The organism is Salinivibrio sp. YCSC6 (assembly GCF_004916735.1).
Lineage (GTDB): Bacteria > Pseudomonadota > Gammaproteobacteria > Enterobacterales > Vibrionaceae > Salinivibrio > Salinivibrio proteolyticus.
In genome coordinates, this window is record NZ_CP039516.1 from 922,747 (window position 1) to 980,417 (window position 57,671).

Consider the following 57,671-nt stretch of genomic DNA (forward strand, 5'->3'; position numbering starts at 1 on the left):
GCGCACGCGACGTATCTGCGTAACAACCCAGCGATGGAAGTTGTGGTTGAAGGCCACACCGATGAGCGCGGTACCCCTGAGTACAACATCGCGCTGGGCGAGCGTCGTGCAGAAGCGGTATCTAAGTACCTGCAAGCACTGGGCGTTCCTGCAAGCCAGATTTCAATCGTAAGCTACGGTGAAGAGAAACCATTGGTTCTTGGCCAAAGCGAAGACGCGTACGCGAAAAACCGTCGCGCAGTATTGGTTTACTAATCCTCCCTTTGGGTGATGGATAAAAGGTATGACAATGAACAGTAACTCTGTGCGAACTCTCGCGCTGGCGTTACTGGTGAGTGTGGCAGCCCCAGTGGCTGCCGCACCTGCTCCGGTGACAGAAGTAGGGTCAGGTGGCACCGCCATTGAGCGCCTAGAGCGCATGCTGCAAGCGCGTAATCAAATGCAGCTCGATATGCAGCGTCAACTTGATCAAATGGCGCAAGAATTGAGCAATTTACGCGGTAACGTTGAACGAAATAGCTACGACATTCAACAAGTGGTTGAGCGTCAACGGGACCTCTATCGAGAAATCGATGATCTGCGCACGGCGAAATCCTCAGCGCCGAAAGAAACAAAATCCACTGATGAAAACCCGTCAGTGAACTACACCAGCGATCAAACCGAGAATGCGGCGTATGAAGCGGCCGTGAATCTGATCTTAAAAGAAAAAGACTACCAAGGGGCAACCAAAGCGTTTAATGCGTTTTTGCAAAAATACCCAGAGTCTGTCTACACCGCAAATGCCCATTACTGGCTAGGCCAGCTGTTCTTCTCCAAGCGTGACTTTGAACAGGCGAGCAAGGAATTTACTGCCGTAAGCCAGTTTAAAGATTCCAATAAACGCGCCGATGCCTTACTCAAACTGGGTTTAATTGCTCAGAAGCAAGGCAACACAGCGCAAGCCAATCAGTATTTCCAACAAGTCATTGATACTTATCCGGATTCTACCAGCGCTAAACAAGCGAAAAATGCGATGTAGGCAATAAGGTCCTAGGAGCCTAGGGCCTTAATGAATACAGAGCGCTGTGCTCGTGGGATACGAAAAGCGGGGACATGAGCGAGACAAACACAATGAGGTTAAAATGACGGGTATGCACCAAGAGCGCTGGCAGCTTAGACTTCAAAACTTGATTAAAGCGCAATACCGGCTTGCTAAAGCTTGTAGCCAAGAAAGCTACAATGAGCTTGAATTAGCCGGTTTGGTGCAAACGTTCGAGTTTTCATTTGAGCTAACGTGGAAGACGCTCAAGGATTTACTGAACTATGAAGGGTTCGATGTGGCATCTCCACGGAGTGTGATTCGTACAGCGTTAGAGGCAAATCACCTGTCTTCTGAACAATGTGAAACCTTGCTTGATGCGCTGATAAAACGAAACTTGCTATCACATACCTACGACGAACAAAACGCACTCGAGGCACAAAGGCTGATCGTCAAACATTACGCACCGATCATTGCCGATGTTATGCATTATTTGGAGAAAAAAAGTGGACAATAATGCCACGCTTGCAAGGGAGATGGGGCTAAAGCCACACCAATACCAGCTGATCCATGATTTTGTATTCAGTTACCCTAAAGTCAGATATGCTTGGGTGTTTGGCTCTCGCGCAACCGGTTCATTTAGAGACAATTCCGATATCGACATTCTGATTGAGGGCGATACGTTGACACTTAATGATGTTGCCATCATTCAAGATCAGCTTGAACAATCGACACTCCCCTACACTGTTGATATTGTAATCAAAAATCAAGTCCAATCGTCTGAACTTATCAAGCGGATCAAAGAAGAAGCCAAGCAAGTCAAGTAGATAAAAAGTCCTATTAGCGGTGATGGTATAAAACTGACTACGATATACTTTTTCCGTATTCCGTTGTCTAGGACCTAGAACCTCCGCCCTAGGACTCCAGCCCCACTCACGTTATACTACCCGGACTGGAAGTAAGCATGAGTAATCCCATGAGCCAAGTGATTGAAACGTCGCAAAGGGTTTATCCCTTTCCGCCGAAACCTGTGGCATTGAGTGACGCTGAGAAAAAACAACATGTTGCACGCATTAAACAACTGCTAAAAGAAAAAGATGCTGTGCTGGTCGCTCACTATTACACGGACCCAGAGATCCAAGCGCTCGCCGAAGAAACAGGCGGGTGCGTCGCGGACTCATTAGAAATGGCCCGTTTTGGCAATCAACATCCAGCCAAAACCCTGATTGTGGCTGGCGTTCGCTTTATGGGCGAAACAGCCAAAATTCTGACTCCCGAAAAAACGGTATTAATGCCTACACTGGACGCGGAGTGCTCACTGGACTTGGGTTGTCCGGCGGATGAGTTCACCAAGTTTTGTGATGCGCACCCTGATCACACCGTCGTTGTCTATGCCAATACGTCTGCCGCTGTAAAGGCGCGTGCCGATTGGGTAGTGACCTCGAGTATTGCGTTAGAAATTGTCGAGCACTTAGACAGTCAAGACAAGCCGATCATCTGGGGCCCCGATCGCCATCTCGGCGCTTATATTGAAAAAGAAACCGGCGCTGACATGCTGCTATGGCAGGGTGAATGTGTGGTGCATGATGAATTCTCGGCCCAAGCGCTTGAGAAAATGAAGCGTCTTTATCCAGACGCGGCGATTTTGGTTCACCCGGAATCACCGGCGAGTGTGGTGAAAATGGCCGATGCGGTGGGCTCGACCAGTCAGCTGATTAAAGCGGCGCAAACCTTGCCGAACAAAAAACTGATTGTGGCCACCGACAAAGGCATTTTCTACAAAATGCAGCAAATGGTGCCGGAAAAAGAGCTCGTTGAAGCACCCACAGCCGGCGCGGGCGCGACCTGTCGAAGCTGTGCCCATTGCCCTTGGATGGCCATGAACGGCTTGAAAGCGATAGAAAACGCGCTAGAAAACGGTGGCAAACAGCATGAAATCCACGTAGATGCAGCATTACGTGAAAAGGCGTTAATCCCTCTTAACCGGATGCTTAACTTTGCCGCGGAAATGAAGGGATAACCTGGTTAAAATTGGCGCCGATCGTGACAGGCGCCCGTTGACAATGTGCCCATATCCAACAAAGCCCTGGGGCTTGTGTCACCTACACCAATGGGATCATCGATATATAAACCAGGCGTAGGTCGGACAAGCGCCGGTGCGGTGTTAATCATGAATACCCAAGCCAAAGCGCGCCTCCGACATTGGCGGCCAAATTTGGCACCGATGTTAAATTTGGCGCCGATCGTGACAGGCGCAGTGCAACTGGCGCCCGTTGACAATGTGCCCATATCCAACAAAATCCCGGGGCTTGTATCATCGTCGCCAATGGCACCACCGATATATAAACCAGGCGTAGGTCGGACAAGCGCCAGCACAATGCCAATCATTATCACGATATATGCCGCGCGCCCGTTGCACGGCGCCTCCGACATCGTGGTCAAAATTGGCGCCGATCGTGAATGGCATCATTGACGTTAAAGTATGTGTAGGTCGGCATAAGCGCCTTCTCGATCGCACAAGCTTGGCGTGATTTCTGCCGCGCGCCCGTTGTACGGCGCCATCGGACATGAAAGCCAAGTTTAGCGCCAATCTTGAATGGTATCATTGCCGTTAAAGTACGCGTAGGTCGGCATAAGCGCCTTCTCGATTGCACAAGCTTGGTGTGATTTCCGCCGCGAGCCCGTTGCACGGCGCCATCGGACATGAAAGCCAAGTTTAGCGCCAATCTTGAATGGTATCATTGCCGTTAAAGTACGCGTAGGTCGGCATAAGCGCCTTCTCGATCGCACAAGCTTGGCGTGATTGCTGCCGCGCGCCATCCGACATCAAAGCCAAAGATTAACCCCGATCGTGACAGGCGCCTGTTGGCTCAATACATTGTATCGACATCTTACCGGGCTTGTGTCACCTACACCAATGGGATCATCGATATATAAACCAGGCGTAGGTCGGACAAGCGCCGGTGCGGTGTGAATCGTGTATACCCAAGCCGAAGCGCACCTCCGACATTGGTGGCCAAATTTGGCACCGATGTTCAATTTGGCACTGATCGCGACAGGCGCCCGTTGACAATGTGCACACATCCAACAATGTGCCGGGGCTTGTATCATCGTCGTTTAAATGATCGGTATGCACGGGTAATCGTTTAATCTGTCAATACAAATTCCACGAAGGATGATAAATCCCTCTTTTAACTTCACGATGAAATGAGGAATACGGCCAATCAACGACGCGCTCAACCCAACCATGTTTAACCGGATTGAAATGCACATAATCAAAATGATGCTTAAAATCTCGCTCATCCCTGATTGTATGCTCCCAAAACCGATCTTGCCATACCATCCCTTTTCCCATGATAAATCGCTTGTCTATTCGCGACACACTTTTAGTAAATAGCTTCTTTATCTCGCGCCACCTGGTTGAATAATCTGAGTCATTATCGGGAAGTGTCCAAATAGCATGTAAATGATCAGGTAAAACGACCCAAGCATTAATTTGAAAAGGGCGAGACGCTTTGACGGTTGCCACCGCTGAGCGCAGTAACCTTATATGCTCCGTGAGCAATTGCATCTCTCTGTTGTGTAGATTTACCGTAAAAAAATACGTGCCACCATGTGCATAATTTCTCCGATACCGCATTCCAGGCTCTCTTTTGCCAGCTTCACATACGATCAAGTGACGCGAACCCAAGGCAGGAATCAAGTTTCATTACAATAAATTAGAATTCAGCCGCGAAACAAGATCGAAGGTGTTTGTTGTGCCGGGGCTTGTGTCATCGTCGCCAATGGAATCACTGACATACAAACCAGGCGTAGGTCGGACAAGCGCTGGGGCGATGTCAATCATGAAAAACCCAAGCCGAAGCGCGCCTCCGACATCTTGCCGGGGCTTGTGTCACCGTCGCCAATGGGATCATCGATATATAAACCAAGCGTAGGTCGGACAAGCGCCGATGCGATGTCAATCATTATCCCGATATATGCCGCGCGCCTCCGACATTGGCGGCCAAATTTGGCACTGATCGTGACAGGCGCCCGTTGGTAATGTGCATCAATGAACATATTTTTAGTGTACTTTGTACCCATTATTTCGTTAGGCTATGTTGACAGCGGGTACTTAGTACACATACTATAAGGTATAAGGAGTTCCAAACGTGAGCCACGCACTCCATTTTATTGAGACCCCAACATTTACCAGATTAATTACTGCACTCGCATCTGATGATGAATTGAAAGAGCTACAGAGCGAACTCATCGCTCAACCTGAAAAAGGCGATCTGATTCAAGGTACAGGTGGGCTAAGAAAAGTCAGGATGGCCAAGAAAGGGCAAGGAAAGAGCGGGAGTCTAAGGGTCCTATATTATTTTGCTCACGCTGAAACCATTTATTTAGTGTATGTATATGCTAAAGCAACGCAAGAAACTTTGACACATGAAGAGAAAAAGCAGTTGAAAGAACTCGTTAAACAACTTCGAGGTGATGGAGAATGAGTATTTTTGCAGATCTAAAGACGTCCCTTGAAGAGGCGGTCGAAATCAAGAAAGAAAACATGGAGCCCTCTCGTGTTACTTCTTATGCCATTGAAGACGTTAAGGCTATTCGTGAAGATATTCTGAATGTATCTCGCTCTGAGTTTGCCAAAGCGATGAGCGTGAGCGTAGAGACAGTAAAAAGCTGGGAAAATAAGCGTCGTAACCCCTCAGGCTTAGCGGCGAAGGTGCTTCACACTATTAAAGATAACCCTGAGTTTTATAAAGCATTAGAAGCTCATTAGTGGCAGCAAGTTGTTTATATTACCTAAGAAATCTATAGGTCGGACAAGCGCCAGCACAATGCCAATCAATATCACGATGTGTGCCGCGCGCCCGTTACACGGCGCCTCCGACATGAAAGCCAAATTTAGCGCCGATGTTAAATTTTGCACTGATCGTGACAGGCGCCCGTTGGCTCAATACATCGTATCGACATCTTACCGGGGCTTGTGTCACTTACACCAATGGGATCATCGATATATAAACCAGGCGTAGGTCGGACAAGCGCCGGTGCGGTGTTAATCATGAATACTCAAGCCAAAGCGCGCCTCCGACATGAAAGCCAAATTTGGTACCGATGTTAAATTTGGCGCCGATCGTGACAGGCGCCCGTTGATAAGGTGCACATATCCAACAATGTACCGAAGCTTGTGTCACCGTCGCCAATGGGATCATTTGACGGAATACGGAGATCTAAGTGCCTAGGACCCAGGCCCCTGCTTTTATGCCCCTTCCGCATCCTCCGCCAACGCCGCGCCGTGGAGGGTTAAACCACATAACATGATTGGCATCGCATTATATATTTCTTCAAACTGTGCTAACTCTTCTGCGCCTTGTGCTTCCATGGTAGATAGCGCTGTTTCTGGATCATAGAGCAAGCTGATTGACAGCACGACACCGCCGAGAAGGGCATTACTTTCGGTGTTTTCCGGCATCAAGGTTTCCCAATCATCACGCGTCAAACTCCAGCCTTGGAGCAAGCCTTCGGCAAAATCACGTGTTGCTTGGTTGACGATCTCTGCATCATCAAGGGCACAACCCTCTGGCCAGAGCCATTGTTTGTCTAACAGTTGTTGGCGCTGTTCATTCCAAATATCGACAATCAGGTTCGCGTAGTCTTCAAATTGCTCGTGATTTTCAAACGGCGCTTGTTCTTCACCGCCCCAAAGTACAGGTAGCCACTCACTCGGGCTAATCACATGGGGGGCAGCCGCCATGGCGGTAACGACGCCACGGGTTTGCATCTCATTCAATAGCTTGTCGCTATCGGCATGTTGGGCAAGAAATTCAGATAAAGTCATTACAAGTCTCAGCCAGCTGTTATCGTTGATGGGCGGAGTTTAACAGTTTTCGTTCTCGCTTGCGTTGTTACATCATGGATTCCCACGTCTTTCCATTCCAAATGCGCCTGCGAATAAGCGAATTAGGGTAGATGTGGTGAGAAAGCAGTCATTCGCACCGATAAAGGTGCTTAACCGGTTGACCCCAAGGCGGCAACTCACTATAGTACACCCCCGTTAGCGCAGATGGCTTTAGCTTATTAGCGCTAAAACAATATGGTGAGGTGTCCGAGTGGCTGAAGGAGCACGCCTGGAAAGCGTGTATACGGCAACGTATCGAGGGTTCGAATCCCTCTCTCACCGCCATATTAAAAGAACCGCCCTCGTGGCGGTTTTTTGCTATCTACCGTTCTCTTCTTACAACCACTCGCATAATGCTTGTGCGCGAAATACCAATATTCAATATTACCGGAACGCTTACATGTCGCGGTGATGTCTTATGCGGGTTTCACATTTGGTTACTGTTACTCATTGGTAGTGGTTTGAGTAATGGGTTTGCGTCTCGGCACTGATTATTGATCAGTGAAAAGCGCGGTACTGGCTTAGGCTGACAGTGTGATGCAATAGGACGTAGCTCCTGAATAAACTGATCCAGCTGATTATATTCCTCAACCTGCTGTAATAGCTTGGCTTGTTCTGCTGAGCTCATCGTTTTTATGGAGTAAACAATATAGCGAGCCGGACCTTCACATGGTGAATAACCCATTGGGAAATACCGGCATTGATCGAGCGTTTCTGCGTACGTTTGATGGCTCACGGCAAGAAGCGTTTCCCTTAGGCGTTTATGCTGTACTTTAGGTGGCACACTTTCACTGACTTGGTTGTTATTAATAGCGGAATTACTCGCAGACTCTGGGTCTTTGGGTGCGATTGATTGGCATCCTAATAACATAAAACTCATTAATAGAGTGAGTGTAATCGTTTTAATGAGTGAAAATAAATTAATAGATTTCATAATAAACCTAAATAAAGCATGGAATAAAACATCCTGACATCACTAAGGATACACCAAATAACAGAAAATTATTTCAAATTGATATTTTTATGTTGAGTTTTTGTTTGACGTTACGTAGTTTAATTTTTCCTTTTACATGGAAGTGAATAATAAGGGAATTAAATGCAAAACAATGGAATGAAGCGAGGACTGCTCGCAGTACTCGTGTTATCAGCCATTTCAGGCTGTAATACGCAAGACGAGGATACCAAACCGGTTACGACCATGGAGCCTCAAACATTTGAAGCAACAGAAATGAAGCAGGGGGTGGGATTGCCACTGCAAATTCTCCCTCAAAACACCACGGTAGAGGCTATAAAATTCTTCGAGAAAAATACCGAAGTGACGAAGAATACTCGCGACCAATACCTCTTCTCACACGGTCTCGTGAATGCCGATCTCACCAATAAAACGGTGCTCTATGTGCCAATCAATGCCACCCAAAACCGAACAATCTCTTATGAGCTGACGACGGCAGATCAAATATTACGTGGGTCGGTGACTATTAGCGGCGACTTTAAGTCCGATCCGTTATTTTCCGAACAGTGGCATCTCAATAACACCGGTCAGACCGGTTACGCCATGCAAGCGCAAACGTATCAAGCTTGGATAGATTTACGTACGGCACAAGGAATGAGTGAAGAGGAAGCGCGTCGCCGTTATCAATACGACCCGAGCATTCTTGTCTCTGGTGAAGACATGAACGTGTCAGCGGCACATCAACAAAACATTACCGGCCAAGAGGTAACGACTGTTGTGGTGGATTCGGGAATGGCGATTGCCCATGAGGATCTGGTTGATAATGTATTGCCGAATCGTTCGATTAACTTTGTGGATGACTCTAGTGACCCAACAGCGACCGGTACCGGTGGCGACCATGGCACATCCGTCGCCGGTTTAATTGCGGCAAAAGGCTGGAACGGCTTAGGTGGACGCGGGGTCGCGCCCGACGCCAATCTGATTGGTATGAATTATCTTGAAGAGCAGTCCAGCGCAAGCGAAGCGGCAAGCTATGGCATGACAGGTTCAGGGATTAGTGAAAGCGAGAACATCGCCGCGTTCAACCGCAGTTATGGTATTTCAGCGCCAGCGTTTATTCCGACAGAGACGATGGATGAAACCATGTACCGTTACCCCACAAAATACCTTCGCCAAGGCTTGGGGGCGTTGAATATTAAATCGGCAGGTAATGCCTTTGAGTCGACGCAAAGCTGGGCTGAAGGCAATCAACTTTGCGATGATGCTCAAAACGGTATTGTATCTGGACAATCACGTGTTCTTAGTTGCTATGACAGCAACTGGGATCCCGCTAATGCTAGCTTTTACACTGTGACGGTGGGGGCGACGACCACGGCAGGTAAAAAATCGAGCTACTCGACGGCAGGTTCCAGTCTTTGGGTTGCTGCGCCAGGCGGTGAATACGGTACGACAGAGCCCGCCATGGTGACAACTGATCAAATGTCGTGTCAACGTGGTTATGCCAGTCAAGCGGCGGTCGATGAATTTGAACAATCGAACGGGGCCTTTTTGGCATCGCTTGGTGTTGAGGATTTTCATGCCCGAGTTTGGCCTTTTAATACACCGGGGACCGACCTTAATCGTGACGTGAATCCATCATGTAATTACACCAATACCTTCAATGGTACCTCTTCTGCTGCGCCGAATGTGACTGGTGTGGTTGCGTTGTTAGTGCAGGCCAATCCGCAGCTTACGTGGCGACAAATCCGTTATATTCTCGCGGCAACGTCTGACAAGATTGATGTAAACGATAAGCCTATCTCACTGTTGGTAGGGGGAGAAGACAGTCAGCGTACCGTCCCCGTCCATTTGGGATGGGTCGATAACGCAGCAGGGTTCTCGTTTAATAATAAGTACGGTTTCGGGCGTGTGAATGCCGGAAAAGCGATTGAGATGGCGACCCAGAACCCGATCAAATTACCGCCATTAGTAGAAAGTGAGTGGATTGATGTGTCCCCATCCGTGCCGCTCAGCATCCCTGATGCGGATGCAAAAGGGGCCAGCTTACGCTTTACGCTTGATGAAAGCCGTCTCGATAAAAATCTGACCATTGAAGGACTGCAATTTGGCTTTAATATTGAAAATGCCGATTTAACCGCCGTTAGCAACGTCGACCTGACTGGAAGCACAGCCGCGTCAGATATCGCAATTAAAGTGACGTCTCCGTCGGGTACCGAAGCAATCCTCGCTACGTCGCGCACGTCTTTAGGTGCCTATCAAGGATTAGGTAACAGTGACCATCCAGGATATGCGTATCATATTAGTGGACCTATGTTGGCCAATGCCTTTTTAGGCGAAACCGTATATGGCCAATGGACGGTTGATATTGTCGATACAAATCGCGCCGATTTTGGTGAGATATACAATAATCGCGTACCCAGCCAATTGACTGCAGCGCAAATTCGCGTCTATGGCCACTGATCCCATTGACAGCAACCAGATTGATAGAAAGGAGTTCATCATGAAAACAGCCGTAATGATTGTTATCACTGCAATGGGAATAAGTGGTGCTGCAAACGCAAGTGACATGGGTAGCATTCAGCAACCGGCGCAATCTTCGATTGTGCAACCTATCGAGCGTAAAGCGACCACTGCGGAGCAAGCCATTGCCGAGAAGCTCGGAGAGAATGCCACCTTATCCGATTTACCTGAACTGCAAAGTTACAAAGGGGTAAACCTAAATAACCAACCGCTGCAAGCGGGGAGTACGGTTTATAACGAAGTGACTCGCAGCGTAGGGAAAGTGACAGGTAATATCACCGTTTTGCTGAGCCATGGTTCCATTTATGACTTGGCAGAAAGCCTCAAGCTCAACGTCACCTACTTTGACGAGCGTGCGAAGTTAGGGCAGCTCAGTGCTGCGGGCCAGCATGATATCCTCGCCACCTTGGATAAAGTGCGCCAGTCTCCACAAGTTGCCTCGGCGCGCCTTGATATTGCAGAGAGCCGTAATCGTCCTCAGTGATCGGTGTCAATACATTGATAAGAGTGATGCTTTTTCTTCAATGTTCGCCAAAAACCGCCCTAGTGGCGGTTTTTTATTTCAGGCTGTTTACGATGCGTTACCAGTATGTGTAGTTCACCGCGGTGAACACATGAAATAAAGTGGTGTCTAAATTGATTGTGACGTTACAATTTAGCAAGGTACAAAGGTAGTGTATCCCTCTACTTTAGCGAGCCACCAAAACAGGGAGGGATACAGTTTTTTTGCCTAAAAACCCGCCACTCTGTTTGCGCAATGTCGACTTTTTAGCGCTCAGTCTTTTGTCTGTAAATCATTAGCAAGTAGACTCAGCTATTGATTTTTAAAGGCTATGTGTCATGTTAGGCCACAAAAACTAGCTATGCGCATCAGGGGGAGCGATACCTTCAGGCGGTAGCGTGTGAAAAATAAGGCCTTATAAGTCGAGTCGAAGGAAATGAAATGAAAATTTTGGTCACAGGTGGTGCGGGGTTTATCGGCTCAGCAGTAGTACGCCACATCATTAAAAATACCACAGATAGTATTATTAACGTTGATTGTTTGACTTACGCAGGTAATCTCGAATCGCTAGCCTCGGTAGAAGCTAGCGAGCGTTACACGTTTGAGCAGGTGAATATCTGTGACAAAGTCGCGCTCAAACGTGTATTTGCTGACCATCAACCTGATGCTGTTATGCATCTTGCAGCAGAGTCGCATGTTGACCGTTCAATTACCGGTCCCGCAGCATTTATTGAAACTAATATTGTTGGAACCTACACACTGTTAGAAGCGACACGCGAGTATTGGAACCAGCTTGATGAGAGTGCTAAACAAGCGTTTCGTTTCCATCATATCTCCACCGATGAAGTATATGGTGACCTCCCACATCCGGATGATATAAAACACAACGCCGATTCAGCCAATGAACCGCTGCCGATGTTCTTGGAAACGACACCCTATGCACCCTCAAGCCCTTATTCAGCCTCTAAAGCCTCTAGTGATCATCTAGTTCGTGCCTGGTTACGCACTTATGGCCTTCCTACTATCGTGACGAATTGCTCAAACAACTACGGCCCTTATCATTTCCCTGAAAAGCTGATCCCGCTTGTCATTCTCAATGCTTTGGAAGGCAAAGAACTACCCATTTATGGGAAAGGTGACCAAATTCGCGATTGGCTCTATGTAGAAGATCATGCACGTGCACTTTATAAAGTGGTGACAGAGGGTCTAGTTGGGGAGACCTATAACATTGGCGGCCACAATGAAAAACAGAACATAGAAGTGGTACAAACCATTTGTTCCATTTTGGACACGCTAGTCCCGAAAAAGACTGCGTATGCGGAACAAATAACCTACGTTCAAGATAGACTAGGACATGACCGCCGCTACGCCATCGATTCGAGCAAAATACAAAAAGAGCTTGGCTGGACTCCCGTGGAGACGTTCGAAACTGGTATTCAGAAGACGGTTCAATGGTATTTAGATAATCAACAGTGGTGCCAAAACGTACAAGATGGCAGCTACCAACGTGAACGTTTAGGGGTTGAATAAGAAAATGAAAGGTATTGTACTGGCAGGAGGATCAGGAACCCGCCTGTATCCACTTACACGAGGTGTCTCTAAACAGCTATTGCCTATCTACGACAAGCCGATGGTATTTTATCCGCTCTCAACATTAATGTTGGCGGGAATCAAAGACATTTTGGTTATTACAACCCCCGAAGACAATGACGGTTTTAAGCGCCTACTCGGTGATGGTAGTGGATTCGGCATCAACTTAGAATACGCCATTCAACCAAGCCCTGATGGGCTAGCGCAAGCGTTTATTATTGGTGAAGACTTTATTGGTGATGACAGCGTGTGCTTAGTACTTGGAGACAACATTTTCTATGGCCAGTCGTTCAGCCAAACCTTGAAAAGTGCCGCTTCAAGAAAAACCGGAGCAACGATATTTGGTTATCAAGTGAAAGACCCGGAGCGTTTTGGTGTTGTCGAGTTTGACGACGACATGAAAGCAGTGTCAATTGAAGAGAAGCCTACACGGCCTAAATCTAATTATGCTGTGACAGGGTTGTATTTTTATGATAACCGAGTGGTCAATTTTGCAAAAGAGGTGCAGCCTTCTGCAAGAGGTGAATTAGAGATTACATCAATTAACGATATGTACCTTAAAGATGCGTCGTTGAATGTAGAAGTGCTCGGACGAGGTTTTGCCTGGCTGGACTCGGGGACTCACGAAAGCCTACACGAGGCGTCTTCATTTGTTCAAACCATTGAAAATGTTCAAGGTTTAAAAGTAGCTTGCTTAGAAGAAATAGCTTGGCGCCAAGGGTGGCTGACTAGTAGCGACCTAGAGGCATTAGCGACACCTATGCTAAAAAATGATTACGGTCGCTATTTAATGTCGTTGGTAAAAGAGCAATAAGACGAATCATGAAAATACTCATTACAGGATGCAATGGCCAAGTCGGTCACTGTTTAGTAGACCAGCTAACGGACAAAGCTGACGTACTGGCGCTAAATAAAAACAAACTTGATATTACAGACCAAGCCGCTGTCGCGTCGGTTGTATCACAGTTTATGCCCGATTATATAATTAATGCTGCCGCATACACCGCAGTCGATAAAGCAGAAGAAGACATGGACTTGTCCTTTGCTATTAATCGCGATGGCGCAAAATACCTCGCCGACGCGGCGAACAGTTGCGACGCGGTTATGTTACATATTTCAACCGACTATGTTTTTGATGGGGAGGGCCATGAGCCATATAAAGAAAATGATATCGTTGCTCCTCAAAGCGTCTATGGTCAAAGTAAATTAGCAGGAGAGTTGGCAGTTGCAGAAGCATGTCACCAGCACTTGATATTACGTACCGCTTGGGTATTTGGTGAGCACGGTAATAACTTTGTGAAAACTATGCTGAGACTAGGTGAGGGTCGTGATGCGCTGAGGATTGTCGGCGATCAATTTGGTGGGCCGACTTACGCTGGTGACATCGCTTCTGCGCTTATCAAGATGGTCGAATATATCGAACAAAAGAAATCGCCAGAGTGGGGTATTTATCATTTCTCTGGCACGCCTTATGTAAGCTGGTATGAGTTTGCTGAAAATATCTTTCAGAAAGCTCAAAGCTACTCGGTATTAGAAAAAACACCGAGTTTGTCTTCAATATCTACGTCTGAGTACCCAACCCCCGCTAAGCGCCCTGCCAATTCTTGTCTAGACTGCGGAAAAATCGAGAAGCAGTTTGGTATTGAACCGAGTGATTGGCAGGCATCTTTAGACAATATTAAATCTTATAAGTAGCGAATAATGAAAGTAATAGAAACCGACATTCCAGATGTAAAAATTATCGAGCCCACTGTTTTTGGTGATGAACGCGGGTTTTTTATGGAAACCTGGCAACAAAAAAAATTCGAAGAACTCGTTACGGGAAAGCCTACGCAGTTTGTACAAGACAACCACTCAAAATCCAAAAAAGGAATCTTACGTGGCCTGCATTACCAAACACAAAATACACAAGGTAAGTTAGTTCGAGTGACTTCTGGTGAAGTGTTTGATGTGGCAGTCGATATTCGTAAAAGCTCGCCAACGTTTGGGAAATGGGTTGGTATATACCTATCGGCGGAAAACAAACGTCAACTTTGGATCCCCGAAGGATTTGCTCATGGTTTCTACGTCACAAGCGAAGAGGCTGAGTTTGTTTACAAATGTACGAACTACTATGACCCTAGCTCTGAAGTTTCCATTAAATGGGATGATCCAAGAGTCGGAATTTCATGGCCGCTAAAAGATGCTGGCGTTCTACTTTCTGAGAAGGACAAATTTGGCTTAGCATTCAGCGAAGCTCCACATTTTATTGAGTAAGCTAACTATAATTTTATAGCCAGTATATTTATGAGTAATAAAAACTACCACCCAGTTACCATACGCTCTATGCTTAGTAGTACGTGGTATAATAAACACTTGATTTTAAAAATGACTTATCGAGAAATTATTAGCCGATATAAAGGCTCTATGATTGGGCTTGCTTGGTCTTTTTTTAATCCGTTGTTAATGTTGATTGTTTACACTTTTGTGTTCTCTGTTGTATTCAAAGCAAAGTGGGGAGCCGATTTAGGAGGAGGTAGAGGAGAGTTTGCAATAATATTATTCGCAGGAATGATAATTTTCAATATTTTTGCGGAATGCATAAACCGCGCTCCTAGTTTAATGATAGCGAATACAAATTATGTAAAGAAGATCATTTTTCCACTCGAGATTATACCATGGGTCGTGTTATTAAATGCGCTGTTTCATGCACTGATTAGTTTTACTATTTTATTGCTCGCTCAACTACTCATAATCGGGTACATACCACCAACGATACTTGCATTGCCTTTCCTGTTGCTGCCTTACGCGTTCTGTTTGATCGGAGTCATGTGGATTCTTGCTGCTGCTGGTGTTTATCTTCGTGATTTAGGGCAATTAATGAGCATTGCTACGACAGTCCTGATGTTTACATCACCTTTGTTTTTTCCTCTCTCTGCACTACCACGAAGTTTACAGCCCTACCTAAGTTTAAACCCACTCGCATATTTTATAGAAGAAGCTAGAGAATTAATCATATTTGGCAATGTTCCTAGTATTGGAAGCTTAACGATATCAGGCATATTGGGTATGGCTACACTTTTTGTTGGATACGCTTTTTTTCAGAAAACAAGAAAAGGCTTTGCTGATGTCTTGTAAAGAACTTGCTATCAAGATCGATCATTTAACGAAATCGTACCAAATCTACTCAAAACCTCGTGACAGACTGCTACAAATGATCTGTAGAAATGGAAAACAGCTATATAAAGAATTTTCTGCACTGAGTGACGTATCGTTTTCTGTAAACAAGGGCGACTCCGTTGGGGTCTTGGGGCACAATGGTGCTGGTAAATCAACACTTCTTCAAATTATTACTGGGGTACTCACCCCTACGAGTGGTGATGTCAAGACTGATGGTCGTATTGCCGCGCTTCTAGAGTTAGGTGCTGGATTCAATCCAGAATTTACTGGTAAAGAAAATGTGTTTATGAGTGCAGCTATATTGGGGTTATCAACCAAAGAAATAAAAGAAAAATATGATGATATCCTTAAGTTTGCTGAGATCGGTGACTTTATTCATAGACCAGTGAAAACATACTCTTCCGGAATGTATGTAAGATTGGCATTTGCCGTTGCTGTACATACAGACCCTGAGATACTTATCGTAGATGAAGCGCTGGCTGTAGGTGATATTCGTTTTCAGATGAAGTGTATACAATATATGCAAAGTCTAAAAGAAAAGGGAACGACGATTCTCTTTGTTTCTCATTCTCCGGAACAAGTAAAACGGTTCTGTAATAAGGCTATCTGGCTTGATGGTGGTAAGTTAGTCCAACAAGGATCTTCATCCAAAGTCTGTGATATGTACAAAGATCATATGGCTAGAAAAAATATCCCAGTTCAGGAAAATGAGGAAGGTCATCTTACTCTACCAGCAAGGATCTTGGCTACACGGTTAGAGTCGAAGGAGTTTCACCTAGGGGCTACGTTGAGATTATCTATTGAATATGAAGTTATTGATGAAGAAATTAATGGTTTGTTAGTTGGTGCGGCAATCTATACATCTGACCGGACTTATGTATTTGGTCCCAACACATGCCTAGATAAGTTTGAAATACCATATAAAAAAGGGAGGTATCACTTACAATATGTAATACCTTCGCTTCCTCTTTTACCTGGTTCATATACTTTTGATGTGGGAATTTTCACAGATCAAGGATTAGTTAGTTTAGACTTTTTAACCTCAGTGCAAGAGTTTACTGTTTTTGACGATTATAATAATGAAGGCTTGGTATATATCAAGCATGAGTGGAAATTAATTTAATGAATAGATTTAAGCTGCCATTTGATCAGTTTCAAAGGTATGAAACTGTTAGAAAAATTATACATTCTTTAAAAGATAAAAAAGAGATTAAAGTATTAGAGGTTGGTGCTAATGCGCATTGCAACTTACGCGTATTTCTTCCCGAGTCAGAGATAATATTTAGCGATATAGAACAGCAAAATGTAGCTGAAGGTATACAATTTATCCAAGCGGATGCTACAAAGCTACCATTTCAAGATAGTGAGTTCGACTTCGTAGTTTCTACTGATGTTATCGAGCATGTTCCTAATGCGGTTCGTGAAGCTTTTATCTGCGAATGTGTACGAGTATCACGAAAAGCTTTTATCTTATGTTGCCCTATTGATAATGGTCTCACACCAGCTATTGAACTTGATGTGAACCAAACATTTAGGAATCTTCTAGGTTTAGATTATGTGTGGTTGAAAGAGCATTTAGAACAAGGCTTACCTACAGTCGAGTCCATAAACAAAATTGCTTCAGAACATAATATACCGTTTACTCGTTTAGAACACGGCCAACTTCAGTTGTGGGAGTCTATGACGAAACTTCACTTTATCAAAGAAGCTGAGCCAGAGTTGAGAAAACTATGTAGCATGATGGATGAGCAGTATAATCGCCACCTTTATCTTAATGACACAGGGAAATCATGCTATAGATCTTTTTGGGTCTTTGGTAATAGTTCTGATAAATTGAATTCGTCAATTTTGTTTTCAGAAAATGATACTCGAAGAAAAAGTGAATCAATCATAGCCAAAGAGCTATGTGGATCACTAGAAAATATTGTTCACTCCAAGCTAAATTTAGAAAAAGAGCTTGAGAAAAAAAACTCAGAGAAAAATAAACTTAATCTAGAAGTTATCGAATTGCGGGAGAGTCTTAATAGTGTTAAAGGTCAATACCTATTGTTAACTAATTCAAAATCTTGGAAGATTACATCACCACTTAGGTTTTTCGGGTATTTAGTCAAAGGTGATATTGGTTCTATTAAAAATGCAATACGACACAGGGCTAACAAAAAACTATTATTACTCTTGAATATATTAAAGCGAAACGCTAGTAAAGAACGAATGGCAGTTGCTTTCACTAATCTGAGGAAAGAAGGCCTTGTTTCTTTTATCGCTAAGATAAACGAGCGGTTGAAATTTATAGATCTATCTTTGGATACGCACCTGCAGTACCAAACGTGGCTTTCAACTGAGGAAGTTAGTTTGGATAAGGAAGCGAGTTGTATAGCGAAGAGTCTCAACTCAGAACATCCTCCTCTTATTAGTATAATACTTCCTGTATATAATCCTAGTCATAAATTTCTCGATAGCTGCTTAAACTCAGTATTAGATCAATCTTATAAAAATTGGGAACTCTGTATTGTTAATGACGCGTCAACAGAACCACACGTTGAACAAATACTTGAAGAGTTTAGATCTCGTGACAGTCGAGTTAGAGTAAAGCATTGTGAAACTAATGGACATATTTCATCAGCGAGTAACAAAGCATTAGATATGACATCTGGTGATTATATAGTATTACTTGATCATGATGATGAACTACATCCTCATGCGCTGATGTTTATTTATGGTGAAATTAGAAATAATAAAAATTTAGACATAATATATAGCGATGAAGATCATATCACCTCTGATGGTGTTAGGTGTTCACCTTTTTTCAAACCTGATTGGTCTCCACACTTACTATATAGCCAAAACTACATTGGTCATATGGTTTGTATCTCACGAAACATGTTGCAGAATGTAGGGGGATTTACCTTGGGTCTTGAGGGGGCTCAAGACTATGATCTGCTATTAAAGATAAGTGAGCACACAGAACAAATTGTACATATCCCACGTGTTTTGTATCATTGGCGTGAACATCCAGACTCTACGGCCGTGAACGCTAGTAGCAAGCCTTATGCCCATGAAACAGGGAAAAAAGCGTTAAATAATCATTTTATTAGGAAATACGGGCTCGATGATATTGATGTGCATGATGGTAATGACTTTTTTACGTATCAGCCTAAATTTCCTATTCGAGATAATACGAAGGTTTCTATAATCATACCAATTAGAGACAAGGTAGAGTTATTGCAGAAACTTCTAGACAGTATCAAGGAAAAAACCACCTGGAATAACTATGAAGTTATAATTGTAGACAATGGGTCAGTAGAGAAGTCAACACTCTGCTATCTTGATTATATTCAAGCGGAGTTTAATTACATAGTTGTTAGATATGACTCTGCCTTCAACTGGTCGAGAGTTAACAACGTTGGAGTAGAAGCCGCTGACGGCGACCTGTTTGTTTTTCTTAATAATGACACAATTGTTATCTCAGAGGACTGGTTAGAATCTTTGATTTCCTGGGCGCAACTCCCTGATGTCGCGGTAGTAGGACCACTGTTAAGATACGAGGATGACACAATTCAACATGCAGGTGTGGTTGTGGGTATGGGTGGATGGGCTGATCATGTCTTTAAAGGAGAAGAGGCTCTTCACAGAGTTGGTCCTTTCGTCTCGCCAGTCCTTACCAGAAACGTTTTAGCGGTCACGGGTGCATGTCAGGCAATTGAAAGACACAAATTCGAAACATTGGGCCGGTTTGACGAGGAGTTTATCATTTGTGGAAGTGATGTAGAGCTTTGTATTCGTGCATATAAAAAGGGTTATCAAAATGTATATCTTCCACAAGCTGAACTCTACCACTTAGAATCAAAGAGCCGAACATCCTTTGTTCCAGAAAATGATTTTGAACTCTCAAAAATCAAATATGAGCCATACAGGACTCAAAAATTAGACCCTTTTTTCAACCCGAATCTGGATATAATGCAATCTACTCCAAAGGTTAAATTATGATTGATTGGCTAGTAAAACGTCTCCTAAATAACAAATATATATATAATTTAGCCAAGCGAGCTCATAGTGAAATACGAAGTGAAATAAGTCAAGGAGTAGACGTTAGTATACCTGAAATTACTCCTTTTGAACTAACCCAAAGTCATATTAAAGGACTTCGCGTGAACTTGTTAGTACCTGCTCTATCAGAGAAATACGTTTTTGGCGGGATCGCCACGGCACTACGCTTTTATGAACAACTTAGCCAGTATTTTCCTTGTTGCAGAATCATTATTACTGACGAGGCCTCAACTTCATTAAAGTTAGGTCAGTTTTATTCAGATTGGCCGGTTTTAGATGTCGGTTCCGAAGATGTACTTGGAAATAGTATTATTGTTGCTGGTGACAGAGCCGGTAAGCCACTTGCTATTTCAGTCGATGATATTTTTGTCACAACTGCTTGGTGGACGACTGTAAATGCTTTTACATTTATTGATTGGCAATTAAATTTTTATGAACTAGAAAAGTCACGTAAGCTAATCTATCTTATTCAGGATTTTGAGCCGGGCTTTTACCCGTGGTCAACACGTTATGCACTTGCTGAATCAACATATCGAAACCCAGACAAAACAATTCCTGTATTCAACACTAGAATTCTTAAAGATTTTTTCGATAAAAAAGGGTTTAAGTTTGAAAATTCGTTCTTTTTTGATCCCAAACTAAACCCAGAATTAAGTCGGTTGCAGCGTCAACTGAAGGGCGTCAAAAAGAAGAAACAAATTATCGTGTATGGTAGGCCTAGTGTAGAGCGAAACCTGTTTTCTTTGCTCGTGCAATCTCTGCAGTGCTGGTCGGATGAGTATGAAGACTCAATAAATTGGAAGGTGTATTCCGCAGGTGAAATGCATGATCCGATACTATTAGGGAATGGACTAGCTGTCGAGTCTGTCGGAAAGCTGTCTTTAGAACAATACGCTGATTTACTTGCTGAATCTTCTATTGGACTATCCCTAATGTTATCCCCCCACCCGAGTTACCCTCCTCTTGAAATGGCAATGTTTGGTGTGGATGTAATAACCAACACGTACGCTAATAAAGATCTAAATGAGGCTGTTTCCAACGTTACAAGTTTGAATTCGCTTGAACCTAGAGAAATATCTAAAGCACTAATTACTTTGTGTGGCATGTATAATAAACACAAACCCATTGTTTGCGAGAAAAATATTTTTTCCTCCGAAAAAAATGAGTTTGGATTCATTAAAGATTTGATAGAATCCATAAAATAGAAGGGATTTCAGCTATGAACCCCTCAGTTGTAGATTTCAGTGTAACCCTCCACAAAAAAACTGGTCATTAGCAATTAGAGGTTTTCCGTTTACACTGAAACAAACGGAGAACGCATGATGAAAAAATCACGCTACACAGAAACACAAATCGTAAAGATCTTGAAGGAAGTCGAAGCAGGCCGAAAGGTCAACGAAGTCTGTCGCGAATATGGCATCTCTGATGCGACATACTACAACTGGAAGTCCAAGTATGGTGGGATGGAAGCGTCAGATGTTAAACGGCGTAAAGAGCTTGAGGATGAGAATCGGAGGCTCAAGCAAATGTTTGCCGACCTAAGCCTTGAGCACCGTATCGTTAAAGATATTCTGGAAAAAAAGCTGTAGGGCCAGCGGTTAAGCGCGAGCTTGTCGATTACGCTCGCAAACACTATCAGGTCAGTTTGCGAATGGCCTGCCGCGTAGTTGGCATTAGCGACTCAGTCTATCGTTACCGACCAGATCCGCATCGGGATGATGAGGTTATCGCGACGTTGCAGGACGCAGCAGAGCGTTATCCTGCCTACGGTTTTGGCAAATTATTTAAAGTACTTAGGCGCTGGGGACACCGGTGGAATCATAAACGAGTCCATCGAGTGTACTGTTCGCTCAAGCTAAACCTACGGCGCAAGGGAAAAAAGCGCCTACCAAAACGAAATCCAGCACCACTGGCATGTCCAGAGTCGATCAACAGTTGCTGGTCTATCGATTTCATGAGTGACTCTTTGCTCTGCGGCAGGCGCTTTCGTACGTTCAATGTCGTGGACGATTTCAACCGTGAGGTGCTAGCGATTGAAGTAGATCTCAATCTGCCAGCACCACGCATTATAAGGGTGCTAGAACGCATTATTGCTTGGCGAGGGTACCCCAGTAAGCTGCGCATGGATAATGGCCCTGAATTCATCTCGACCACGCTGGCTGAATGGGCGGAAGAGAACGCAGTTGAGTTGGAATTTATTCGCCCAGGCAAACCAACGGAGAACATATAGAGCGATTTAACCGAACTTATCGGACAGAAATGCTCAACATGTACGTGTTCAAAACCTTGAGTGAAGTTCGAGACCTGACAGAAAAATGGATGAAGGAATACAACGATGAACGCCCTCATGACTCACTCGATGATCTGACCCCTTGGGAGTATTTAGCAAGGCATGAAAGTAGGAAAAACTCTAATTTAGAGTGCCACTAAAACAGGGAGGGTTACAAATAAGGAAAATGGTTTTGAATGTATTAAAGTGAGATAAGAGTTTCAAAGCCAGCATTCAATACAAGTGAATGATGTGGGTGATGGATGGACCAAGACTAGATGGCGGCCGTGCTGGCCGTCCCTTTCATGACGAGGATGTTGGTACATTTCCGGTGGTTTGCTATATAAAAACAACTTGGAGTAACCTTCTCATATCTGACCCTTCATACAACGTAACCTTACGTCATGACAGCTTTTCATTAGCAAAGGATTAATTATGATAATCGATACGCGAGCCCTGATTGGGTACACCGGATTTGTTGGACAGACGCTTATCAAACAAACCGCGTTCACAGACTTCTACCGTTCAACCAATATCAGTGACATCAAAGGTAGATGCTTTGATACCATCGTGTGCTCAGGTGCACCTGCAGTAAAATGGCTGGCAAATAAAGAGCCAGAGAAAGACCAACAATCAATCGACTTACTCATTGATTGCTTGAAGCAGGCTAGATGCAAAAAAATCATCCTGATCAGTACTGTAGATGTGTTTAGTGATGCAAATGGCGTCGATGAAAAAACGCACGTTGAAACTCACGGTTTGCATCCATATGGTTTAAATCGTTATCGATTAGAAAACTTTGTAAGAGATAACTTTGATGACTACTTGATAATAAGGCTACCGGGATTAGTTGGGCCTAATTTAAAAAAGAATATTGTTTACGATTTCTTGAATAATAACAACATCAATGCTATCGATAGTCGCGGTGTTTTCCAATTTTATCCAATGGTCAACCTGTGGAGTGATATTAAAATTGCTCTTAGTGCCAACTTGCGTCTCGTTCATCTCACATCTGAACCTATCTCCGTCAAAGAAGTCGCTCAAGAAGCGTTTAATATGACTTTTGACAATGAAGTTATATCTCAACCAGCTAACTACGACTTTCAGACGCTCTATGGGGACGTTTATTCATCACACAAAAAGTATCAATACTCTAAAAAAGAAGTCTTGTTAGCTATCAGAGCCTATGCACAATCAGAGCAGGTAACTAAATCATGACCGAAATATCAATTTCCAACATCGCTTGGCAAACGGAGCATGATGCTCAAGTAAGAGACTTATTGTCTCAGTGTAATGTATCATATGTTGATATTGCGCCTTCTAAGTACGTTGATACAAAGCATCTTCTCAATATGGTTGAAGTTCGCCGAGTAAGAGATTTTTGGTTATCAAAGGATATCCGTCCTCTAGGAATGCAGTCTCTACTCTTCGGTACAGAGGGATTAAACGTGTTCAGTGATACCGTGACGCAAGAGCGGATGCTTTCACATTTAGAGCGTATTTGTGCCATTGGTGATGAGTTAGGTGCGCGTTTATTAGTGTTTGGCTCCCCAAGAAATAGAGATTGCTCTGGCTTAGGAAAACAGGATATTCACGACACCGCAGTTAGTTTCTTTCGACGGCTAGGAGATATAGCGAAAAGACACAATGTGACTTTTTGCTTAGAGCCCAATCCTTCGCGTTATAACGCAAACTTTATGACAACCAGTATTGAAACTGCTGATATTGTAATGGCTGTCGATCATGAAAACATTAAGATGCAACTAGACACTGGGGCAATGTGTATCAACGAAGAAGTTCAAGAAGAAACATTACAAAGAGTTAAAACTTACATTGGGCATATACATATAAGTGAACCTGATCTAGTACCAGTTTATCAAAATAATCTGTATCAAGAGCGTCTTGCACCCTTGATTAAGAGGTATTTCCCTAATATGCCGATCACAATTGAAATGTTAACCAAAGGGAGCGATAGCATGTTAGATGATATAGAGAAAAGTATTCGTTATGTGACTGAACTTTATCAAGGCTAAATTATGAAATGGTTGATCTTAATATTGGGTGTGACTTCGAATGCTTCAGCAAGTGCATTGATTAAAATGGCTGTTTCTTCTCCCTTGAGAAAGCTAAGTGTCAATGACCCATTATCGATATTGACGAATGTACCTTTGCTTGCAGGGGTTGCTTTATATGGACTGGCTTTTGTTTTATATGCTGCAGCGCTTCATTATCTTCCTTTAAACATCGCGCATCCTGTATTGACGAGTGGTTCAATTGCTCTTGTTTCCTTAATATCTGTAGTGGCGTTTGGAGAAAAACTAGCTATCTCTAGCATGCTGGGGATAGGACTTATATTAGTAGGCGTTGTCGTTTTGACAATGAAGTAAAATGGAAAAAAAAGTAGACATTGCAATTATCGGTGGAGGATTCTTTGGGTTATACATCTCAGAATTTTTCGCTAAATTAGGAAAATCAGTTATTGTTATTGAAAAAGACTCTGACTTGATGCAACGAGCTTCGTATGTCAATCAAGCTCGTGTCCATAATGGCTATCATTATCCTAGAAGTATTTTAACAGCGCTGAGATCGCGTATATCATTTCCTCGGTTTGTAGATGAGTTTGAAGATTGTATAGATAGCGACTTTGACAAGTACTATATGATTTCCAATCAATTGGGGAAAGTGACGCCTCACCAGTTTCAGAAGTTTTGTGAAAGGATTGGTGCCCCTTGTGATCCTGCACCAAATCATATTAGAGCATTAACTAACCCAAAACTAGTCCAAGGCGTATTTAAAACTAAAGAGTTTGTATTTAATGCTCATTCTCTAAAGAAAACCATGCAATACCGTCTAAAAGATAAGAATGTTGAAATTTTATTAAGTCATGAAGCTAAGGCTATAGAGTACTGTAAGAACCACTCTAGAATTAATCTCACTTTAGAAAATGATGGCGATCAGTTTAACCTATCAGCAAAGCAAGTTTTTAATTGTACATATTCAATGTTAAACGCTGTACTTCATAACTCTGATCTGTCTGTCATTCCTCTCCGACATGAAATGACAGAAATGTGTATTGTAGATGTGCCCGATGAGATTAAAGATATTGCAATCACAATAATGTGTGGTCCTTTCTTTTCTACCATGCCATTCCCATCCAAAAATGCGTATTCGTTTAGCCATGTCCGCTATACGCCTCATTATGAATGGACTGATAGTGATGATACGTACCTAAACGCTCATGATCATTTTACTAAAGTAAAAAAAGAGACGGCTTGGCGTAAAATGCAATTGGACGCGAAAAGGTATATCCCGATATTAGGAGAGCTTGAATACAAAGAATCACTCTGGGAAGTAAAAACGATTCTTCCAAGAAGTGATACTGACGACTCAAGACCTATTCTATTTAAAGAAAACTATCTAATGCCGGGATTACATTGTGTCCTAGGTGGAAAAATCGATAATGTATATGATGCAATTCAAAAAATTATAGAACTTGGATTAGATCAATGACAAAAAGTGAATTATTTGTATCTGTTGTATTTGTGGCAGATAACTGCGTAGAAAAACTAAGAAATCTAATAGAAGAAGTCTCGCCCTATTTGGATATGCGATATTCCGACTATGAGATTGTAGTAATAGACCAAAAGTCTAGTGATGCAACTGAAAATGAGATGGACAAGCTTCTTTCGACTTATCAATCCATTAGATATCTAAGGCTCGCTCAAAAAGTTTCCAATGACGTGGCATTAGCCGCTGGTATCGAGAACGCAATTGGCGATTTTGTCGTCGTACTCAATGTCGAGACGGATAAAAAAGAACTTATTGAAAAATTCGTTGAGATGGGGCGACTTGGAACTGATATTGTTATTGGAACATCCACAAAAATAACATCGGTCTCTTATCGATGCCTAAGAATTTTAAGTAATCGGCTGCTTAAATCTATAGGGTATACGTTGCCCAGTAATTCTACTGGTTCGTTTTGCCTTAGTCGACGTGCGGTAAATGCAATTACAGAGTCAGGTAGATTTTATTGCAAACTTCATATGAGAATGGCAAATACTGGCTATTCTATCGGCGCCCTAAATTACGATATCTCACAGGACGAAGTGAAGAGAAGAACTGTTTCGCAGGGCCTTGCTGAGACATTTCATCATATGGTTTTTAATTCTACTAAACCTCTTCGATGGATGAGCGCTGTTGGTATTCTGGGAAGTGGATTATCACTAATGTTTTCACTCTATTCGTTATTAATAAATATTTTTCACAATCAGGTAGCTGAAGGTTGGACGACAATCGTTGTATTTATGTCGCTTCTGTTTATGCTGTTATTCACTATGCTATCTTTTTTTGGCGAATATTTAGCACGTTTACTAGATGATAGAAGTGAACATAAAGAGTATAACGTCGTATTTGAGAAAAATAGCTCTGTTATGATTAATGAAAACAGACAGAATGTAATTGATGACTCTGTTCAAACAAACATTAACTTGTCTCAAACAGGAAGAGATAAATAATGATTAAGCCTAAGTGTTATGAAGTGCCGAGTTATGAAATCGTATTTAGTGAAGAAAAAATTCACGATTACTGTGTTGTAGTCTTTGTTATTAATGAAGGCGAGAAGTTGCATAGACAACTAGATAAAATGACTAAACTCAGCCTTAGTGCAGATATTGTTATATCTGACGGTGGTAGCACCGATGAATCTACGACGGAGCAAACACTCAAATCAAAGGCGGTTAATACGTTGCTTTTAAAAAAAGAAGCAGGAAAGCTTGGTACACAGATGAGGATCGCTTTTTCCTGGGCGATGGAGCGTGGCTATAAAGGGGTTGTTGTTATTGATGGTAACAATAAAGACAGCGTTGAGAATATTAACGACTTTATTGAAAGGTTAGAAGAAGGATATGATCATGTTCAAGGTTCTAGGTTCATTCCTGGTGGAAAGGCTATTAATACCCCAATATCTAGACTTATAGGTCTGAAGCTATTGCACGCACCATTGATTCGTTATGTGTCTGGATTTAAGTATACTGATACGACGAATGGATTTAGAGCATATAGTCGAAAATTACTTCTTGCAGACGATATGGCTGTGTTTAGAGATGTCTTTAAGAGCTATGAGTATCATTATTACTTGGCCATTAACGCGGCTAAAAATGGGTATAAATGCATTGAAATTCCGGTTTCGAGAGCTTATCCGGAAGGAAAAGTGCCCACTAAAATATCACCTATAAAAGGAAATATATCAGTGATTAAAACCCTTATTGATACGTGCAGGGGTAAGTTTGATGTATAAAGTAATAGACAAAACTGACAGCTATAAATTTGTCCCTTGGTTGGCTTTTATACTTATAATGTCAGTTTCCTTGTGGGCTTGTAGTAATCTTATTGATTATAGACTTTGGGGCGATGAGGCAGAGACAATCGTCGCCGCAAAAATGATGGCTAGTGGCCAAACTTTATATTCTGAAATCTTTAATCACCACGGCCCTATGACATTCTTCTTTGGATATTTTATTGAGCAGTTTGGTAACGCTAGCATTGAAGGTTACCGAGTGGTGATTTACAGCCTCCAGTTTCTTATTTTGCTTTTTATTTTCCTAGATTCTAAGAGAGAATATATCGAAAAGCTAATAACGATACTAGGGTTTTCTGCCATTATATGGGGGTGGGGGCCTGAGGTACTGGCTAGCGTTCACCAATATCAAACGTTGTGTGGTCTTATTCTTTTTTCCGTATTCTATTTTTCTTTGTTACCTATACTGAAAGGTAACGAAATATCAAATGTTAATTTGGTTATCAGTTGCTGTTTAATCGCATTGTTACCTTTTTTGGCTGTAACTTATGTTCCTATATCAATTCTAAGCGCTATGGCGATTACTAAAAAAGAACAAAAACGTTACGCCATTGTTGGATTTTCTCTAGGAGTTATAATTTCAGCTGTTTTTATTCTTTTGACAACGTCATTAAGTGGTTACTTTGCATATCACTTTTACCTAAATGCAAAGGTGCTTCCTTTATATAATGGAGGACAATCATTTGTACAGCTTATTGGAAATGCGCTGCGCTATACTGTTGGTTCAATAGAAGGGGCTATTATATTTATACCTTGCCTTGTGTCTTTATTAGTGATCAACAAAAAAAGTATTTTAAGAGTATTGTTTGTTTTGGCTGGCTTATGTAGTTTACTAATAAGAGCGAATCCTATTAGTTTTCACGGAGTGCCCTATATTTATGCTACATTAGCTATTTTTCTTAGCGTTATTCCGCATTACCTTTCTATCCTTTTAACTAAAAGGATAGTTCTAGTCCCTGTAACTATATTTCTATTTATTTTTTACCATATCTATATGGCATATCACAGGCCAAACAACCCGCTCCCTGAGTTTAATCGATATGCTGAACTGGTTAAGAAAATCACAAACCCTGAAGATAAAGTTCTCTTTCATTCTTTCTCTAACCATCTTTATATAATGTCAGATAGACTACCAGCGTCAGCACATTTTTTCTATTTGCCTTGGCAACAGAAGTATGAAGAAAACCCTGTTTTAGGTATTAGTAATGATATTTGTAAAGATATTTTAGTAAACCGTCCTAAGGCAATCGCTCTTGACAAATGGAAAGTGTGGGGAGTGTATGATTGGGATAGTTATGCGCCAAGTTGCCTTCAAAACATTTTGAAAGAATCATATAAAAATACATTGGGCGATTTGTATCTTAGAAATGATATATCTGATTTGTTAATGAAAAAGTTAGAATTTCCACTAGAGATAGATAGTAATTTAAAAGTAATTGCTCTCAATAATGTCATTCATTCTGGTCAAATGTATGGGGTGGTAGATAATTTTGATCCCTATGTGTCTTTAGCTTTAGAAGATGGTTTGTCGGCAAAAAATAATAAGCTACTTCTTGATATGAGTTTCCCAAATGATATAAAGAATAAGGTGAAAATATATTTCAAAAGTAGCCGAGAACCTTACAGCGAGAGGAATAGTTTTGAAATAAACATCACATCAGGAGCTTACTTAATAGACCTTAACTACTTCTTGACTAAAAAAAATAAAAACATTAGTGCGATTAGGTTGGACATCGAGTCGGATTATGACTATTTTGAAATCAATAAATCAGTTCTTTTTTAGAATTGATCGGACAGAAAAAAATTCATTAATATTTGTATTATGCTTGGACTGGCGATTTAGTGATCAAGTTGTCACTAATTTCAAAAAATTGTGCGTTATGCTAGGTTGGTTAATGAAAATAAGTGGAAGCATAGGAACAATTTGTTGTTTATTTTCGGTACAGTTTAATAGGGCGTTGTTGATCAAATCATTCACCTAACGCACTGATCCCAATGGGATTGCTTCCCTCTGTCAATTCGGTAACTAACAGGCATACCAAGTTTTATGACTTTGTTTATTGCTTTCACGTTGGCCAATTCTTCGCCAACTTGGGCATCATAGTTGAGTAGGATCAGCTTAGGGCTGATTAACGCTTTGTATCGGGACATGCCTGTTTCTGATAGATAGCGTCGGTGATAACCCTCTTCCTGTTTCCAGTCTTCTAAGTTACTCGATTTCAAGGCGCTGACGGCTGCATTGCGAGGGTGGCCGTCCTCCCAGTAGCCCGCATTGCTGCGCGGTGGAATGGTCGGTTTGATGCCTTCTTTCTTGAGCACCTGATGACAGGCTTTCGTTTCGTAAGCACTGTCAGCGCTGACTTGGGCGATTTTTCGGCGCAACGGGTTGAGTATTGTCAGTAGGGCTTCATTGTCGCCGACAGAAATCACTTCATGTGTACTGTCGTCAAACGCGAGATGCAGCTTGCACCAAACACGGCGTTTTTCCTTGCCATGTTTGCGCATTTTACACTCTCCCTCGCCGAACACTTTTAAACCGGTGGCATCAATGACGACGTGAGCAACGGGCCCACGACTGGGTAATCGGTAGTTAACCTCAACCGTCTTCGCCAGTTTACTGGCACAACTGTATGACGGCGATTTTAGCGGTACATCCATCAGCCCAAATATCGAGTCGAGAAAGCCTTGAAGGGTACGAAGATTGAGCTTGAAAATACCTTTAACCATCAGCGCTGTTTCAATGGCACCATCGGTAAACGTAAAGCCTCTGCCTCGTTTTCCATGATGCTCTTTGCAGTGCCAAGTCTGGATAGCGGTGTCATCAACCCAAAAGGTAATCGAACCACGGTTAATCAATGCTTGATTGTATTGCTTCCAATTGCTGATTTTGTACTTGGCTTTGCTCATCATCTGTGACCTGTTTGAGGCGTTGATGATCTGATCGCGGCTCGGATGATAAGTTCAATGATTTAGGAATCAACGCCTCAATGCACTGGAAACTCTATGTAGGAATAAAAGAAGACGCTTGCTGAATTAAGGTTGATGACCGAACAGAAGTATTTGCATGCATGAGGAAAATGGTTTTAAATTTATTAAAGAAAGAGAAGAGTTTCAAAGCCGGTATCCAACGCAAGGGAATGATGTGTGTGATGGGCCAAGACTAACTGGCGACCGTACTGGGAAGCCTTTCGTTACGGGAGTGTTAATGTATTATACGTGGCTTTATACCTTCTTTATACGACTGTGTTAGGTGAGAATTTAAACTTTTAGGTTTAGTAAATAGAATTACATATGTTTTCTATAGATTAGGGACGTTTTTTGAAAATCACATCAATCATTATAACCTTTCAACCCGATCTGCCTAGTGCCCGGTCCTTATTGAGGGCTTGTCAGTCAAATGGCAACCACCTAATAGTAGTTGATAATGGCAGTGAAAATGCCAAAGAGCTTGCCGAGGTTTGTCAATCCTTCGAACGAGTGGAGCTTATTCGGCTGGAGGCCAATCTTGGCATTGCCGAGGCACAAAATATCGCGATTAACCATCTACAAGTCGATGCCGATGAGCTTGTAGTATTCTTTGATCAAGACTCATCGATTAATGACGATTATTTGAAGCAACTTGAAGAAACGTATCAGAAGCTAGAGTGCGACTATGGCAGCGCACTTATACTCGGCCCCTGCTTTTACAATCGTGTGTCTAAATTTGAATACCCGGTCATAAGATTAAATCACTTAGGTCTAAGACAAAAGCTTTTACCTAGTCAATATGCTTACCCCACGGAAGCGTCTTGTATCATTTCATCGGGAATGACAGTGAAAAAGAGGACTCTCAACCGAGTAGGCTTGATGGATGAGGCTTTATTTATCGATTATGTCGATACAGAATGGTGCTTAAGAGCGCGTAAGCTAGGATATCTGATACTGGTGGAACCAAGCTTAGTGATGGAGCATGAAATCGGCGCTAACAATTTTAAGTTTTTGAGGTGGTGTGTTCCTGTGCATTCGGCAGCCAGGCGTTACTATCGGATCCGAAACTCATTTTTCCTACTGAGGTACTCGCACGTGCCCAAACTGACGAGCTTAAGAGAGGTCGTTTTTTCTATTTTGCATCAGGCTTTTCTCGTGGTCGTTACTGACGAGAAGATCGGACATCTCAAATCTCTTTTTCGGGGTGTAAGAGATGGTATCTTTCACAAAAACTGAAAGTGTCTTTTATCAAGCTCCCGAACGCAGCCGTATTTGATACCTGAGTGAACTCTTCCAGTACCAAATAAAGTGTTTCGAAAACAACCTTCGGTTTTGATGAGAGGCATAATGAACGGCTTTGATGTTTGGAAAATAATAGACACTAAAGCCGTTTCTATTTGCGCGAGTACAAATATCAGCATCTTCAAAGTACATGAAGTAGTTCTCATCAAATCCATGTAATAATTCAAAGCTCTTAACTGCAAAAAGGAGAAAAGAGCCGGCTGCCCATTCTATCTTTGTCGGTTTGTTTATGCTGCTTTTGTCGTACACATCATTTCTCGGTAATCCGATTAAAGACTTGAGTGGCGATAACAGGCTCGGATAACGGCGAATGGATCGATCGTAAGTATTGAACGACTTGTCGGTAAAGAGATTGATCGCTGAAATGTCTGCTTGGTATTCAATTGCTTGTGATATCAAGTCAGACACGCTTTCTGTTGAGATCTCAACATCTGGGTTTAAAGCCAAAAAATAGTCTTCAGGCCGTGGACTTAAGTGCGCTTTTACGTAGCTAAAAACATCATTGTTATTAGCGCCAAACCCCTTTGGTTTGCTACCTTGGAGCAAGACAATACCATGACTTTCGCAGTAGTGTGAAAGCGTGTCTGATGCAGGAGTGTTGGACTTAATAATAACGTTAAATTGTTTAGCGAGTAAGCCTAGCGTCGGGTTGGTGGCGATCATACTATCATGACCATGGTTAATAACAGATATAAATAAATTCATTGTTTAATCATCTGGTTATTAAGATTCAACTGATACCCTGTAGGCGCTTCAAGCAGAAGGCGAGTAATGCACTCAACATCAAAATGATGGCAACAACGGTCTAACTCGTCCAATAATTGTGTCATTTCAGTCCACGATAGCTTTTCTTCACTCGCCGTCATGATTTTCTCATGACCTGTCCCTTCAACGTTATCGCCAATCAACAACTCTTCATATAGCTTCTCACCGGGCCTTAACCCTGTAAACTGGATTTCAATGTCACCGTCAACCATGTTTGGTGTTTTTTCACGCAGGCCCATTAAGTGAATCATGCGCTTGGCCAAATCGAGAATTTTTACGGGCTCGCCCATGTCGAGAACAAATACCTGGCCATTGTGACCAATTGCACTGGCTTGGATCACAAGCTGAGCCGCCTCGGGGATCAACATAAAGTAGCGGGTAATATCTGGGTGTGTCACTGTAACGGGACCGCCAGCACGAATTTGTGATTTAAACAAAGGCACGACAGAGCCGGAGGATCCTAACACATTCCCGAAACGAACCATGGTAAACGTCGTATTACTTTGCCTATCAGCGAGAGCTTGGAGCACGAGTTCGGCGAGACGCTTACTAGCGCCCATGATATTCGTGGGTCGTACCGCTTTATCAGTAGAAATAAGCGTAAAGCTCTCTACTTGATTTGCGATGGCCGCGTTGGCACATGCTAAGGTACCAAAGACGTTGTTACGTATTCCTTCCACGATGTTATCTTCAACCAAAGGCACATGCTTGTAGGCCGCGGTATGATAAACCGTATTGATCTCGTGTTTGCCCATCAAATTATCGAGTCGGTTCTCTCTTTGCACTGATCCCAGTGCGGCGACGAGTTTCACATCTAGCTGTAAATTGACGCACATTTTCGACAGTATCTGATGAGCACGGTAGAGGTTGTATTCATTTAATTCAAAAAGGACTAGCTTGGCAGGCTTTAGCTTCAGCGCTTGCTGACATATTTCTAGACCAATTGAGCCACCGGCCCCGGTTACTAGCACATTTTTATTGGTGATCTGTTTGGCCAACAGAGCAGGATCGGGCTCAACCGGTGCGCGGCCTAATAAATCAGCAATATCAAGATCTCTAATGTCACTCACAGTGCCTTTGCCAGCAGCAATATCTTCAACTGAAGGCACTGATTGGATTTCAATAGGCCAATGAGCAAGCTTTTCAAGTAATTGTAGCCGCTCACTTTTAGTCACGTTATTAATCGCGAGCAGCAGCTTAACGGGCTGATAGAGAGAGCGTAGTCCATCGAATTCTGATGGATGGTACACGCGAATACCGTACATTATTTGGCCTACCTTCGCGCTGTCGTCGTCGAGGATAGCCGCCGGGTGGTATTCATTGCCTTGGATCAACGCATACGCGAGGTCTCTGCCTGTTGCACCTGCACCATAAATAAAAACATTGGGTTTACTGCGTTTATAATATTGCTCATAAAGTATGCGGAACAAAATCCTTGGCCCACCGAGAGTGAGAATGGCAATACCGGCATAGATAAAAGGCACGCTGCGCGGGATAAAAGACTGAAAAAAGAAGCCGCTTAGCGCTAACGTAATCGCCGACAAGGTAACGGAAAGGAAAATGTGACCAATGGCTGGTAAGGTCATGTACCTTAATACAGCCCGGTACATGCCGAGCCTGATAAAGCAAAACACAGTGGCGAGGATCGTGGCGAAAAAAGAGGTGACCTCTTCGATACCAAACGCAAAGGTTGTGGTGCCAAGACGGAAGAAAATCGCAAGATAAATAGAAACCGTTACCGCAATGACGTCATAAGTCGCAGTTACAAAGCGTTTTTTACGTCGGCTGGCGTTGAGCAGTAACTTTATAGGGGTGAACATTCGCAACCATTCAGGTTATTTGGGTCATAAGAAAGTGTTTGGCATCACCAATTTGGTTGGCTTAACAGTCAATTACGCAGATTTACGATATGATTCTAGCCTAAGAGCTCAGCGTGTTGGTATTATTTTTGCCTAGTTTATGTGAGGCATATCACAGATGAAATTATTGATTACAGGAAGCAGTGGCTTTGTTGGCAAAACAGTCTGTGGCTTAGCGACAAAGCAAGGCCATACAGTATGTAACGTGATGCGTAAGAAGTCAGATCTGACGCAAATAAATCAGAAGTGCAAACAAGACAGCACTTTTTGGGTAGATTCAATTAATGCTGACACTAATTGGGTAGGTGCTTTTGATGGTGTAGATTGTGTCGTTCACTGCGCTGCGCGTGTACATCATATGCATGAAAACCCGGCTGACGTACTAGCAGCGTACCGTTCAATTAACACTGAAGGAACCCGGCACTTAGCGCAGCAAGCCGCCGCTGGCGGTGTAAAACGTTTTGTATTTATAAGCTCGATTAAGGTGAACGGTGAATCAACATCGCCAGATCAGCCGTTTTATGCCGAAGATAAGCCCAACCCACAAGATCCGTACGGCATTAGTAAATATGAAGCAGAACAGGCGTTGTTTGAAATTGCGCGACAAACCGGCCTAGAGGTGGTTATTGTGCGACCACCATTGGTTTATGGCCCCGGCGTCAAAGCTAACTTTCTGACCATGATAAAGTGGATAGAGCGCCGCCTTCCTCTTCCTCTGGGAGCCATTCATAACAAAAGAAGTATGATCTATGTTGATAATCTGGCTGAATTGATAATGACGTGCTGTGTTCACCCGAGTGCAGTGGGGAAAGTGTTCTTAGCTTCTGACAATGAGGATGTATCGGTAACTCGGTTACTTCAAACTGTTGCCCATGCAATGGGGCGACGCCCGTGTTTACTGCCAATTCCAACTTGGATACTTATTTATGTGGCGAAAGGAATTAATAGGTCAGAGGTATCGCAGCGATTATGTGGTAGTTTACAGGTCGATATCAATAAGACCATGAGCCAACTTAACTGGCGGCCGACTTATACCTTTGAACAAGGGATAAATAAAACGGTGAGCGATTATCTCGCGACAAAATCTTAACCACGTAAAAGCTGACTACACACTACAAGGTACTTTTTGTGATACGTTTACTCGATGTTATTTTTGCATTCGCGGGCTTACTTTTTCTATGGCCTGTCATTATGGTGATAGCGATTTTGGGATATTTTGATACTGGGGCCCCTATCTTTAAACAAATTCGAGTCGGGAGAAACCAGCAGCCGTTTACGCTAGTTAAGTTCAGAACGATGCCGATTCATACACGATCCATGGCAACGCATCTTGTTAGTTCAACAGACGTAACGCCGCTAGGGCGTTTTTTGCGCCGAACAAAACTGGACGAGTTACCCCAGCTAATCAATGTACTACGAGGAGATATGAGCCTAGTTGGTCCGCGACCATGTCTGTTCAATCAAACTGAATTGATTGAAGCGCGTGAAAAAAACGGAATTTTTGATGTTAGGCCAGGAATTACGGGGTTAGCGCAGATTAATGGCATCGATATGTCTGACCCCCAAAAACTTGCTCAGTGGGACAAGAAAATGCTCACGACCTTGTCATTGAAACACTACTTTTTCTACATTATCAGTACAGCGTTTGGTAAGGGAACAGGAGACCGTACAAGTTAAGAAGCGTTATTTCATTTGTAGCCGAAAGAGAGTGATGACTGGTCCACTCCTTGCTCTGATATCAGGCTCTTATCCTGAAAAAGGAATGATTCTCCTAAACCTTACTTAAGGAAAATCCAATGAAAATTGCCGTTGCAGGAACAGGTTACGTCGGGTTGTCGAATGCCATGCTACTGGCGCAACACAACCAAGTGGTTGCCCTTGATATCGTAGAAGAGAAGGTCAACCTGTTGAATAACAAGCAGTCGCCGATTGTAGACGCGGAGATCGAGCGTTTTCTGAAAGAAAAACCGCTCGATTTTGTCGCTACGCTAGATAAAAAACAGGCCTATCAAGACGCTGATTTTGTTGTGATCGCAACACCCACTGACTACGACCCCGAAACCAACTATTTTAACACCAGCTCAGTTGAGGCGGTTATTCAGGATGTGATGGCGGTTAATCCGGATGCGGTGATGGTGATCAAATCCACTGTTCCGGTCGGCTACACAGCAGGGATTAAAGCAAAATTTGGTTGCGATAATATCCTCTTCTCGCCGGAGTTCTTACGTGAAGGCAAAGCGCTCTACGACAATCTTTATCCTTCACGCATCATTGTGGGTGAAGACTCAGATCGTGCGCGCACTTTTGCCAGCTTACTGCAACAAGGAGCCATCAAAACAGATATCCCGGTACTATTCACGCACTCCACCGAGGCGGAAGCGGTCAAACTTTTTTCCAATACCTACCTAGCGATGCGCGTTGCATACTTTAATGAGTTAGATAGTTATGCCGAGTCTCATGGTTTAGATGCAAAGCAAATCATTGAAGGCGTCGGACTCGACCCACGCATTGGCGATCACTACAACAACCCCTCGTTTGGCTACGGCGGTTACTGCCTGCCAAAAGATACCCGCCAATTGCTGGCTAACTACCAAGATGTGCCCAACAATATTATTCAAGCGATTGTCGATGCGAACACGACTCGCAAAGACTTTATTGCCAATGCCATTATTGCTAAAAAGCCGGCGGTAGTCGGTGTATACCGTTTAGTGATGAAAGCAGGGTCAGATAACTTCCGCGCCTCGGCGATCCAAGGAATTATGAAGCGCATTAAAGCGAAAGGGATTGAAGTTATCGTTTATGAACCTGTACTTGAAGAGCAACGCTTTTTTAACTCCGAAGTGATCACTGATCTGGACAGCTTTAAACAGCGCGCGGATGTGATTGTTGCCAACCGGATGGTCGATGAAATTCGAGACGTAGCAAGCAAAGTCTATACGCGCGATCTGTTTGGCGAGGATTGAGGTAAACGCAAAGAAGTTCCTAGGATCTAGGATCCTAGGCCCTAGGGACTTTATCTACCTGAGCTGGCACTTAAAGCTGTTAAGTATTCCGTAATCTTTCCCTAGGACCTTAGGATCTTCCTCTCTTTCCGTCTTCTCCCTCGCAAAACTCTCTTAACACCATACAACTTAACCATCGACCTTACGTATCCTCACTGTACATTCATAATCCGTCGATGATGCTATGTTATTTATCACCAGCCGTATTCCTGAACAGGGACCGAAAAGTGAGGCCAGCCGTTGGTTGAGTTTTGATCATCAAAACACCGATATATCGAAATGGGTGTATTTTTGCCAGCGCGCGGGACAGGGTGAATATCAAGAGCTGACAGCGGCGCCGTTTATGGCGAGATTAAAAGCCTTACCCACCCAAACCCAGATCCTCTTTTTACTTCATGGCTATAACAATCACATGGAGCGTCATGTTTTTCCGATGGCCCACACGCTTCAGGTTCAATTTGACAGAATTGCACCCAACGCCATTATGGTCGTACCGATCATCTGGCCCTGTGATGACGATGGTCGGCTCGGCATGATTGATGATTACTGGGACGATCAACTGGCGGCCACGGCGTCTGGTCTGGCTTTTAGTCGCTTACTGGCGATGTTTGATGAATGGCGTCGCGCTCCAGAACAACAAGCGAGCCCCTGCAAGCGACGTATGAATATACTGGCGCATTCTATGGGAAACCGAACCTTAATCAGTACCTTTCACCATTGGCATCAACACGCGGGGCTGGATACCATGCCACAATGGTTCCGACATATTTTTATGGTGGCGGCGGATGTTGATAATCAAGCCTTAGAACCTCAGCAGCCGGGCAGATCTGTGCTGGATGCGGCTAAACAAGTCCACATTTATTATGCCGCAGACGATTTAGCCATGGCTGCCTCCAAAGTTGTCAATATGCGTCATCACACGATCACTCGGCGCCTAGGGATGACAGGGCCAGAAAACCTTGATGTGTTGCCCGCTCACAAGGTGACGGTAACCGACTGCGATACCTTTAACGACCAATTCGACCCAAGCTGGGGGCATACTTACTTTCTTACCGACGACAATGGCCACCCAAGCCCATTGATAGAACAAATGATGAATAAGATGATAAAAGATTGAATACGGGAAAGAGCAGACCGCACGCGCAGTGTTTCTTTTGCTCTTTCCGTAATCCGTACTCTTTTCCCTAGGCTCTAGGAGCCTAAGATCTTCCGCCCAAGGACATCACTATGCCCAATACTTCCATCGATAACGATATGCTCACCGTCACCCACCATGGCGGTTATCATACAGTGACGGGCTCATGCCATCAGCTAGATATTAAACCGAGTGGTTTACGCTTGCTGATTGATTGCGGCCAATACCAAGGTGACGAAGCGCGAGAGGCGAGAGTGCACCTCAATGGCAAGGGTATCGATGCGCTTATTCTTACCCATGCGCATATTGACCACTGCGGCTTGCTGCCTTGGTTACTGGCGGCGGGGTTTTCTGGACCCATTTACTGCACCGAAGCGACGGCGGCACTGGTGCCACTGTTGATTGATGATACGTTAAAACTGCAATTGAACATGCGCCATGGCGATCGCCAGCGGATACTAGAGCGTATGAGCCAGTTGATTGTTTACCTACCTTATAATACTTGGCACCGACTAAAACCAAAGCAAAAAGGGCAGTCAGCGACCTATTTGCGCCTTCAACCCGCCGGGCACATTTTGGGTTCAGCGTATGTGGAGTTAAAACTGCCTGATGAGCGGCGCGTGGTGTTCTCAGGAGATTTAGGCCCAAGCAATACACCGCTATTACCCGATCCTAAACCGCCTGCGCGCGCAGACATTCTCTATCTCGAATCCACTTATGGAGACAAAACACATCAATCCGTCGCGACGCGTTCACAGCGGCTCGAGGCAATTATTCAGCATTCATTGCAAGATGGAGGCGCGATACTGATCCCCGCGTTCAGTGTCGGCCGTACCCAAGAATTGCTCTTTGATATCGAACAGCTGATTTATCAAAAGCAGCTAGATAATGCGATTCCTATCATTCTCGACTCACCCATGGCCCAACAGGTCACGCGCCAATATCGCCACTTCAAAAAATTGTGGAGTAAAGAAGCCAACGCTAAACTGAATCAACACCGCCATCCGTTAGCGTTTGACCAATGCATTACCATTGATGCACACAGCCAACACCAAGCGCTAGTGAATCGCCTCAAACAGACCGGAGAACCCGCTATTGTGGTGGCCGCTTCTGGTATGTGCCAAGGCGGGCGGATCATGAACTATTTGAATGCATTACTCCCTGACCCGCGCACGGACGTTATTCTGGCCGGCTACCAAGCCCAACACACCCTAGGGCGTGAGCTTCAACAAGGAAAAAAGCAAGTTTGGATAGACAACGAAGCAATAAACGTTCAAGCCCAAATTCATACCCTATCGGGCTACTCAGCCCATGCTGACCAAACCGACTTAGTCAACTTTGTGCACGGCATTCAGCCTCCCCCCGAGCAAATCCACCTGATCCATGGTGAACCAGATAGTCAGGATGAGCTCGCCGCGCTTCTATAAGCATACTGTGGTTTTAGGCGATCTCGCTCTCTTCTCCTCTTATCGCTATGCTTGCGAAAATAACTACTCCCATGGAAAAGAACAGGATGCCAGAATGGTGATTAATATAATGCTGCGTTAACATATAGCCAGCTATCAATATGAGATGACAACGCAGTAAAACAACGGAAAAGGGGATGCTGTTTGTTTGATTATCTCTAATGCTTCTTGTTACAACCCAAGGCGTGACGAGTAAGAAAATCAGTGTACCAAAGCCGATTAGGCCTTTTACTTGTAACTCTTCTAAAAACTGGTTATGAGCGCGGCTGGAGCTTACTATAATGGCGTCCGAATCACCTTGTTCAACCAACCTTTGCTTGGCTTCAGTTGTATTTGAGTAGCCCGCGCCTGTGATAGGGTGTTCAGCCGCTATTAAAAGCGCTGCTTTCCATAGTTCAAGTCTAATTCCTAGAGAGTTACTAATCAGCGGTGTCTGAGTTATGACTGGCTCTTTCTCTTGGTGGCTGGTAGGTTGAGTAGCGAGTGTGGTATTGGTGACTCGCTCGTAGCTTTCCATATCCGATAGGATTAAACCAGCACGGTTCAGCGCGGGAACTAGGGTCATGGCTGCAATTAAAGCAACACTCGTTACTATCGCTAAATAATCGCGGCCTGAGAACGTCTTGCGATAGTATATTGCGGCCCACAAGGCGACGAATGGAGTGATAATCCAAGCCCCGCGGCCGCCGCTAAATAATGTTGCGCTAAACCCCAGGGTGACGCCTAAAAAGGCAATAGCCTTTAAGATGGAGAGTCGTTGCTGGCAGCTATAGACATAGGCAAAAATACTGAAGACACTCAAACTCGCAGTCATCCCAGCCGCCTGAATAGACATATATCCGTTTGTTGAAAGCGCGCGAATATCGAGTACATAGTGCTGATACAGTGCGATGACCCCCACGACAGAGGCCCCGAGACTACAGCCATAAAAAATGGACTTAAGCGAAGGTGGGTAGGTCAGTAGTAATGCAAAAACCAAAGTTGCTAATAACGTGCGGCTGGGCATATCCAGCTGTGTGTAGTGTCCGCTTGGTAAGGCAAAGACAAGTGTGACCAAAAAATATAGCAATAGCGACCCACTGACCAGCATAGCTGGACGCGATTTCAATGTCTGCCACGTGATTGGTAGCATAAACAAAGCGATGATAGCCAACAGAGCGGCTACATACTTATAAGATTCCGGTGTAACAAGTAAGGTAGCGAAGTAGGTCAAACACAATGAGCTCGTGAGTTTTCGATGAGACGCGGTCAGCAAGAGCCTTTCCCCTAATTTGTATCTGGCTTCCATGAACAACATAACGCTTAGATGCCTGTGCATTATACACATATCATAGCTACGCGTGCACTGTGAGTAACGTTAGTCGCTTACCTAAGCCTGAGTTTTGATTAAAAACTGTTCATAGCTTTGTGCAGTTAAGCGACCTATAACGTAAATAGGCACCTAGGGGGATAAACACAAGAAACTAAATGTAATATACTTACAATCATACTTATCGATTAGATTGTAAATGTTATGCTAAACCACAAATCAGTCCTTATCACCGGCGGCACGGGCTCGTTCGGTAAGCAGTTCATCCAAACCATTCTTGCGCGTTACCCAAATGTAAAAAAAATAATTGTATATTCACGTGACGAACTGAAGCAGTTCGAGCTGAAACAGCAGTATCCGCATAAAGAATACCCTCAGATGCGTTTTTTCATTGGTGATGTGCGTGATAGTGAGCGCTTGGTTCAAGCTTGTGAAGGAGTCGATGTTATCATTCACGCAGCGGCGATTAAGCAAGTAGATACTGCAGAATACAATCCGACCGAATGTATTCGCACCAACATTAGTGGCGCAGAGAATGTGATTAACGCCGCATTGAAGTGCGGAGTGAGCAATGTGGTGGCACTTTCTACTGACAAAGCTTGCGCGCCGATTAACCTTTATGGTGCGACTAAGCTTGCTTCAGACAAGCTGTTCACCGCAGCCAACAACATTAAAGGCTCGCGTGATCTGAAGTTTAGTGTGGTTCGCTACGGTAATGTAATGGGGTCTCGGGGTTCGGTGATCCCATTCTTTTTGAACAAGCGTCATGAAGGTGTACTCCCGATTACACATAAAGATATGACTCGCTTTAACATCTCACTCCAAGACGGCGTGGATATGGTGATGTACGCACTCAAAAATCACCTAGGGGGTGAGATTTTTGTACCGAAAATCCCAAGCTACAAAATCTTAGACGTAGCGAAAGCTGTCGCACCTGATTGTGAAATTAAAGTCATCGGTGTTCGCCCTGGCGAAAAGCTGCACGAAGAAATGATTACCGATACAGACTCGTTAAACACCATCGATCTTGGTCACTACTACGCAATCCTTCCTTCTGTGTCTTACACCTACTCGGAAAAAGAATACATGGCGCATCACAATGCTGAGAAAGTACCATTTGGGTTTAAATATAATTCAGGAACGAATGAGCAATGGGAAAGTGTTGACAGCTTACGTGAAAAAATAAAGCAGTATATTGATCCTGATTTTACGGTGGCCACGCAAAAATGATCCCATACGGCAAGCAAGACATCACGCAAAATGACATTGATGCAGTCATTGAGGTGCTGCATTCAGACTTCCTAACGCAGGGACCAAAAGTTCCTGCATTCGAAAAGGCTATTGCCGAGTATACCGGCGCAAAGCACGTGCTTGCCGTCAATAGCGCTACGTCTGCGCTTCACATTGCCTGTCTAGCGCTCGGTCTTGGCGAGGGAGATCGACTATGGACCACGCCAATTACTTTTGTAGCATCAGCCAATTGTGGCCGGTATTGCGGCGCGGAGGTTGATTTTGTTGACATTGATCCGCATACCTACAATTTATGCCCCAAACAACTTAAAGTAAAACTCAAGCATGCGAAAGCGACTGGCACACTACCGAAAGTGGTGGTTGCCGTGCATTTGTGTGGTCAGTCTTGTGATATGCAAGCAATAGGGCAACTGGCCGATGAGTATGGCTTTAAAGTGATAGAAGATGCATCGCATGCTATCGGAGGGAAGTATCAGAATAAGCCGATTGGTTGTGGGCAGTATTCAGATATTACTGTCTTCAGCTTTCATCCGGTTAAGATTGTTACAACTGCTGAGGGCGGTGTGGCGGTAACTAATGATGATACCTTGGCCAAGTCGATGGCGCTTTATCGCAGTCATGGGGTGACACGCGAGCCCTCATTCATGGAAGGTGATAGCCACGGAGACTGGTATTATCAGCAAGTGGCGCTTGGTTATAATTATAGGATGACAGAGCTGCAAGCCGCACTCGGACTAAGCCAAATGCAGCGTGTGGATCAGTTTGTCAGTGCTCGTCACCGCCTTGCTGATCGTTATAACGAAAAGTTACAAGGTTTACCCATCGTATTGCCTTATCACTCAAAGGATACTTATTCAGGGTTGCACCTTTATGTAATCCGACTTCAGTTGGATCGCCTATCAAAAACCCACAAGCAAGTATTTGATGCATTGCGGCAAAATGGTATTGGAGTGAACGTGCACTATATTCCTGTTCATACTCAACCTTATTATCAGGCGCTTGGCTTTAGGGCAGGTGACTACCCACATGCTGAGCAATACTACCAAGAAGCCATCTCGTTGCCGATGTTTCATGCCATGACGGATGAGCAGCAAGACATAGTGATTGATATCTTAGCAACGGTACTGACGGAGTAATATGAATATTGCGATTATTCCTGCGCGCGGCGGCAGTAAACGTATCCCAAGAAAAAACATCAAAGCGTTTCATGGTAAGCCGATGATTGCTTATTCGATTGAAGCGGCGATTGCCTCGGACTGTTTTGATAAGGTGATTGTCTCAACGGACGACCAAGACATTGCAGACGTAGCGATGCAATACGGTGCTGAGGTGCCGTTTTTGCGCCCGGCTGATATATCAGATGACCATGCAACAACCATGGATGTTATTCAACATGCTATTGAATGGTACGAAACTCAGGGGGTAAGTATTGACAAACTTTGCTGTATTTACGCAACAGCCCCATTTGTCAGCAGTCATGATATTCAGTTGGGATTGTACCTAGTTGATACTGAAGGAGTTGAATTTGCCTTCAGTGCGACGACATTTGCTTTCCCTATTCAACGAGCTATCACTGTAGAAAAAAATGGCGAAGTGAACATGTTACAGCTAGAACACCTGCAATCACGGTCTCAGGATCTTGTTGAAACCTACCATGACGCCGGTCAGTTTTACTGGGGCAAAGTTGATGCTTTCAAACAAGGCTTAAGTATGTTTGCCCCTCACTCAAGAATCGTAAAAATCCCGCGCTACCGCGCTCAGGATATTGATACCGTGGAAGACTGGCACGTTGCCGAATTGTTGTATCAGATCCTAACTGAAAAGACTAATGAAAATAGTATTTAGGGTTGACTCAGGTACAGCGATGGGAGGTGGTCACCTCAGTCGTTGTTTGACCCTCGCGAATGAGCTGAAGGCAATTGCTAATGCGGATTGTTTGTTTGTAATGCGAAACCATAGTGGTCACGATCAAAAACAGGTGTTGGATGCCGGTTTTGAAGTTATTCTACTTCCACTAGATTTTGAACCAGACTATTTTTGTCACGATTATACCCAGTGGATAGGCTCAAGTTGGCGAAAGGACGCAGAAGATACCCTACGAGCTATTCAGGCTTGGCAAAGTACAAATATCGATTTGCTAGTTGTTGATCACTATGGGCTCGGCATAGATTGGGAAAATCATGTTAAGGCTGTTGCTAGCAAGTTGTTTGTCATTGACGATCTAGCAAATCGTGACCATTGTGGCGACTTTCTTCTGGATCAAACGTGCGGGCGTCAGCCTGAGGAATACCATAAATTAACCCCTAATAGCATGCGCCTTTTTACCGGTGAAAAGTATTGCCTTTTACGTGATGAATTCTTCCAATTTCGGGAAATAGCATTGCGACGCCGAGCTGAATGCACTAGACCTCAACGTATGGTGATAAACTTTGGCAGTACAGACCCTCACAATCATACTGTGCAGCTATTACTCCTGCTAAAAAAAATTGCGCTTAAGTTCGACTTAATTCTTTCAGTCATTGTCGGTAGACAATGCCCCCATTTAGCAGCAATCAAACAGCAATGCCAACATATGGCAGTTCCTTGTGAATTATTAATTAATTGCCAACATGTGGCACAGGTGCTAGCAATCAGTGATTTAGCAATTGGAGCGGCTGGCGCTAGCACTTGGGAACGGTGCATGTTGGGGCTCCCTACACTCTTAATCCAAACTGCTTCGAATCAAAGTGAGGTAATTAACCGTGTGACTCAACGCGGAGCGGCTGTCAGTATGCCGGATAACTTGACTGCAGAACAGCTAGAAAAAGCTCTACAGTTATTGGTCGACAACTACTCAGAATATTCACAAGCTGCGGCTGCGCTAGTCGATGGGAGTGGGCTTGCAGAAGTCGTTGCAGAAGTCTGCTAAGGATTTAATCTATGGATGTTATTATTTTGACTGGCTGCACCCGAGGTCTTGGCCTAGCCATTCACCAGAGCCTTACCGAACAGCCTACCTCTAAGCGACTAATTTTTATTGGTAGAAATATATATCGCATTAATCAGACATCATCCGCAAATTATATCGAATTAGATCTCAAAGAGTTAGAGTCTGGTGCGCTTTTAGCGAAGTTACCTAGTATCACACCATCAAGTGTAACATTTATAAACAATGCTGGCATTATTGATCCAATTTGCAGCGTCAAGTCGATGGACCACGTTGAACTTATAACCGCCTATAATATCAATGTATTGGCACCGGCCAAGCTAGTATCCGATTTGCTCATCTGGGCTAGAGGGGCCGAAATAAATATCCTCAATATCTCAAGTGGTGCAGCCAACCATGCGATAGAGGGATGGGCGAGTTACTGTTCTACGAAGGCTGCATTTAAAATGTATCTTGACGTATTGGCCAAAGAGGATCCAAGCGTTAGTGTTGAACACGTTGATCCCGGTATAATGGACACCTCTATGCAAAAAAAAATTCGAGCAAGCTCGAGTATGGCCATGCCAAACGTTGGTCAGTTTATTGAGTACAAAAATAATCATAGTCTCAAAAGTCCTGAACAAGTTGCAAAAGCGTTGATTGAAAAGTACAAGTTGATTAAGCAATGAAGATAGCGATCCTTTCTGATATCCATGCGAACTTCACTGCCCTTGAAGCTGTTGGTGAGCATATGCGCAAACAGGGCTGTGAATATCACCTTATCTTAGGTGACCTGGTAGGGTATTACTACCAGCCCAAAGCTGTTATAGATTTTGTAAGAGAATTACCCAATTTATTCGTGATCCAGGGAAACCATGAGCAACTATTACTACGCTGTCAACATAATGATGATTTTGCGACTGCCTGCCATAAAAAATATGGAAGTGGCCTAAAAATCGCTTTAGACCAGCTAGAGAACGAGGATCTGGACTGGATCAAGACGCTTCCTCAAAGTGTAGGGTTTGAAGTAGAAGGCATTCATATTGGGGGGTTTCATGGAAGTGATAAAAAAACTGATGAATATCTTTATCCTGATACGAAGAGGCAGCGCATCAACCAAGTCATTACAGACTATGACTACGCCTTTTTTGGACACACTCATTATCCAGTAACTTTTATTAATGGTACCAGCATATTAGTCAACCCTGGGTCTGTAGGACAACCCAGGGACGTAGGCTCACTAGCCAGTTATGTGATTCTAAATACAGAGAACCGAGCTCTAACAACACATCGAGTGCCTTTTGATAGCACATCGCTATGTTTGCAGACACAAGAAACCGACCCGCATTACCCTTACTTATCAAAAATCTTGAAGAGAAATAATATTCATGTCGACTGCTAATACTTACGTCAAAAACATTCTAGTTAGTGGTGCTGGAGGAGATATAGGCATATCGCTGGGACGAATATTATTGCAAGAAAAGTTCCAAGGAGTATTTGGCTGTGATATCTCAAATGATAATCCCGGTGAATGCGTTTTTGATCAGTTTTTTATTGTTCCTAGAGCCGATAATGCTAATTATTTTAGCTCGTTAGAAAAAATTTTTCGTCAACACAGCATTGAGCTTTTTATACCATCTAGCGAAGCAGAAATTACGGCGATATTGAAGCTGGATTTAAAAGAAAAAAAACTATTTGGTGTGCCAATAGTGATGCTTGATTATAACTCAGCAGCTATCGCTTTGGATAAATTTAATACTGCTCGACATTTGAAAAAACATGGGCTGAAAGCGCCTTGGACTGAACTAGCTGAAAATAATGAACCTCAAGCTTATCCTTGTATGTTTAAGCCTCGAAGTGGTCAAGGTAGCAAAGGCATTCAAGTCGTACATTCCGCTGAACAGCGCGAAAAGATTAGTGATTGTACGGGCTATATATGGCAGGAGCTATTACTGCCGAGCGATCAGGAGTATACTTGCGGTATATTCCGTCGTGATAAGGAGTGCCGAACAATCATTTTAAAGCGCACTCTAATAGGTGGCTTTACCGGCAAGGGAGAAGTGATTGAAAACAGTAATATCACTGATTATCTCATAGAGATTGCTGAATCACTCAACCTGCAGGGAGCTGCCAATTTCCAATTACGTCTTACCGAAAGTGGCCCAAGACTATTCGAAATAAATCCTCGCTTTTCCAGTACGGTAATGTTTAGACACCTACTTGGATTCTGTGACTTAATTTGGGCAATTGAGAACATATTAGGATTGCCCATGTCTACATATATAGCCCCTCCAGTGGGTAAAAAGTTCTATCGCGGATATTGTGAATTTATTAAGTAACTAAACCATGAAAAAATATATTGAAATTGATGGAAAAAGAATCGGCCCTGATTTTAGCCCCTATATTATCGCAGAGCTATCAGCTAATCATAACGGCGATATCAATCGTGCTTTCCAAATTATGGAAGAGGCAAAAAAAGCCGGTGCCGACGCGATTAAACTTCAAACCTATACACATGACACAATTACTCTAGATTGTGACAGTGAAGACTTTCGAATTCATGGCGGCCTTTGGGACGGGCAAACCTTGTATGAACTTTACAAAGGTGCACACATGCCTTGGGAGTGGCACAAACCACTGTTTGACAAAGCCAAAGAGTTGGGTATCACGATATTTAGCTCTCCCTTTGATTTTACTGCCGTAGACTTATTAGAAGAGCTAGATGCGCCGGCCTATAAAATTGCGTCTTTCGAAGTGATTGATTTGCCGCTTATTAAGCGGGTCGCGCAAACAGGCAAGCCCATGATTATCTCTACAGGCATGGCGAACGAAGAAGAGATACAAGAAGCTATCGCGGTAGCTAAAAATAATGGTTGCCAAGAGCTGGTGGTGCTGCACTGTGTCAGTGGTTACCCTGCGCCCGCAGAGCAATATAATCTGCGCACTATTGCAGATATGGCTGAGCGTTTTAACGTACTGTCTGGTCTATCAGATCATACCATTGACAATGCAACGGCAGTCACTTCTGTCGCATTAGGAGCCTGCCTAATCGAAAAACATGTCACGTTAGATCGTAATGGTGGGGGCCCAGACGATAGCTTCTCGTTGGAGCCGGCTGAACTCGCAGCTCTTTGTCGAGATACCAAAACAGCCTGGCAAGCACTGGGTCACGTCAATTATGAGCGGACCGAAGCTGAGAAAGGCAATGTGAAATTTCGTCGTTCTTTATATGTTGTAAAAGATATAAAAGCAGGTGAAGTGCTAACAGACGAGCATGTGCGCAGCATTCGTCCAGGATTTGGATTAGCACCAAAGTACTTGGAGGCTGTGATTGGCAAACCAGTCAACGTTGACATAGGGTTCGGCACACCGCTCTGTTGGGAGATGATTAGCACTCCAAGCATTGACAAATAGAGCTATAACAATCAATAAGCATAATTTTAAGCGCCATGTCAATCACAGTGGCGCTTAAAAATAGTTATGATGAGTAATGTATGAATTTATTTTTAGTGACCTCACCTTTCCAATACCTTTGTGCTTTAGAAGCAAAAAAACATTACCAAACCAAAAATAACGTGCTTTTTTTAGTAAATCAAAGTAGTTCGCTTGGTATTGAACAGCAGGAAAAAATCTTCAATCCGCGTGACTGGGATTATGTAATCACAACAACAAGAAAAAACAGAACAATAAACATTCCTAGAGCAATAAAAGAGATAAAAAATATTTCTAAAGGAAACCATATTGATACGTTTTTCTATGGTGAGTACAATGCTTGGCGGACCAAGTTAGTTGCAGAAAACTTTTATATAAATAAAGATGTATACTTTGATGATGGCACATTAACAATTAACGAGTTACATGAGTTTATTGAACCTCAAGAAACGTACTCCCGAAGCCGACCATTGCAAGATTTCCTATTGAAGTTATATGGCTGTAAGCCCACCACCAAGTCTTTGCCAAGAGAAAATTTGGAGCTGTTTACCATTTTTGATTTGAATAGCAATGTGGTGAACATTGAAAAGAATACATTTCGCCACTTAAAGGCACGTTACAATCATAACAATCTTTTCTCTGAGCATGCACCTGTTGGTTTTATTGGGCAAGGCGCTGTAGGGCATAAAGGTGGACAGTCTGTATCATCTTACATCGATCGCGTGTCACAATTTTCGAAAGGTCACGAAAAGGGTATTATCTATTTTCCACACCGTACAGAATCTCAGGAGGTCTCAGAAAAGATAGCGAGTATTAAAAATCTCACCTATCATCGAAGTACTTTACCTTTAGAGCTCGAGTTAATAGATAAAAAAATACAACTATCCTGTTTATATGGCATGAATTCAACAGCACAATACACGGCTAAAGTGTTTTATCCTAAAATGCCTATTTATAACCTAATTCCTCATAATGAGAAGTTGAGCCCACGTAACGAAAGAATAAGATTACTCTATAAAGCGTCGGGTATCAAAGAGCTATTAATTTGAAGAGTAGAACTCTTGATTCTGACAATTGACTTCAAGGGCCGAGTTGTTCGGCCCTTAATGGATTCGACGAGCCTGTGGGTTAGGCCTCATACCCATTTGGGTTCATTGATTGCCAACGCCAGGTATCCGCTACCATGGTTTGCAAAGACCGTTGTGCGCGCCAACCTAGAACAGATTCTGCATAGGCAGGGTCCGCCCAACATTCGGCAATGTCGACCTATTTTTGCACGGGTACTGTCACTAAGGCTGAGAATTCAGCAATGTCATCTCTGTCACATGTTCATTGTGGGCGATATCTTGTTCAACGGGTAAAGCTAAGGGGCTCAGCCCGCCATAGCGTGCGGCTTTGGTTTCAAGCCATGCATGAATATAGTTAATCGAAACAAAAATCGTCATTCGCGCCAAATCTAACCGCTCACCGTTATCGAGCGTGGTTTTCTCTGGATGTGCAAACCCAACTAAAATTCCCACCAACTCGCCATTGCTGTTAAAGGCACCGCCACCACTCATGCCGCCGCGTACTGGCGCATCGGTAATGCTCGAAGGGCAATTCTCCACTTCTTTAAAGCCCGAGATCATTAAATCCATATAATAGTGGCCGCTCGCGTTAAGCACATTCCCCGCACTTGATTTACCATACACCTCTATTGCATCACCTTGATAAACTAACCCGAGTGGCGGCAGCGCTAAGCCTCGATTATCGGCCTCGATCAATGCGACATCGCAACGCGGATGCACCGCGATCACTTTATCGCGAGAAAAGTCGGCAACATGCGCCGCAGTGAGACTCAATGTTGGTGTAATTGGCACACTGGTACCGAATTTACCACGCTCTAGCAGGGAAGAAGGTTTGACCATGTCAATCGGAGGATGGGTGGTAACTACGCGGTGATCGCCATTCGATACCGTACAACCCGCCATCCATATGGATAGACTTAATATACCTAATGCCATACCTAATTTTTTCCACAACACGGGGCAGACAAGGGACATAGGCCCTCCTTACTCTTAACCACTGCTTAAAGGTCAAGCCCCGACGCGCATCAAACGGCTTACATACCTTAATAATAGATAAATAACTTAATAACGCTTCAAAAATAAGACAGGTAGGGGAAAGGAGCAGTAACTCACTAAAAAAGATAAAAAATTTTTATAGAAAAAAATGAAACAAAGATTAGATAAAAGTGATGTATATCACGATATATAGACAGAAGTATGAAAAGCCATTCAGCCGAAATGATGAGATGAGCATGAAACTAGATAGGGTCAACGAATAGCTAAAATTGTCAGCGGTAAGTAAGCCTTTGTTTAATATATGAACATAAAGCAAAATCAGTACATAAAACAACCGCCATATTCTTTCAACCGAAGCAAAAATGTGTAGAATACTGCAGGCATTTTTTCCACCGTGCTAGGCATCATTTTGCCAGCATTGTGAGATCACAAACAAAACGACTCAAAAAATATACAAAATCTGTGATCACCGCGCAGTGGGGAGCGATACCTCCGGGCGGTAGCGTGTCTATTTATCACGGTTAAATCCAATAACTCTCTTTTACAGCTAGGTAACCCAAGGAAAAATCAATGAAAATTGCAGTTGCAGGCACCGGCTATGTGGGCCTTTCTAACGCGATGCTGCTCGCCCAACATTTTGATGTAGTCGCGCTCGATATTAATGAAGAAAAAATAACGCAGCTCAACCAAAAGCAATCCCCTATTGTTGATGCGGAAATCGAAGACTTTCTGGCCAACAAATCACTGCGCTTCACTGCCACCTTAGATAAACACCAAGCCTACCAAGACGCTGATTTTGTTATCATCGCCACGCCAACTGACTACGACCCAGAAACCAACTACTTTAACACCCGCTCTGTCGAGGCGGTGATTCGTGATGTGATGGCCATTAACCCGCAAGCGACTATGGTGATTAAATCGACTGTACCTGTGGGTTATACCAAGCAGATTAAAGAAGAGATGGGAAGCGATAATATCCTTTTCTCGCCTGAGTTCTTGCGTGAAGGCAAAGCCCTTTACGATAACCTGCATCCTTCGCGCATTATTGTGGGTGAGCAAAGTGAGCGCGCAAAGATTTTTGCCAGCCTCTTGCTCGAAGGCGCGCTGAAAAAGGACGTGCCGGTACTCTTTACCGACTCGACCGAAGCGGAAGCCGTTAAGCTGTTCTCTAATACCTACCTTGCTATGCGCGTTGCCTACTTTAACGAGCTTGATAGCTACGCTGAAACCCACGGTTTGAATACTCGCCAAATCATCGAAGGGGTAGGGCTAGACCCACGCATTGGCAACCACTACAACAACCCATCGTTTGGTTATGGTGGTTACTGCCTGCCAAAAGACACCCGCCAACTGCTTGCCAACTACAACGACGTGCCGAACAACTTGATTCAGGCCATTGTAGACGCCAACACCACCCGCAAAGATTTTGTCGCCAACGCCATTTTGCGCCGTGAACCAAAAACGGTGGGCATATACCGCTTGATCATGAAAGCGGGCTCAGACAACTTCCGTGCCTCATCCATACAAGGGATTATGAAGCGCCTTAAGGCCAAAGGCGTTGAAGTGATTGTGTACGAGCCAGTGTTAAAAGAAGACACTTTCTTTAACTCAGAAGTCACTCACGACCTTGAAGCATTTAAACAACGCGCTGATGTGATTGTCGCCAACCGCATGGTTGATGAAATCCGCGATAGTGCCGACAAAGTCTATACGCGTGATTTGTTTGGGACGGATTAAGCTTAAAGTAAGGGCTGAGCAACTTGGCCCTTATTTATAAAATGATAAAAATTTTACAAAAAATATAGTTACATGCTGACAGTGTGACTATATAAGCAATTAAATAATAATGCTCAAAAAAATACAAGAAATCGCTAAAAGCAAGTTCATAAGAAATGTAGTGATTGTTGCAACTGGTACTGCGGGAGCTCAAGCTATCTCAATGGCTTTTTCTCCAGTTATCACTCGGCTTTATGGGCCCGAAGCCTTTGGCTTATTAGGCACTTTTATGGCAATACTGGCTGTTGTTACGCCAATAGCAGCGCTGAGTTACCCTATCGCTATTGTTCTACCTAAATCAGACCAAGATGCAGTAGGTATAGCTAAATTAAGTGCTTTTCTATCTTTTACTATGGCGGTTTTATTGACCGTTATTCTGCTATTATTTAGACACACTATTTCGGACTTACTGAACCTTAAAGACATTGCTCATTTTTTATTGTTGATACCAGCTGCTATGCTATTTTCAGCATTTTATCAAATTCTTCAACAATGGTTAATTCGTAAAAAGCAATTTAAAGTTACTGCAAAAGCTGCAATTATCCAATCAATAAGTCTGAACATAGCTAAAGTTGGGATAGGTTGCTTTCACCCTGTTGCATTAGTACTTATAGTCCTAGCTACAGTAGCAAACCTGTTGCATGCATTTTTGCTTTGGTTGGGTATACGCAAACAGCCAAATAGTCTCCCGAGTAAAACGTACAAAGAAAAGTCTAGTCATATAAAAGGCATTGCATTGAAGTATCAAGACTTTCCACTTTTCAGAGCCCCTCAGGTTGCTATAAATGCTCTTTCACAAAGTTTACCAGTTCTAATGTTAGCCAGCTTTTTTGGTCCTGCTTCTGCAGGATTTTACACATTGGGTAAAACCGTAATGGGTATACCAACAACGCTTATAGGAAAGTCGGTTGGTGACGTTTTTTATCCTCGACTCACAGAAGCTTCGCATAATCAAGAAAGTCTATTTCGTTTAATACTTAAAGCCACATTGGCTTTAGCTGCTGTCGGTTTTTTTCCGTATGCCGCTGTTGTCGCTTTTGGCCCTTGGCTATTTTCTTTTATATTTGGTCCAGAATGGGTTATCGCCGGAGAGTATGCAAGATGGATGGCTGTTTGGTTATATTTTGGCTTCCTCAATAGACCAAGTGTGGCAGCTATAGCTACTCTTAGTATGCAGGATGCTTTTCTCGTGTATGAAATCATTAGTATCCTTTTGAGGTGTGCAGCTTTATATACCGGTTTTGTGCTTTTCAGTGATGAGGTACTTGCAGTTTTGCTTTTTTCTTCAGTAGGCGTAGTTCTAAATTTCTCCCTCGTGCTATATACACTAATCAAAAGCAGGAAAATTAATTTTGAGTGATTATATTTTTTCTTCTAAAAATCAGCCTAAAGATTATTTGCGCGATTATCTTAAAACAATATATAAATCTAATGCGCCATCAGCTTACGAATTTCATGGTAATTGGGGGAGTCTTGCAGTTACCAAACAGCACTATAATGGATTTCTCCCTTACGAGAATAAACAGCATTTAATGTTGGTTATTGGTGGTCCTATACTTTACTTTCGTGATAATGACTTTCTTGTTGAAGCTGATTCATCCGTTGCTACAAAATCCATCTATGACCGTTGGATTGTTGATGGCTTGATGCAATGGGATGAAGACCTAAGCGGCCCATTCACAATTATATTGGTTAACAAAATTACAGGAGTCATCACCACAGTAACCGATTTGATGTCATTTATTCCTGTATACACCTGTCAAAAAGATCACTCCTTATATCTTGGTACTCATGTTGATGTATTAGCAAGTGCCGCTGGTGTTTTAGATGAGCTTGATCAAGTTTCTCTGGCTGATTTTGTATTAAACGGATTTATTACATACCCTTACACTTTTTATAAACATGTCCGTCAAAGTAAGCCCTCCTGCGTAACTACATTTCACAATTCAACTACAAAGGCTGTCGATTGTTACTGGTTACCTACAGAAACAAACTCTTATAATAATCTTAATCAAGCGGCTGAAGCTTTACGTGTAGGAATAGCAGGATACGTTGATCGTATTAGTGAAAAAATGAACGATAACGATATAGCTCAATTTATCAGTGCAGGAGAAGACTCAAGAGCACTTTCTGGTCTTTTAGCTGACAGAAAAGGTCGCGATGCCTATATTTTTCTAGACCAAATGAATAGAGAGGGGAGGATCGCTAAAAAAATTGCAGCAATCTATGATTCTACGTTCAATGTGGGCTTTAGGTGTAAAACACATTATTTGGACATTATGCCTGCAGCATCTTGCTTAGTTGGCGCCGGTCATCAATATTTTCATGCACATAGTTTAGGGTTTGATAAAAAATATTGCCTTTCAAAGTATCACGCTGTATTTGGAGGTTACTTTTCCGACTCTTTGCTGAAAGCTGCCTATGCGCACAAGTTAAAAAGTGCAGAGCGGTTTCAATTTTTTCCTGATTTTCCAATTTCTGGAGAGTCTAGAACTAAAATAATAAAGAATCCTGTAATAAAGGATGAAATATTATATAAAATTAACAACCGACGACGAAGCCACTATAATGAGAGTTTTAGCGAACGGCCATTGTCTGCACATGAGTGGTTTGTCCTTAGACCTGCGTCAATGAGAGTTGCTATTCCAAATCTTTATAGTACGCGTCGTTTGTTTAAAAGTTATGAGCCATTTATGTGCAAAGAAGCCGTTAAAATTAGTGCGGCCGTACCAACTTCTTGGAAGCTTAATCGTCGATTGTTTAATCGCGCTATGAAACCTTACTTAAAAGCTAGTAAGTGGACCATGCACGCTGACGGAAGACTACCATATTTCAGTTGGTGGGTAAACATGCCTATTCAGTTTGGCATCTGGTTACATCGTAACATAGCTAAACGTCTAGGGATAATTAAAGGCAATCAGGGACCTTGGGGCGATTGGAAGCTAGTATTTAGAGATCAAGCATGGAAAACTACGGTTGACCACTTAACCTCACATAGAAGTAACTTAGAAATATTTGAAGATGATGTGTATATAAAAAGCTTGTTATTATCAAATGAGTTAAGTGGAATTCAGAAAATAAACTTAGCTCAGACTCTTTATAGAGCTCAGAGTATATTTTACACTAAAGAAAATCATGATGTTTTAAAAAGAGATTGATGTATGAACTACTAATCTGTTTCTAAGTTATTTTGAGGCTTTATCAACTGATATAGTTTTGACTTAGACTTCTAATATAAAGTAATATTCCAAATTTGAGATTGTATGAAAATGAACGTCAGTATAGTTATACCAACCTATAATAGTAACCAATTTATAAAAGAAACTTTAGACTCGGTTTGCGCTTGTTTTGAAGGGGGTGAATTAGATTACGAGATACTATTAATAGATGATTGTTCTGACGATATAGATAGCCTAAAAGAGAAAGCAAAAAATTATTCAAATATTAGAGTCATTGAAAAAAAAGAAAAAAGTAATGCGGCAATGTCACGTAATATTGGGTTTAATAATAGCTTGTCTGATTTTGTTTTTTTTCTTGATAGTGATGATAAATTTTCTCAAAATCACATTGAAATTAGAATGAAGGAGCATATAGATAGGAATCTAGGAGTGATTTTTGGTGGCTTTAGGTGTAATGGTATAGAAAATATAATAACCGAATATACTAATACGGACTTTAGGGATTTTTTATTTAAATGCCGTGGTGATATACGTTCTTCAACTATTAGTATATATAAACCATATCACAAAGGAACTCTCTTTGACGTCAAGCAAAATAAACATCAAGACTGGGGTTTCGGTATTCGATGTACAGATAGCAAAGAATTAGTAGGCTTAGCTAAAGTTTCATCAGTATATATTGATACAAAAGCTAATGAAAAAAGAATGAGTAATAAGAGTGATATTACCGCTTCACAATATTTTCTAGATAGATATATAGACGATATGGAACACCAAATCCAATTCGTAAAGATGCACATAAAATCCGCCATATTAAATTCAGATAGCGCTGCCTTACATTTTTACCGAGAAAAGCTATATGAAGCTTTCAAGAGTAATATTTGTGAAAATAATAAAGCGCTAGCTATTATCGTCTTATCTTACTTGCCTAAAAGTCTTATAAAAATCATGTCAATTTTCAGAAAATAAAATATACACTAAGTTATTAAATGCTTGATTTAATATGGGTGTGTGGTGGCATAGTGAATGTCCCAAAAGTCATAGGCTTCGTTATGACATCTGATTATCAGGAGAACGACTAAGAAATACACATGAATATCGGTATTATACAGTGTAGCGTCTTAGGGTGATGATATTGTCTTCTTGATGTAAGTAGCTATCGTACTTCGAAATTAGATTAAACTGCTATAAATTATAGTGAATGTAACCAATGTTAATATATTATTTGACAATATTTTTTTTATTATTTACTGGTGTTTTCTATGAGAGAACCCGAGAAAAAGATAAGCCAAAAATCATCGTATTCGTTACGACTCTTCTTGTTCTAGTCTACGGTTTTCGTTATCAAGTCGGTGTTGATTGGTTTAATTACATTAATGTGTACAATCGAAATATATTGTATGGCAATATTTATGAGTTTACCACCATAGAGGTCGGATACAAACTATTAAATATAATCGCATATTATATAGGCGAGGGGATTATTACTGTAATACTACTGTCGACTATTTTATTTTTTTATTTTACGTTTAAACCAGTCCAAAAATTAGATCTCAACCCTTTCTATTTTTTAGCTATTGTCGCACCCTATCATCTGGTTATGTCAGGAATGAATTATACTCGCCAAGCTGTTGCATTAAGCTTGTTTTTGTATGCATTATCTTTTCTGATCAATAAACAAAAAATCAAATTTTTAATCGCTATTTTTGTTGCTGGCTCTTTCCATATATCAGCACTTTGCTTTATCCCCCTGCTTTTTATTGATGGTAAGAAAAGATATATATTTATTCCATTAATAGTTACTAGTCCTCTTATCATCAATATAATGCTGAATTACTATAGTCAATATGTTGAGTCGTCAATGGATAGTGCTGGACTATATTTGCGGGCTTTATACTTAATCGTACCTACTTTTTTATTTAGCCTATACTATAAGGGCTGGCATAAATTGGAC

52 protein-coding genes, 1 tRNA gene and 2 pseudogenes (2 of these 55 only partly in view) are annotated in these 57,671 nt (G+C 42.8%); 46 read left to right on the plus strand and 9 right to left on the minus strand.

All coding sequences use genetic code 11. The annotated features are described in order from the left end of the window. From pal to nadA, 5 genes are all read left to right on the plus strand, one after another. Nucleotides 1-255: the 3' end of a peptidoglycan-associated lipoprotein Pal gene (gene pal / locus E8E00_RS04105; RefSeq protein WP_069591079.1), read on the plus strand. 264 nt of this gene lie to the left of the window's left edge; only the last 255 of its 519 coding nucleotides appear in the window; the start codon falls outside the window, past its left edge; it ends in the stop codon at nucleotides 253-255. 34 nt (nucleotides 256-289) lie between these two features. Then, nucleotides 290-1,018 (plus strand): tol-pal system protein YbgF, encoded by a 729-nt coding sequence (gene ybgF, locus E8E00_RS04110; protein ID WP_096629325.1) that lies wholly within the window; start codon nucleotides 290-292, stop codon nucleotides 1,016-1,018. Between the two features lie 112 nt (nucleotides 1,019-1,130). Further along, entirely contained in the window at nucleotides 1,131-1,535 is a 405-nt protein-coding gene (locus tag E8E00_RS04115) for an HI0074 family nucleotidyltransferase substrate-binding subunit (RefSeq protein WP_371414230.1), read from the plus strand. After that, nucleotides 1,525-1,845 carry a nucleotidyltransferase family protein gene (locus tag E8E00_RS04120; RefSeq protein WP_240531903.1) on the plus strand — a complete coding sequence of 107 codons (321 nt, stop codon included), beginning with the start codon at nucleotides 1,525-1,527 and terminating at the stop codon, nucleotides 1,843-1,845. The genes E8E00_RS04115 and E8E00_RS04120 overlap by 11 nt, the downstream gene beginning before the upstream one ends. 149 nt (nucleotides 1,846-1,994) lie before the next feature. Next, a complete protein-coding gene (gene nadA, locus E8E00_RS04125; protein ID WP_096629316.1) occupies nucleotides 1,995-3,038 on the plus strand; it encodes a quinolinate synthase NadA in 1,044 nt (347 codons plus the stop codon). A gap of 1,134 nt (nucleotides 3,039-4,172) precedes the next feature. Here nadA and E8E00_RS04130 read toward each other — a convergent pair. Then, nucleotides 4,173-4,547 (minus strand): transposase, encoded by a 375-nt coding sequence (locus E8E00_RS04130; protein ID WP_276306879.1) that lies wholly within the window; start codon nucleotides 4,545-4,547, stop codon nucleotides 4,173-4,175. Nucleotides 4,548-5,172: 625 nt separating this feature from the next. Between E8E00_RS04130 and E8E00_RS04135 the strand changes: the two genes are divergently transcribed. Continuing rightward, the gene (locus E8E00_RS04135) at nucleotides 5,173-5,508 is read left to right on the plus strand and encodes a type II toxin-antitoxin system RelE/ParE family toxin (protein ID WP_096629305.1); all 336 of its coding nucleotides are present in this window, start codon (nucleotides 5,173-5,175) and stop codon (nucleotides 5,506-5,508) included. Further along, on the plus strand, nucleotides 5,505-5,792 hold the full coding sequence (nadS, locus tag E8E00_RS04140; protein WP_021024377.1) for a NadS family protein: 288 nt from the start codon (nucleotides 5,505-5,507) through the stop codon (nucleotides 5,790-5,792). Before E8E00_RS04135 ends, nadS begins: the two co-directional genes overlap by 4 nt. 480 nt (nucleotides 5,793-6,272) lie before the next feature. Here the strand turns inward: nadS and E8E00_RS04145 are convergent, their stop codons facing one another. Continuing rightward, nucleotides 6,273-6,851, minus strand: a complete 579-nt coding sequence (locus E8E00_RS04145) for a UPF0149 family protein (RefSeq protein WP_096629302.1) — start codon at nucleotides 6,849-6,851, stop codon at nucleotides 6,273-6,275. A 257-nt stretch (nucleotides 6,852-7,108) separates the two neighbouring features. On the opposite strand from E8E00_RS04145, the gene E8E00_RS04150 reads away from it, so the two are divergent. Beyond that, a tRNA-Ser gene (locus tag E8E00_RS04150) sits at nucleotides 7,109-7,196 on the plus strand. A 142-nt stretch (nucleotides 7,197-7,338) separates the two neighbouring features. Here E8E00_RS04150 and E8E00_RS04155 read toward each other — a convergent pair. Next, nucleotides 7,339-7,782, minus strand: a complete 444-nt coding sequence (locus tag E8E00_RS04155; RefSeq protein WP_096629299.1) for a hypothetical protein — start codon at nucleotides 7,780-7,782, stop codon at nucleotides 7,339-7,341. 225 nt (nucleotides 7,783-8,007) lie between these two features. Here E8E00_RS04155 and E8E00_RS04160 point away from each other — a divergent pair, with 225 nt between their 5' ends. The 18 genes and pseudogenes from E8E00_RS04160 to E8E00_RS04245 all read left to right on the plus strand — a co-directional run bounded on the left by E8E00_RS04160 (nucleotide 8,008) and on the right by E8E00_RS04245 (nucleotide 29,089). After that, nucleotides 8,008-10,323: a S8 family serine peptidase gene (locus E8E00_RS04160; RefSeq protein ID WP_096629296.1), complete on the plus strand. Its 2,316-nt coding sequence runs from the start codon at nucleotides 8,008-8,010 to the stop codon at nucleotides 10,321-10,323. A 40-nt stretch (nucleotides 10,324-10,363) separates the two neighbouring features. Beyond that, nucleotides 10,364-10,867, plus strand: coding sequence for a hypothetical protein (locus E8E00_RS04165; RefSeq protein WP_077640091.1), 504 nt, complete (start codon nucleotides 10,364-10,366; stop codon nucleotides 10,865-10,867). 459 nt (nucleotides 10,868-11,326) lie between these two features. Further along, on the plus strand, nucleotides 11,327-12,415 hold the full coding sequence (gene rfbB / locus E8E00_RS04170; protein ID WP_096629293.1) for a dTDP-glucose 4,6-dehydratase: 1,089 nt from the start codon (nucleotides 11,327-11,329) through the stop codon (nucleotides 12,413-12,415). A 4-nt stretch (nucleotides 12,416-12,419) separates the two neighbouring features. Continuing rightward, complete coding sequence (gene rfbA, locus E8E00_RS04175; protein WP_096629290.1) at nucleotides 12,420-13,289, plus strand: glucose-1-phosphate thymidylyltransferase RfbA; 870 nt, start codon at nucleotides 12,420-12,422, stop codon at nucleotides 13,287-13,289. Between the two features lie 8 nt (nucleotides 13,290-13,297). Continuing rightward, on the plus strand, nucleotides 13,298-14,170 hold the full coding sequence (rfbD, locus tag E8E00_RS04180) for a dTDP-4-dehydrorhamnose reductase (RefSeq protein WP_096629287.1): 873 nt from the start codon (nucleotides 13,298-13,300) through the stop codon (nucleotides 14,168-14,170). 6 nt (nucleotides 14,171-14,176) lie between these two features. Then, on the plus strand, nucleotides 14,177-14,731 hold the full coding sequence (gene rfbC / locus E8E00_RS04185; RefSeq protein ID WP_096629284.1) for a dTDP-4-dehydrorhamnose 3,5-epimerase: 555 nt from the start codon (nucleotides 14,177-14,179) through the stop codon (nucleotides 14,729-14,731). A gap of 30 nt (nucleotides 14,732-14,761) precedes the next feature. Continuing rightward, nucleotides 14,762-15,592, plus strand: a complete 831-nt coding sequence (locus tag E8E00_RS04190) for an ABC transporter permease (RefSeq protein ID WP_096629282.1) — start codon at nucleotides 14,762-14,764, stop codon at nucleotides 15,590-15,592. After that, nucleotides 15,582-16,757: an ABC transporter ATP-binding protein gene (locus E8E00_RS04195; RefSeq protein WP_096629279.1), complete on the plus strand. Its 1,176-nt coding sequence runs from the start codon at nucleotides 15,582-15,584 to the stop codon at nucleotides 16,755-16,757. The genes E8E00_RS04190 and E8E00_RS04195 overlap by 11 nt, the downstream gene beginning before the upstream one ends. Next, entirely contained in the window at nucleotides 16,757-19,621 is a 2,865-nt protein-coding gene (locus tag E8E00_RS04200; RefSeq protein ID WP_096629276.1) for a glycosyltransferase, read from the plus strand. The genes E8E00_RS04195 and E8E00_RS04200 overlap by 1 nt, the downstream gene beginning before the upstream one ends. After that, a complete protein-coding gene (locus tag E8E00_RS04205; RefSeq protein ID WP_096629274.1) occupies nucleotides 19,618-20,886 on the plus strand; it encodes a hypothetical protein in 1,269 nt (422 codons plus the stop codon). The genes E8E00_RS04200 and E8E00_RS04205 overlap by 4 nt, the downstream gene beginning before the upstream one ends. A 117-nt stretch (nucleotides 20,887-21,003) precedes the next feature. Continuing rightward, nucleotides 21,004-22,111 (plus strand): annotated as a pseudogene (locus tag E8E00_RS04210) (IS3 family transposase). 274 nt (nucleotides 22,112-22,385) lie between these two features. Beyond that, a complete protein-coding gene (locus tag E8E00_RS04215; RefSeq protein WP_096629271.1) occupies nucleotides 22,386-23,168 on the plus strand; it encodes an NAD(P)-dependent oxidoreductase in 783 nt (260 codons plus the stop codon). Continuing rightward, complete coding sequence (locus E8E00_RS04220; RefSeq protein ID WP_096629268.1) at nucleotides 23,165-23,983, plus strand: sugar phosphate isomerase/epimerase; 819 nt, start codon at nucleotides 23,165-23,167, stop codon at nucleotides 23,981-23,983. Before E8E00_RS04215 ends, E8E00_RS04220 begins: the two co-directional genes overlap by 4 nt. A 3-nt stretch (nucleotides 23,984-23,986) precedes the next feature. Beyond that, complete coding sequence (locus E8E00_RS04225; RefSeq protein WP_077641232.1) at nucleotides 23,987-24,337, plus strand: multidrug efflux SMR transporter; 351 nt, start codon at nucleotides 23,987-23,989, stop codon at nucleotides 24,335-24,337. Between the two features lies 1 nt (nucleotide 24,338). Further along, complete coding sequence (locus tag E8E00_RS04230; RefSeq protein WP_136588356.1) at nucleotides 24,339-25,460, plus strand: FAD-dependent oxidoreductase; 1,122 nt, start codon at nucleotides 24,339-24,341, stop codon at nucleotides 25,458-25,460. Next, complete coding sequence (locus tag E8E00_RS04235; RefSeq protein WP_096629262.1) at nucleotides 25,457-26,464, plus strand: glycosyltransferase; 1,008 nt, start codon at nucleotides 25,457-25,459, stop codon at nucleotides 26,462-26,464. The genes E8E00_RS04230 and E8E00_RS04235 overlap by 4 nt, the downstream gene beginning before the upstream one ends. Then, on the plus strand, nucleotides 26,464-27,246 hold the full coding sequence (locus tag E8E00_RS04240; RefSeq protein ID WP_096629260.1) for a glycosyltransferase family 2 protein: 783 nt from the start codon (nucleotides 26,464-26,466) through the stop codon (nucleotides 27,244-27,246). Before E8E00_RS04235 ends, E8E00_RS04240 begins: the two co-directional genes overlap by 1 nt. Continuing rightward, the gene (locus E8E00_RS04245) at nucleotides 27,239-29,089 is read left to right on the plus strand and encodes a hypothetical protein (protein ID WP_096629258.1); all 1,851 of its coding nucleotides are present in this window, start codon (nucleotides 27,239-27,241) and stop codon (nucleotides 29,087-29,089) included. The genes E8E00_RS04240 and E8E00_RS04245 overlap by 8 nt, the downstream gene beginning before the upstream one ends. Before the next feature lie 191 nt (nucleotides 29,090-29,280). Here E8E00_RS04245 and E8E00_RS04250 read toward each other — a convergent pair whose 3' ends face one another. Then, entirely contained in the window at nucleotides 29,281-30,213 is a 933-nt protein-coding gene (locus E8E00_RS04250; protein ID WP_096631463.1) for an IS5 family transposase, read from the minus strand. A 411-nt stretch (nucleotides 30,214-30,624) separates the two neighbouring features. Here E8E00_RS04250 and E8E00_RS04255 point away from each other — a divergent pair, with 411 nt between their 5' ends. Continuing rightward, nucleotides 30,625-31,509 carry a glycosyltransferase family 2 protein gene (locus tag E8E00_RS04255; RefSeq protein ID WP_096629255.1) on the plus strand — a complete coding sequence of 295 codons (885 nt, stop codon included), beginning with the start codon at nucleotides 30,625-30,627 and terminating at the stop codon, nucleotides 31,507-31,509. A gap of 12 nt (nucleotides 31,510-31,521) precedes the next feature. On the opposite strand, the gene E8E00_RS04260 is transcribed toward E8E00_RS04255, so the two are convergent. Together E8E00_RS04260 and E8E00_RS04265 are read right to left on the minus strand one after the other, a co-directional pair. Then, nucleotides 31,522-32,280: a glycosyltransferase family 2 protein gene (locus E8E00_RS04260; protein ID WP_096629252.1), complete on the minus strand. Its 759-nt coding sequence runs from the start codon at nucleotides 32,278-32,280 to the stop codon at nucleotides 31,522-31,524. Continuing rightward, complete coding sequence (locus tag E8E00_RS04265) at nucleotides 32,277-34,160, minus strand: nucleoside-diphosphate sugar epimerase/dehydratase (protein ID WP_096629249.1); 1,884 nt, start codon at nucleotides 34,158-34,160, stop codon at nucleotides 32,277-32,279. Before E8E00_RS04265 ends, E8E00_RS04260 begins: the two co-directional genes overlap by 4 nt. A gap of 157 nt (nucleotides 34,161-34,317) precedes the next feature. Here E8E00_RS04265 and E8E00_RS04270 point away from each other — a divergent pair, with 157 nt between their 5' ends. The 5 genes from E8E00_RS04270 to E8E00_RS04290 all read left to right on the plus strand — a co-directional run bounded on the left by E8E00_RS04270 (nucleotide 34,318) and on the right by E8E00_RS04290 (nucleotide 39,763). Next, nucleotides 34,318-35,289 (plus strand): SDR family oxidoreductase, encoded by a 972-nt coding sequence (locus E8E00_RS04270; RefSeq protein ID WP_096629246.1) that lies wholly within the window; start codon nucleotides 34,318-34,320, stop codon nucleotides 35,287-35,289. Between the two features lie 38 nt (nucleotides 35,290-35,327). Further along, entirely contained in the window at nucleotides 35,328-35,876 is a 549-nt protein-coding gene (locus E8E00_RS04275; protein ID WP_096629244.1) for a sugar transferase, read from the plus strand. Between the two features lie 119 nt (nucleotides 35,877-35,995). After that, the gene (locus E8E00_RS04280) at nucleotides 35,996-37,162 is read left to right on the plus strand and encodes a nucleotide sugar dehydrogenase (protein WP_096629242.1); all 1,167 of its coding nucleotides are present in this window, start codon (nucleotides 35,996-35,998) and stop codon (nucleotides 37,160-37,162) included. A 223-nt stretch (nucleotides 37,163-37,385) separates the two neighbouring features. Then, complete coding sequence (locus tag E8E00_RS04285; RefSeq protein WP_096629239.1) at nucleotides 37,386-38,318, plus strand: alpha/beta hydrolase; 933 nt, start codon at nucleotides 37,386-37,388, stop codon at nucleotides 38,316-38,318. 110 nt (nucleotides 38,319-38,428) lie between these two features. Further along, nucleotides 38,429-39,763 carry an MBL fold metallo-hydrolase RNA specificity domain-containing protein gene (locus E8E00_RS04290; protein WP_240531902.1) on the plus strand — a complete coding sequence of 445 codons (1,335 nt, stop codon included), beginning with the start codon at nucleotides 38,429-38,431 and terminating at the stop codon, nucleotides 39,761-39,763. Between the two features lie 13 nt (nucleotides 39,764-39,776). Here the strand turns inward: E8E00_RS04290 and E8E00_RS04295 are convergent, their stop codons facing one another. Further along, the gene (locus E8E00_RS04295; protein ID WP_168174043.1) at nucleotides 39,777-41,015 is read right to left on the minus strand and encodes an O-antigen ligase; all 1,239 of its coding nucleotides are present in this window, start codon (nucleotides 41,013-41,015) and stop codon (nucleotides 39,777-39,779) included. Nucleotides 41,016-41,315: 300 nt separating this feature from the next. On the opposite strand from E8E00_RS04295, the gene pseB reads away from it, so the two are divergent. The 9 genes from pseB to E8E00_RS04340 all read left to right on the plus strand — a co-directional run bounded on the left by pseB (nucleotide 41,316) and on the right by E8E00_RS04340 (nucleotide 49,748). Then, nucleotides 41,316-42,341 (plus strand): UDP-N-acetylglucosamine 4,6-dehydratase (inverting), encoded by a 1,026-nt coding sequence (gene pseB / locus E8E00_RS04300; RefSeq protein ID WP_096629235.1) that lies wholly within the window; start codon nucleotides 41,316-41,318, stop codon nucleotides 42,339-42,341. Next, the gene (gene pseC / locus E8E00_RS04305; RefSeq protein WP_096629232.1) at nucleotides 42,338-43,498 is read left to right on the plus strand and encodes a UDP-4-amino-4,6-dideoxy-N-acetyl-beta-L-altrosamine transaminase; all 1,161 of its coding nucleotides are present in this window, start codon (nucleotides 42,338-42,340) and stop codon (nucleotides 43,496-43,498) included. Before pseB ends, pseC begins: the two co-directional genes overlap by 4 nt. A gap of 1 nt (nucleotide 43,499) precedes the next feature. After that, nucleotides 43,500-44,207, plus strand: a complete 708-nt coding sequence (pseF, locus tag E8E00_RS04310; RefSeq protein ID WP_096629230.1) for a pseudaminic acid cytidylyltransferase — start codon at nucleotides 43,500-43,502, stop codon at nucleotides 44,205-44,207. After that, nucleotides 44,191-45,270, plus strand: coding sequence for a UDP-2,4-diacetamido-2,4,6-trideoxy-beta-L-altropyranose hydrolase (pseG, locus tag E8E00_RS04315; RefSeq protein ID WP_096629227.1), 1,080 nt, complete (start codon nucleotides 44,191-44,193; stop codon nucleotides 45,268-45,270). Before pseF ends, pseG begins: the two co-directional genes overlap by 17 nt. A gap of 11 nt (nucleotides 45,271-45,281) precedes the next feature. After that, nucleotides 45,282-45,956: an SDR family NAD(P)-dependent oxidoreductase gene (locus tag E8E00_RS04320; RefSeq protein WP_096629225.1), complete on the plus strand. Its 675-nt coding sequence runs from the start codon at nucleotides 45,282-45,284 to the stop codon at nucleotides 45,954-45,956. Further along, complete coding sequence (locus E8E00_RS04325) at nucleotides 45,953-46,669, plus strand: metallophosphoesterase (protein WP_096629223.1); 717 nt, start codon at nucleotides 45,953-45,955, stop codon at nucleotides 46,667-46,669. The genes E8E00_RS04320 and E8E00_RS04325 overlap by 4 nt, the downstream gene beginning before the upstream one ends. After that, nucleotides 46,656-47,606, plus strand: coding sequence for an ATP-grasp domain-containing protein (locus E8E00_RS04330; RefSeq protein WP_096629221.1), 951 nt, complete (start codon nucleotides 46,656-46,658; stop codon nucleotides 47,604-47,606). The genes E8E00_RS04325 and E8E00_RS04330 overlap by 14 nt, the downstream gene beginning before the upstream one ends. A gap of 7 nt (nucleotides 47,607-47,613) precedes the next feature. Then, on the plus strand, nucleotides 47,614-48,681 hold the full coding sequence (gene pseI, locus E8E00_RS04335; protein ID WP_096629218.1) for a pseudaminic acid synthase: 1,068 nt from the start codon (nucleotides 47,614-47,616) through the stop codon (nucleotides 48,679-48,681). An 80-nt stretch (nucleotides 48,682-48,761) separates the two neighbouring features. After that, the gene (locus E8E00_RS04340) at nucleotides 48,762-49,748 is read left to right on the plus strand and encodes a glycosyltransferase 52 family protein (RefSeq protein ID WP_096629216.1); all 987 of its coding nucleotides are present in this window, start codon (nucleotides 48,762-48,764) and stop codon (nucleotides 49,746-49,748) included. Between the two features lie 79 nt (nucleotides 49,749-49,827). Here E8E00_RS04340 and E8E00_RS17475 read toward each other — a convergent pair. Together E8E00_RS17475 and E8E00_RS04350 are read right to left on the minus strand one after the other, a co-directional pair. Beyond that, a pseudogene (locus tag E8E00_RS17475) lies at nucleotides 49,828-49,962 on the minus strand (UDP-glucose 4-epimerase); the annotation flags it as partial. Between the two features lie 26 nt (nucleotides 49,963-49,988). Then, nucleotides 49,989-50,741, minus strand: a complete 753-nt coding sequence (locus E8E00_RS04350) for a serine protease (protein WP_096629213.1) — start codon at nucleotides 50,739-50,741, stop codon at nucleotides 49,989-49,991. Between the two features lie 591 nt (nucleotides 50,742-51,332). Between E8E00_RS04350 and E8E00_RS04355 the strand changes: the two genes are divergently transcribed. From E8E00_RS04355 to E8E00_RS04375, 5 genes are all read left to right on the plus strand, one after another. After that, nucleotides 51,333-52,499 (plus strand): nucleotide sugar dehydrogenase, encoded by a 1,167-nt coding sequence (locus tag E8E00_RS04355; protein WP_096629211.1) that lies wholly within the window; start codon nucleotides 51,333-51,335, stop codon nucleotides 52,497-52,499. A 109-nt stretch (nucleotides 52,500-52,608) separates the two neighbouring features. Beyond that, the gene (locus E8E00_RS04360; protein ID WP_096629209.1) at nucleotides 52,609-53,898 is read left to right on the plus strand and encodes a lipopolysaccharide biosynthesis protein; all 1,290 of its coding nucleotides are present in this window, start codon (nucleotides 52,609-52,611) and stop codon (nucleotides 53,896-53,898) included. After that, nucleotides 53,891-55,696 carry a hypothetical protein gene (locus tag E8E00_RS04365; RefSeq protein ID WP_136588357.1) on the plus strand — a complete coding sequence of 602 codons (1,806 nt, stop codon included), beginning with the start codon at nucleotides 53,891-53,893 and terminating at the stop codon, nucleotides 55,694-55,696. The genes E8E00_RS04360 and E8E00_RS04365 overlap by 8 nt, the downstream gene beginning before the upstream one ends. Nucleotides 55,697-55,801: 105 nt before the next feature. Continuing rightward, entirely contained in the window at nucleotides 55,802-56,686 is an 885-nt protein-coding gene (locus E8E00_RS04370; protein WP_136588358.1) for a glycosyltransferase, read from the plus strand. A gap of 241 nt (nucleotides 56,687-56,927) precedes the next feature. Continuing rightward, nucleotides 56,928-57,671, plus strand: partial view of an EpsG family protein gene (locus E8E00_RS04375; protein WP_096629198.1) — the 5' portion only. It continues 303 nt past the right edge of the window; only the first 744 of its 1,047 coding nucleotides appear in the window; it begins with the start codon at nucleotides 56,928-56,930; its stop codon lies beyond the right edge, outside the window.

Bases quoted from the DNA above. Each gene is read 5' to 3' on its own strand.
- ybgF (WP_096629325.1), top strand. From the start codon at position 290: ATGAACAGTAACTCTGTGCGAACTCTCGCGCTGGCGTTACTGGTGAGT.
- E8E00_RS04115 (WP_371414230.1), top strand. From the start codon at position 1,131: ATGCACCAAGAGCGCTGGCAGCTTAGACTTCAAAACTTGATTAAAGCG.
- nadA (WP_096629316.1), top strand. From the start codon at position 1,995: ATGAGCCAAGTGATTGAAACGTCGCAAAGGGTTTATCCCTTTCCGCCG.
- nadS (WP_021024377.1), top strand. From the start codon at position 5,505: ATGAGTATTTTTGCAGATCTAAAGACGTCCCTTGAAGAGGCGGTCGAA.
- E8E00_RS04145 (WP_096629302.1), bottom strand. From the start codon at position 6,851: ATGACTTTATCTGAATTTCTTGCCCAACATGCCGATAGCGACAAGCTA.
- E8E00_RS04155 (WP_096629299.1), bottom strand. From the start codon at position 7,782: ATGTTATTAGGATGCCAATCAATCGCACCCAAAGACCCAGAGTCTGCG.
- E8E00_RS04160 (WP_096629296.1), top strand. From the start codon at position 8,008: ATGCAAAACAATGGAATGAAGCGAGGACTGCTCGCAGTACTCGTGTTA.
- E8E00_RS04165 (WP_077640091.1), top strand. From the start codon at position 10,364: ATGAAAACAGCCGTAATGATTGTTATCACTGCAATGGGAATAAGTGGT.
- rfbB (WP_096629293.1), top strand. From the start codon at position 11,327: ATGAAAATTTTGGTCACAGGTGGTGCGGGGTTTATCGGCTCAGCAGTA.
- rfbA (WP_096629290.1), top strand. From the start codon at position 12,420: ATGAAAGGTATTGTACTGGCAGGAGGATCAGGAACCCGCCTGTATCCA.
- rfbD (WP_096629287.1), top strand. From the start codon at position 13,298: ATGAAAATACTCATTACAGGATGCAATGGCCAAGTCGGTCACTGTTTA.
- rfbC (WP_096629284.1), top strand. From the start codon at position 14,177: ATGAAAGTAATAGAAACCGACATTCCAGATGTAAAAATTATCGAGCCC.
- E8E00_RS04190 (WP_096629282.1), top strand. From the start codon at position 14,762: ATGAGTAATAAAAACTACCACCCAGTTACCATACGCTCTATGCTTAGT.
- E8E00_RS04195 (WP_096629279.1), top strand. From the start codon at position 15,582: ATGTCTTGTAAAGAACTTGCTATCAAGATCGATCATTTAACGAAATCG.
- E8E00_RS04200 (WP_096629276.1), top strand. From the start codon at position 16,757: ATGAATAGATTTAAGCTGCCATTTGATCAGTTTCAAAGGTATGAAACT.
- E8E00_RS04205 (WP_096629274.1), top strand. From the start codon at position 19,618: ATGATTGATTGGCTAGTAAAACGTCTCCTAAATAACAAATATATATAT.
- E8E00_RS04215 (WP_096629271.1), top strand. From the start codon at position 22,386: ATGATAATCGATACGCGAGCCCTGATTGGGTACACCGGATTTGTTGGA.
- E8E00_RS04220 (WP_096629268.1), top strand. From the start codon at position 23,165: ATGACCGAAATATCAATTTCCAACATCGCTTGGCAAACGGAGCATGAT.
- E8E00_RS04225 (WP_077641232.1), top strand. From the start codon at position 23,987: ATGAAATGGTTGATCTTAATATTGGGTGTGACTTCGAATGCTTCAGCA.
- E8E00_RS04230 (WP_136588356.1), top strand. From the start codon at position 24,339: ATGGAAAAAAAAGTAGACATTGCAATTATCGGTGGAGGATTCTTTGGG.
- E8E00_RS04235 (WP_096629262.1), top strand. From the start codon at position 25,457: ATGACAAAAAGTGAATTATTTGTATCTGTTGTATTTGTGGCAGATAAC.
- E8E00_RS04240 (WP_096629260.1), top strand. From the start codon at position 26,464: ATGATTAAGCCTAAGTGTTATGAAGTGCCGAGTTATGAAATCGTATTT.
- E8E00_RS04245 (WP_096629258.1), top strand. From the start codon at position 27,239: ATGTATAAAGTAATAGACAAAACTGACAGCTATAAATTTGTCCCTTGG.
- E8E00_RS04250 (WP_096631463.1), bottom strand. From the start codon at position 30,213: ATGAGCAAAGCCAAGTACAAAATCAGCAATTGGAAGCAATACAATCAA.
- E8E00_RS04260 (WP_096629252.1), bottom strand. From the start codon at position 32,280: ATGAATTTATTTATATCTGTTATTAACCATGGTCATGATAGTATGATC.
- E8E00_RS04265 (WP_096629249.1), bottom strand. From the start codon at position 34,160: ATGTTCACCCCTATAAAGTTACTGCTCAACGCCAGCCGACGTAAAAAA.
- E8E00_RS04270 (WP_096629246.1), top strand. From the start codon at position 34,318: ATGAAATTATTGATTACAGGAAGCAGTGGCTTTGTTGGCAAAACAGTC.
- E8E00_RS04280 (WP_096629242.1), top strand. From the start codon at position 35,996: ATGAAAATTGCCGTTGCAGGAACAGGTTACGTCGGGTTGTCGAATGCC.
- E8E00_RS04285 (WP_096629239.1), top strand. From the start codon at position 37,386: ATGTTATTTATCACCAGCCGTATTCCTGAACAGGGACCGAAAAGTGAG.
- E8E00_RS04290 (WP_240531902.1), top strand. From the start codon at position 38,429: ATGCCCAATACTTCCATCGATAACGATATGCTCACCGTCACCCACCAT.
- pseB (WP_096629235.1), top strand. From the start codon at position 41,316: ATGCTAAACCACAAATCAGTCCTTATCACCGGCGGCACGGGCTCGTTC.
- pseC (WP_096629232.1), top strand. From the start codon at position 42,338: ATGATCCCATACGGCAAGCAAGACATCACGCAAAATGACATTGATGCA.
- pseF (WP_096629230.1), top strand. From the start codon at position 43,500: ATGAATATTGCGATTATTCCTGCGCGCGGCGGCAGTAAACGTATCCCA.
- pseG (WP_096629227.1), top strand. From the start codon at position 44,191: ATGAAAATAGTATTTAGGGTTGACTCAGGTACAGCGATGGGAGGTGGT.
- E8E00_RS04320 (WP_096629225.1), top strand. From the start codon at position 45,282: ATGGATGTTATTATTTTGACTGGCTGCACCCGAGGTCTTGGCCTAGCC.
- E8E00_RS04325 (WP_096629223.1), top strand. From the start codon at position 45,953: ATGAAGATAGCGATCCTTTCTGATATCCATGCGAACTTCACTGCCCTT.
- E8E00_RS04330 (WP_096629221.1), top strand. From the start codon at position 46,656: ATGTCGACTGCTAATACTTACGTCAAAAACATTCTAGTTAGTGGTGCT.
- pseI (WP_096629218.1), top strand. From the start codon at position 47,614: ATGAAAAAATATATTGAAATTGATGGAAAAAGAATCGGCCCTGATTTT.
- E8E00_RS04340 (WP_096629216.1), top strand. From the start codon at position 48,762: ATGAATTTATTTTTAGTGACCTCACCTTTCCAATACCTTTGTGCTTTA.
- E8E00_RS04350 (WP_096629213.1), bottom strand. From the start codon at position 50,741: ATGTCCCTTGTCTGCCCCGTGTTGTGGAAAAAATTAGGTATGGCATTA.
- E8E00_RS04355 (WP_096629211.1), top strand. From the start codon at position 51,333: ATGAAAATTGCAGTTGCAGGCACCGGCTATGTGGGCCTTTCTAACGCG.
- E8E00_RS04360 (WP_096629209.1), top strand. From the start codon at position 52,609: ATGCTCAAAAAAATACAAGAAATCGCTAAAAGCAAGTTCATAAGAAAT.
- E8E00_RS04370 (WP_136588358.1), top strand. From the start codon at position 55,802: ATGAAAATGAACGTCAGTATAGTTATACCAACCTATAATAGTAACCAA.